General features: G+C 37.0%; 46 protein-coding genes and 1 riboswitch (1 of these 47 running past the window's edge). Of the genes, 7 read left to right on the top strand and 39 right to left on the bottom strand.

The genetic code is table 11. The annotated features are described in order from the left end of the window. Positions 1-121: 121 nt before the first annotated feature. A complete protein-coding gene (locus HCB38_RS03325; RefSeq protein WP_185637552.1) occupies positions 122-1,606 on the bottom strand; it encodes a PH domain-containing protein in 1,485 nt (494 codons plus the stop codon). Next, positions 1,599-2,081, bottom strand: a complete 483-nt coding sequence (locus tag HCB38_RS03320; protein ID WP_185637550.1) for a PH domain-containing protein — start codon at positions 2,079-2,081, stop codon at positions 1,599-1,601. Before HCB38_RS03320 ends, HCB38_RS03325 begins: the two co-directional genes overlap by 8 nt. Positions 2,082-2,213: 132 nt before the next feature. Between HCB38_RS03320 and HCB38_RS03315 the strand changes: the two genes are divergently transcribed. Further along, on the top strand, positions 2,214-2,690 hold the full coding sequence (locus tag HCB38_RS03315) for a hypothetical protein (RefSeq protein WP_185637548.1): 477 nt from the start codon (positions 2,214-2,216) through the stop codon (positions 2,688-2,690). Positions 2,691-2,732: 42 nt separating this feature from the next. Here HCB38_RS03315 and HCB38_RS03310 read toward each other — a convergent pair whose 3' ends face one another. The 9 genes from HCB38_RS03310 to HCB38_RS03270 all read right to left on the bottom strand — a co-directional run bounded on the left by HCB38_RS03310 (position 2,733) and on the right by HCB38_RS03270 (position 12,144). Continuing rightward, positions 2,733-4,121, bottom strand: coding sequence for a collagen binding domain-containing protein (locus HCB38_RS03310; protein WP_185637546.1), 1,389 nt, complete (start codon positions 4,119-4,121; stop codon positions 2,733-2,735). 117 nt (positions 4,122-4,238) lie between these two features. Continuing rightward, complete coding sequence (locus HCB38_RS03305; protein WP_185637544.1) at positions 4,239-5,006, bottom strand: sugar phosphate isomerase/epimerase family protein; 768 nt, start codon at positions 5,004-5,006, stop codon at positions 4,239-4,241. 17 nt (positions 5,007-5,023) lie between these two features. After that, the gene (locus HCB38_RS03300; RefSeq protein ID WP_185637542.1) at positions 5,024-5,977 is read right to left on the bottom strand and encodes an aldo/keto reductase; all 954 of its coding nucleotides are present in this window, start codon (positions 5,975-5,977) and stop codon (positions 5,024-5,026) included. After that, entirely contained in the window at positions 5,977-6,705 is a 729-nt protein-coding gene (locus HCB38_RS03295) for a glucosamine-6-phosphate deaminase (RefSeq protein ID WP_185637540.1), read from the bottom strand. Before HCB38_RS03295 ends, HCB38_RS03300 begins: the two co-directional genes overlap by 1 nt. 21 nt (positions 6,706-6,726) lie before the next feature. Further along, positions 6,727-8,052, bottom strand: a complete 1,326-nt coding sequence (locus HCB38_RS03290; protein ID WP_003766107.1) for a PTS sugar transporter subunit IIC — start codon at positions 8,050-8,052, stop codon at positions 6,727-6,729. 19 nt (positions 8,053-8,071) lie between these two features. Next, positions 8,072-8,407, bottom strand: a complete 336-nt coding sequence (locus HCB38_RS03285) for a PTS sugar transporter subunit IIB (protein WP_185318310.1) — start codon at positions 8,405-8,407, stop codon at positions 8,072-8,074. After that, positions 8,408-8,737 (bottom strand): PTS lactose/cellobiose transporter subunit IIA, encoded by a 330-nt coding sequence (locus HCB38_RS03280; protein WP_185318309.1) that lies wholly within the window; start codon positions 8,735-8,737, stop codon positions 8,408-8,410. Between the two features lie 14 nt (positions 8,738-8,751). Next, positions 8,752-10,770 carry a BglG family transcription antiterminator gene (locus tag HCB38_RS03275; protein WP_185318308.1) on the bottom strand — a complete coding sequence of 673 codons (2,019 nt, stop codon included), beginning with the start codon at positions 10,768-10,770 and terminating at the stop codon, positions 8,752-8,754. Between the two features lie 207 nt (positions 10,771-10,977). Beyond that, entirely contained in the window at positions 10,978-12,144 is a 1,167-nt protein-coding gene (locus HCB38_RS03270) for an MFS transporter (RefSeq protein ID WP_185318307.1), read from the bottom strand. Positions 12,145-12,270: 126 nt separating this feature from the next. Here HCB38_RS03270 and HCB38_RS03265 point away from each other — a divergent pair, with 126 nt between their 5' ends. Then, entirely contained in the window at positions 12,271-12,624 is a 354-nt protein-coding gene (locus HCB38_RS03265; protein WP_185318306.1) for a winged helix-turn-helix transcriptional regulator, read from the top strand. Between the two features lie 33 nt (positions 12,625-12,657). Here the strand turns inward: HCB38_RS03265 and HCB38_RS03260 are convergent, their stop codons facing one another. The 10 genes from HCB38_RS03260 to HCB38_RS03215 all read right to left on the bottom strand — a co-directional run bounded on the left by HCB38_RS03260 (position 12,658) and on the right by HCB38_RS03215 (position 23,834). Beyond that, complete coding sequence (locus HCB38_RS03260) at positions 12,658-13,146, bottom strand: QueT transporter family protein (RefSeq protein ID WP_185318305.1); 489 nt, start codon at positions 13,144-13,146, stop codon at positions 12,658-12,660. 153 nt (positions 13,147-13,299) lie between these two features. Next, positions 13,300-13,470: a hypothetical protein gene (locus tag HCB38_RS03255; protein ID WP_185318304.1), complete on the bottom strand. Its 171-nt coding sequence runs from the start codon at positions 13,468-13,470 to the stop codon at positions 13,300-13,302. A gap of 119 nt (positions 13,471-13,589) precedes the next feature. After that, complete coding sequence (gene cshA, locus HCB38_RS03250) at positions 13,590-15,143, bottom strand: degradosome RNA helicase CshA (protein ID WP_003740508.1); 1,554 nt, start codon at positions 15,141-15,143, stop codon at positions 13,590-13,592. A 450-nt stretch (positions 15,144-15,593) separates the two neighbouring features. Next, positions 15,594-17,267: a phospho-sugar mutase gene (locus tag HCB38_RS03245; protein ID WP_185637538.1), complete on the bottom strand. Its 1,674-nt coding sequence runs from the start codon at positions 17,265-17,267 to the stop codon at positions 15,594-15,596. Further along, the gene (locus tag HCB38_RS03240; RefSeq protein ID WP_185318302.1) at positions 17,264-18,331 is read right to left on the bottom strand and encodes a BtaManbiosPhlase; all 1,068 of its coding nucleotides are present in this window, start codon (positions 18,329-18,331) and stop codon (positions 17,264-17,266) included. The genes HCB38_RS03245 and HCB38_RS03240 overlap by 4 nt, the downstream gene beginning before the upstream one ends. Before the next feature lie 21 nt (positions 18,332-18,352). Then, complete coding sequence (locus tag HCB38_RS03235) at positions 18,353-19,267, bottom strand: MTP-1 family protein (protein ID WP_185637536.1); 915 nt, start codon at positions 19,265-19,267, stop codon at positions 18,353-18,355. A gap of 1 nt (position 19,268) precedes the next feature. Further along, positions 19,269-20,801, bottom strand: a complete 1,533-nt coding sequence (locus HCB38_RS03230; protein WP_185637535.1) for an alpha-glucosidase — start codon at positions 20,799-20,801, stop codon at positions 19,269-19,271. Between the two features lie 15 nt (positions 20,802-20,816). Further along, the gene (locus tag HCB38_RS03225) at positions 20,817-21,650 is read right to left on the bottom strand and encodes a carbohydrate ABC transporter permease (RefSeq protein WP_003721426.1); all 834 of its coding nucleotides are present in this window, start codon (positions 21,648-21,650) and stop codon (positions 20,817-20,819) included. Further along, the gene (locus tag HCB38_RS03220) at positions 21,637-22,515 is read right to left on the bottom strand and encodes a carbohydrate ABC transporter permease (protein ID WP_185318299.1); all 879 of its coding nucleotides are present in this window, start codon (positions 22,513-22,515) and stop codon (positions 21,637-21,639) included. Before HCB38_RS03220 ends, HCB38_RS03225 begins: the two co-directional genes overlap by 14 nt. After that, a complete protein-coding gene (locus HCB38_RS03215; RefSeq protein WP_185318298.1) occupies positions 22,512-23,834 on the bottom strand; it encodes an ABC transporter substrate-binding protein in 1,323 nt (440 codons plus the stop codon). The genes HCB38_RS03220 and HCB38_RS03215 overlap by 4 nt, the downstream gene beginning before the upstream one ends. A 244-nt stretch (positions 23,835-24,078) precedes the next feature. On the opposite strand from HCB38_RS03215, the gene HCB38_RS03210 reads away from it, so the two are divergent. Continuing rightward, entirely contained in the window at positions 24,079-25,104 is a 1,026-nt protein-coding gene (locus HCB38_RS03210) for a LacI family DNA-binding transcriptional regulator (RefSeq protein WP_185318297.1), read from the top strand. Between the two features lie 9 nt (positions 25,105-25,113). Here the strand turns inward: HCB38_RS03210 and HCB38_RS03205 are convergent, their stop codons facing one another. The 8 genes from HCB38_RS03205 to HCB38_RS03170 all read right to left on the bottom strand — a co-directional run bounded on the left by HCB38_RS03205 (position 25,114) and on the right by HCB38_RS03170 (position 31,036). Beyond that, the gene (locus HCB38_RS03205; RefSeq protein ID WP_185318296.1) at positions 25,114-25,827 is read right to left on the bottom strand and encodes an alpha/beta hydrolase; all 714 of its coding nucleotides are present in this window, start codon (positions 25,825-25,827) and stop codon (positions 25,114-25,116) included. A 66-nt stretch (positions 25,828-25,893) separates the two neighbouring features. Then, positions 25,894-27,267, bottom strand: coding sequence for a UDP-N-acetylmuramoyl-tripeptide--D-alanyl-D-alanine ligase (locus HCB38_RS03200; protein WP_185637532.1), 1,374 nt, complete (start codon positions 27,265-27,267; stop codon positions 25,894-25,896). 63 nt (positions 27,268-27,330) lie between these two features. Beyond that, positions 27,331-28,443: a D-alanine--D-alanine ligase gene (locus HCB38_RS03195; protein WP_185318294.1), complete on the bottom strand. Its 1,113-nt coding sequence runs from the start codon at positions 28,441-28,443 to the stop codon at positions 27,331-27,333. A 151-nt stretch (positions 28,444-28,594) separates the two neighbouring features. Further along, positions 28,595-28,915 carry a quaternary ammonium compound efflux SMR transporter SugE2 gene (gene sugE2, locus HCB38_RS03190; protein WP_185318293.1) on the bottom strand — a complete coding sequence of 107 codons (321 nt, stop codon included), beginning with the start codon at positions 28,913-28,915 and terminating at the stop codon, positions 28,595-28,597. A gap of 2 nt (positions 28,916-28,917) precedes the next feature. Next, positions 28,918-29,259 carry a quaternary ammonium compound efflux SMR transporter SugE1 gene (gene sugE1 / locus HCB38_RS03185; protein ID WP_185318292.1) on the bottom strand — a complete coding sequence of 114 codons (342 nt, stop codon included), beginning with the start codon at positions 29,257-29,259 and terminating at the stop codon, positions 28,918-28,920. A gap of 16 nt (positions 29,260-29,275) precedes the next feature. Continuing rightward, complete coding sequence (locus tag HCB38_RS03180) at positions 29,276-29,830, bottom strand: TetR/AcrR family transcriptional regulator (protein ID WP_185607628.1); 555 nt, start codon at positions 29,828-29,830, stop codon at positions 29,276-29,278. Between the two features lie 81 nt (positions 29,831-29,911). Further along, entirely contained in the window at positions 29,912-30,670 is a 759-nt protein-coding gene (locus HCB38_RS03175) for a hypothetical protein (RefSeq protein WP_185318290.1), read from the bottom strand. A 219-nt stretch (positions 30,671-30,889) separates the two neighbouring features. Further along, positions 30,890-31,036, bottom strand: coding sequence for an Lmo0850 family protein (locus HCB38_RS03170; RefSeq protein WP_185319000.1), 147 nt, complete (start codon positions 31,034-31,036; stop codon positions 30,890-30,892). A 480-nt stretch (positions 31,037-31,516) separates the two neighbouring features. Here HCB38_RS03170 and HCB38_RS03165 point away from each other — a divergent pair, with 480 nt between their 5' ends. After that, the gene (locus HCB38_RS03165; protein ID WP_185637530.1) at positions 31,517-33,406 is read left to right on the top strand and encodes an amidase family protein; all 1,890 of its coding nucleotides are present in this window, start codon (positions 31,517-31,519) and stop codon (positions 33,404-33,406) included. Positions 33,407-33,447: 41 nt separating this feature from the next. Here the strand turns inward: HCB38_RS03165 and HCB38_RS03160 are convergent, their stop codons facing one another. The 5 genes from HCB38_RS03160 to HCB38_RS03140 form a co-directional block, all read right to left on the bottom strand. Continuing rightward, positions 33,448-34,176 carry an amino acid ABC transporter ATP-binding protein gene (locus tag HCB38_RS03160; RefSeq protein WP_185318288.1) on the bottom strand — a complete coding sequence of 243 codons (729 nt, stop codon included), beginning with the start codon at positions 34,174-34,176 and terminating at the stop codon, positions 33,448-33,450. Beyond that, a complete protein-coding gene (locus HCB38_RS03155; RefSeq protein ID WP_185637528.1) occupies positions 34,169-35,611 on the bottom strand; it encodes an amino acid ABC transporter substrate-binding protein/permease in 1,443 nt (480 codons plus the stop codon). Before HCB38_RS03155 ends, HCB38_RS03160 begins: the two co-directional genes overlap by 8 nt. 170 nt (positions 35,612-35,781) lie before the next feature. Next, positions 35,782-36,882 (bottom strand): excinuclease ABC subunit UvrC, encoded by a 1,101-nt coding sequence (gene uvrC / locus HCB38_RS03150; protein WP_185637526.1) that lies wholly within the window; start codon positions 36,880-36,882, stop codon positions 35,782-35,784. A gap of 96 nt (positions 36,883-36,978) precedes the next feature. After that, entirely contained in the window at positions 36,979-38,082 is a 1,104-nt protein-coding gene (locus tag HCB38_RS03145; protein WP_185607625.1) for a 5-methyltetrahydropteroyltriglutamate--homocysteine S-methyltransferase, read from the bottom strand. Positions 38,083-38,176: 94 nt separating this feature from the next. Continuing rightward, positions 38,177-38,273, bottom strand: a riboswitch (SAM riboswitch). A 64-nt stretch (positions 38,274-38,337) separates the two neighbouring features. Continuing rightward, positions 38,338-38,715 carry a RidA family protein gene (locus HCB38_RS03140; RefSeq protein ID WP_185318284.1) on the bottom strand — a complete coding sequence of 126 codons (378 nt, stop codon included), beginning with the start codon at positions 38,713-38,715 and terminating at the stop codon, positions 38,338-38,340. Between the two features lie 78 nt (positions 38,716-38,793). On the opposite strand from HCB38_RS03140, the gene HCB38_RS03135 reads away from it, so the two are divergent. Then, on the top strand, positions 38,794-39,051 hold the full coding sequence (locus tag HCB38_RS03135; protein WP_185318283.1) for a DUF1294 domain-containing protein: 258 nt from the start codon (positions 38,794-38,796) through the stop codon (positions 39,049-39,051). Positions 39,052-39,077: 26 nt separating this feature from the next. Here the strand turns inward: HCB38_RS03135 and HCB38_RS03130 are convergent, their stop codons facing one another. The 4 genes from HCB38_RS03130 to HCB38_RS03115 all read right to left on the bottom strand — a co-directional run bounded on the left by HCB38_RS03130 (position 39,078) and on the right by HCB38_RS03115 (position 55,173). Beyond that, positions 39,078-39,455: an Imm8 family immunity protein gene (locus HCB38_RS03130; protein ID WP_185607623.1), complete on the bottom strand. Its 378-nt coding sequence runs from the start codon at positions 39,453-39,455 to the stop codon at positions 39,078-39,080. Between the two features lie 130 nt (positions 39,456-39,585). After that, the gene (gene lcp, locus HCB38_RS03125; RefSeq protein WP_260484195.1) at positions 39,586-45,594 is read right to left on the bottom strand and encodes a putative cellulose-binding protein LCP; all 6,009 of its coding nucleotides are present in this window, start codon (positions 45,592-45,594) and stop codon (positions 39,586-39,588) included. A 390-nt stretch (positions 45,595-45,984) separates the two neighbouring features. After that, positions 45,985-52,080 carry a putative cellulose-binding protein LCP gene (gene lcp / locus HCB38_RS03120; protein ID WP_185637524.1) on the bottom strand — a complete coding sequence of 2,032 codons (6,096 nt, stop codon included), beginning with the start codon at positions 52,078-52,080 and terminating at the stop codon, positions 45,985-45,987. Positions 52,081-52,530: 450 nt separating this feature from the next. Continuing rightward, positions 52,531-55,173 (bottom strand): calcium-transporting ATPase, encoded by a 2,643-nt coding sequence (locus tag HCB38_RS03115; protein ID WP_185318280.1) that lies wholly within the window; start codon positions 55,171-55,173, stop codon positions 52,531-52,533. A gap of 206 nt (positions 55,174-55,379) precedes the next feature. Between HCB38_RS03115 and HCB38_RS03110 the strand changes: the two genes are divergently transcribed. Continuing rightward, positions 55,380-55,850: a MarR family transcriptional regulator gene (locus tag HCB38_RS03110; protein ID WP_185637522.1), complete on the top strand. Its 471-nt coding sequence runs from the start codon at positions 55,380-55,382 to the stop codon at positions 55,848-55,850. A gap of 131 nt (positions 55,851-55,981) precedes the next feature. Then, a complete protein-coding gene (locus HCB38_RS03105; protein ID WP_185637518.1) occupies positions 55,982-57,193 on the top strand; it encodes an MFS transporter in 1,212 nt (403 codons plus the stop codon). 34 nt (positions 57,194-57,227) lie between these two features. On the opposite strand, the gene HCB38_RS03100 is transcribed toward HCB38_RS03105, so the two are convergent. Beyond that, positions 57,228-57,671 carry the end of an ABC transporter ATP-binding protein gene (locus HCB38_RS03100; RefSeq protein WP_185638002.1) on the bottom strand. It continues 1,278 nt past the right edge of the window, so 444 of the gene's 1,722 nt are visible here — the last part of the coding sequence; its start codon lies off the right edge, out of view; its stop codon occupies positions 57,228-57,230.

Here is a 57,671-nt window from a genome sequence, read left to right as displayed (position 1 = left end):
TATTCGTTTATTCTTTCTATTTTACCAGATTTCCGGATAATTGAACAAAAAATAAAAGAACAGCCACTTCCAAAAGTGCAGTTGCTCTGTTCAGCATGCTTTTGGAAATAGCATATTCTTTTTAATTCAATGTTTTTGATGGGCTATACCAGTTATAAACTTTAATAGCCAAATCTTGATTGATATAGCGAACATAAGCCTCGGCACTTGTACTGCCTGATTTCAGCCAGACATTTAAGTGTCTTGACCCACCTTTTTCCATCCAAATGCTTTGTCTCAAGCTTAAACCTTGGATTCGTTCTTTGCGGATAATATGGGTTAACTTGGAAAAAATAGGACGCGATTGAACAATGAGTGTGCGCTTATCAGTGAAAACTCCAGTCGCGCGGTAGCTGGCTATCGCTTTTACCCCAGCTAAAATTGGCAAAATAATACTAATTAAACCGAGCGGAAAAAATAAGATACTTGCTACAGCAGTCGGGATAATTGTCCAGATTAAGTAAATCTGTAAAAATCTACGCAAACTAGCTTTTGGAGGGCGTTCCATTTCTTCTATTTCAAATAAATAATCTGGTAGTATGTCTTTTAACGTTTTTAAGGCCAACTCTTTTTTCATGATTGGCAAAAGCAAAATGTCTCCGGATAGTTTTTCATCGCCTGAGTTACCAGCAGTAGTAACTTTGACCGCAACTAAGCCGAGCATTTGTCGCAGCGGTGATTCGATGATGGTAATTCCCTGAATCCGGGCAAGCGATATAGTTGTATGGTTTCGCTCTAATAAGCCTTTTTCCACGACAAGGGAATTGGGGTATTTCATTAGTTTGAATTGGAAATATTTGAAAAGGGTCGTAACAATCGAGATGCCCCATAATACTAAGAGAATCAAAACGATTAAGATAATCAATACAATTATTCCCATTTTCCATAATTGTTCTGCTTGAGCTTCCATCCAATCTGTCGGAATAACTTCGCGGAATTGTTGCATGAACGCTAGGACGATTAGGAGTGTTCCGAAAACCCCACCTGATGTTACGGCCATTAATATGAGTTGTTTCGTTTGTAACATCACCGTTTTTTCTGGTGCTTCTTCCATCTCAACTACTTCTACCTCAGGCTCTTCCGTTTCTTTCACTTCATCTTGTATGGCTGCTTTTTTCCCGTCGCGTAAATCTTTCAATTCGTCAACTACACCAACAGGAACGGCGACTAAATCGGCTTCTGCTTTTCCATTACCACCAGCTGTTTCGATTAAAATTTGGCAGACATTAAATGGGATAAAGAAAAACCATTGTTTCTTTTGGACGGTTTGAATGCGTTCATATGGTATGTATGTATTCTTTCGGAAAATCAAACCGTATTTAATACGAACCCCTTGGTCTTCAAGAGTGTATTTGTATGTTAAATATTTTAAAACCGCGGGGGTCAAAATGAGCAATATAACGATGACAATGATTAAATATACAGCCCATTCCGGCAAATAACCGTTACTATTAATCGCGCGAAAAACAGAAAACAAACCGACGACGATAGGAACAATATTTCGCCTTATATTTGTGATTATTTCTTTAATTAGGGCGATTGGGTGGAGGCGTCTTTCTTCAAACATCTTCTTTCGCCACCTTCACAAGTTCAAGGATATGATGTCTAAGCTCATCTGACTCGGACTCGTTTACCGCTTCAATCTTATGTGTTTTTGCAGCGGTTGTAATCGATAAGGAAACCAATTTTTGTCTTCTAAGTAATGGACCTTGCTCTGTCTCCACATGTTGAATCCGAATCATCGGAATTAACACACGACTTCTAAAAATAATACCATGCTGAATTTCCATTTCGTCTGGTTTAATTTGATAGCTCCACCGCGCAAAACGAAACGGAATAATGAATAAGTAAATGAAAGCCGCATAAAGAGCGGTCAAACCAAAGCCAATTGCGCTCCACCACACCGAAGCTCCTGTATAATACAAAATAATTGCTGCCGTTACTGAACAAATGAAAAAAGTAAAAATAGCAATTCCTTCTGTTTGCCGCCACACTGTTTTAATTTTCTCTGGCAATTTCTTTTCTAAATTTTCAAGTTCCATTACTCTACTCCTTTTTTCTTTTATCTTACGTTAAAACCATCCAAATTGGTAGCGATTTTTTAAATCTATCATGTTTTATTCATAATTTGTTCATATTTCTTTTTTATAATGAAAAAAGAAGAGGTGAGAATGATGAGGAAAAAAAGTTATATTCTATTAATAATTGCGCTTTTGTCGCTAACTTTAAACTGGCTTCCGGAAATTGCCCATGCGCAAAAAGAAGCAGCAAGCATCACTTATACAACCGCAACCACGAGCGAATTAATGGATATGTTTTTGACTTATTCCATTCAAAATCCTTATATCGAAACAACAAAAAACAGTGCGGAATTAATGTTTGTTACAGAGGAATCTGCAACCATCACTGCTAGAACAAATAATCAAACCCAAAATATTCCTGATAGGACCGAAAACCACCAATTCACATTAGAAAATCTACAACCCGGCAATAATTTAGTTACAATTACAGCAACTATGGCAAATGGAACAATTGAAAGCAAAACAATTACGATTAACCTTCCACAAAAACCAAAGAAAGATTCTAAATCGTTTCATAATCATTCTAAAAACCAACAAGTGACGCATCGAAAAAATGGGCATTTATTATAATAAAAAGGAAGCACTTTAAATAAAATAAGTGCTTCCTTTTCTTTAATTCTTACGCCCAAATGTAAAACCAAGCGCTATTATGCTTAAGCCTGTTACAAATGGGATAAGTGGGCTCGAATCTCCAGTATGAGGTAAAGTCCCTGTTGCGTTTACGACACCGTCGACTCTTGTTGTACTAGTCACTTTTTGCACTGGTGGAACAGTAATTTTTGATAAGAGTGTTTTTTCAATCGTTAATTGTAATTTTTGGCCAGCCTGTAACGTATCAGAAGTAAGGTTGTTCCAGTCTTTAATTTCTGCAACAGTGACATCGAACTTATTAGCTACTCCTGGTAACGTATCGCCATCTTTCACTTTATAAATGACTTTGATTTTGCCATTTTGTTCAGAATCTTTAACAATTTCAAGTGGTCCAAAATCTGTTTGGACTGTTTTTTCAATTGGCTGCTTTTCAGCTGGTATAAATGGTGGTTCTTCTTTGACCGGGGGCGCTGGTGGCGTTCCTGTTCCTTGTCCACCACTTCCGTAATCATTAACAGTTGCGTTTCTTGACACAGCGTCTAGGTTATCACCAAATAGTGTCGCTTTATTCGTATAGCTTTTTTGTTTCGTTGTTATTTTCGTATCATAAGTAATGACGACGGATTGATTATTTAATGTTCCAATAGATAATTCAAAATTGCGGTCAACATCCAGAGCGATTGGTTGGATATTAGTAGTTATGACTTTTTTATTCGCATCACGGTATTTGATTGTCGCGCTTCCAAGCAGATTTTGCCCTGAACCGAGTGTGTCCGTATAGACTGCATTGTCAATAGGTGTCAGCGCATTGTTTAAAGTAACAGTCCAATGTAAGATACTTGTGTCTTTACTATCCATTCTTCCTTGTTTAAAGACGATAGTTGGCGAACCGGTTCCACCGCCAGTATTTACTTTGCTAATAAAAGCATTTATCGTTTGGGTCGTATTTTTCACAGGAAAAGAAATTGGATTTACTTGATCCGTTTGTATATTTTTGCTGTTAAATGTTGCGTTATAATAAAGGCTACCACTTAAATCAGTATGTGTATTTACATAGTCAGTAAAAGTTAATGTAATCGTTCCTGTTGCTGGATCAATTGTTGCATTAGCAATAGTGTTCCCATGCGTATCCATGAGCGGAAAACCACCAAAATTAATTAATTTCAGCTGATTAGGGATAGTGAGTGTCATCGTCTCTCCACTTTTAACCGGTTGTGTAATAACAAAATCATATCCCACTCGTACCCTGCTGTTTTCTTTAAAGTTTGTTGTCTGTTCCCCGTTTTGATTTTGTAAAGATACTTTAGTAAAAAAACTGCTCCCGTAATCTGTTGCAGCTTCAGCTTTTGGACTTAAAAAGCCACTTACAATTAAAAATATGATTGCAAAAATCAGCCATCTTCTTTTCATTTATTTCATTCCCCCTTAAAACATCTATCTTTCTAGTTCCCACAACTTGCTTGTTAAAAACCGTACATAGATTTTTCTCTACAAAAAAACGCCAGAACAGTTCTGACGTTTTTTTGTTTACAACTCTAATAAATACTGATAACTTGCATTTAATGTTTCGAACATGTCTCTTCTGGATTTATCTTGCTCAATGCAATAGTACTCGACTCCGTTTTCTTCGCCCCAATTTATAATAGCACGAAAATCTACTTCACCTTGTCCTATTTCCACTAAATTATTATCCATATCTTTTAAATCAAAACCGCTCACAAAATCTTTCATATGAATAATTGGCGCACGGCCACTATAACGTTTAATAAATTCTGTTTCCTCATGTCCAGCTGCGCGAATCCAATAAGTATCAGGTTCTGCATAGATACAAACACCATTAACTGGATCCGTCATGTAATCCATCACTCTGCGTCCATTGATGCATGCATTAAAATCGTATTCTGGATTATGAAGTCCGATGCGAAAACCAAGTGTGTGTAACTTTTCCGCAGTGGCAATTAGCGTTTCTTTTGTTCGAGTGTAACCTGCAGTTGTTTGGTCTTCTTCTTCGATATATTTATCAAAAATGGTTTTACAACCAAAGTAATAGGCTTCTTCAATAATTCCATCCAAGTCATTCATAAAACGATTGTGCTTAATGTGCATACCAATTACTTTTAGCTCATACTTTTGAAGTAATCGTAAAACCTCTGATGGTTTATTGCCACGCATACCATCAAGTTGTACATATTGAAAACCGATTTCCCGAATTTTCCGGAGCGTTCCTTCTAAGTCCCGCTCCATTTCTTTTCTTACAGAATAAAGTTGGACTGCAATTTTTTCTTTTATATCCATTTTCTCTCCGCCTTTCCTTATGCCTTTAAATCAAGCCAAGCTATCTCTGCTTGTGTTAACTCGATTTTCGCTGCCGAAACAGAAGACTGAAGTTCAGTGGCATTTTCTGGACCGATGACTGCAGCTGTTGGGAATGATTGCGTTAGGACATAAGCGAGCGAAATTTGGATAGGTGTGCAACCTTTTTGTTTAGCTAGTTGTTTGGCGCGGCTGTATCTTTCCCAGTTCGCCTCACTATAATAAACTTCGACCATTTCCGTGTCACTTGTGTCTTCTTTCGTAAATCTTCCTGAGAAAAATCCACCAGCTTGTGATGACCAGGAAAATAGCGGCAATCCAGTTTCCTCATGCCAACGAACCATAGCTTCATTTGCTGAAACGCAATTTTCCCAGCGTGGTCGATTCACTTTTGCCAAGCTGAAATTAGGACTGTTAAAGCTTAGTGGCGTTAAGCCGTGACTGACTATATATTCATTTGCTTCAATAATACGCGGCAACTCCCAGTTAGAAAGTCCAATGGCATAAACCCGGCCTTCTTCCACTTCTTGATGCATCGCTTCCATGATAGGCCCCACTTCGACTTCCGGATTATCACGATGAAGTGCGAATAATTCAACATGATCAGTTTGTAATGTATCTAAACTAACGGAAATGTCTTCATGAATTGCTTCCGCCGTAACGCGAGGTACCTTACTTGCTTCTCGTACTGGATGACCGCCTTTCGTTTGGATAATGATGCTCTCTCGATTTCCTCGCGCTTTCATCCAGGTGCCAATCGCTTTTTCACTATAGCGATAATGACGCGCCGTATCAAAAATATTTCCGCCCAATTCAAAATACTGATCCAGCACCGGACCCGCAAAATCCATATTATCTGCACGTAAAAAGTCTCCAGCCCCCATCACTAAATTAGAGCATGCTATCTCGATTTTTCGTCCATCTTTTCTGCCTTCTACGATAATTTTTTCCATTATGATTTCACCCCACTTGCGGCAATTTTGTCGACTACAAGAGTGGTATTTGCTTCTTTTACTAGAGTTGCTGGAATTGCTACAGTGGGGGCTTTTTCCACTACTTGTTTCACGATGTCTACCTTTTTCTCTCCGGTTGCCACTAAATAAATTTCTTTCGCAGCTAAGATTTGTTGCATACCAAGAGAAATCCCGTGGGTTAATGGCAAAGCTGTATCAAAATATTTGCTCATTACGCGTTTTGTTACATCATCTAGTTTTACCACATGGCAGTTCACATCTACAGGTACAAATGGTTCATTAAAACCGATATGTCCGTTTAGACCGATTCCTAACAAAATAAAATCTATCCCACCACGCGTTTCAATAAATTGGTCCACACGAGCACATTCGGCTGTTAAATCAGTCGCTTTTCCATCAAAAAAGCAAATTTGCTCATTAGAAACATTCTCGAGACGGTCAAAAAATGCATCATATAATGTTTGGATACAACTACCTTTTGTTTCTCGTCCAAGACCAACCCATTCATCCAAGCCAACAAATTGTGTCTCACTAAAATCTACTTCGCCCACTTGATTAGCTTTAATAAGTGCTTCTATGGTTAATAAAGGCGTATCCCCGCCAGCGATACAAATTAAGCTGGCTGGTTTTTCTTTTACCAATTCAATGATTTTTTGGCTCACTGTTTTCGCCACAAGTTGCTCATTTTCGTTAATAAGTAGTTTCATTTTTAAATCAACCTTTCTTTATTAGAAATCCAAGTCTAGCGCATCATGAGCAGCTTGGCGTTCTGATACGACAGTTTCTTCTTTAATCAAACTCTTTTCATACATCTTGAAGAATGGATAGTACATACAAACGGCTGCTGCGAGAACGAAGATGATTAATATAATTGCACGCCAGTCCATTGTCGCTAAATACTGTGCGAGCGGGATTGGTGTACCACCAACATTCGCAATCGGTGGACGAACCCAACCGAAATGGAATACAAACCATTGTCCTACCGCTAAAATTGGCGTTCCAAGTACGAACGGAATAAATAAATAAGGATTAAAACAGATTGGAAGTCCAAATACAACTGGCTCGGAAATAGTGAAAATTGCTGGAACGACAGAAACTTTTCCGACTGCTTTTAGTTCTCTTGATTTACTAAATAGTGCGAGGATTACTAATGCACCAGTAATACCAGAACCAGAGAATCCCATGAAATAATCCCAGAAATTTGGCGCAAATACGTGAGGAATTGGTTCTCCCGCCGCATAAGCAGCAGCGTTCGCTCCTAAATATTGTGTCATAAATGGAAGCACAAAACCAATCAAAATCGCATAACCATTTAGACCAATAAACCAAAATAGCATTTCAAGAAAACAAATTAGGAATACAGCGTAAGGTGTGTCGATACTATTAATCGCAGGAGCTAGCATCGTCGTGAAGGCTTCTGGAATGATTTGTCCACTCGTTACACTTTGCATTAAAATACTAAGCCCAACAGCACTGAACAACAACACTACTAACGGAATAATCGCTTCAAAAGTAGTTGCAATCCCAGCTGGTAAACCTTTAATTCGAATCGTAATATTTTTTCTAATAAATAAACCAATAAGTTCTACAGAAATCAGTGCTGCAAATATCGCAATAAAGAGTCCTCTTGAATCTAGAAATTCTGTATTAAGAACCCCATCAACCATTTTCGTATTAAGGATGAGTGTTACCATCACAGCAGCCATCACACTATGTAACACAGGGACTTTCATTTGTTTCGCGTGGCTGTAGGAAATTGTTATAGCAGCATAGATCGATAATAACCCAAACGTAAATTGAAACGGTAAATTAAGCGCTGCTGCATTTTGAACAAAAAATTCTTTTACAACAGAACCCGCTGGAAACATATTCCCGATTGCTGAGATGATCAGCGAAAATGATCCAATAATTAAAACCGAGATCAATGCAATCATCCCATTTTTTATTGAGGAAATATGACGTTGTTTTTCAATTCTAGCTGCGACTGGTTCAAAATATTTCTCCATAAAAGCAATAAAACGATTCATAAAAGATTGTTTGTTTTTACTCGACATGTTGTTTCCCTCCACTTTTTTATTTGTTCATTTTAAGGATAATCGCGTCTTTTAAAATGTTTGCGCCGTTAACTGTGCCGTAATCTTTCGTATCGATGACTTGGATTGGTTTATTGTATTCTGCAGCAATTTCACTTAAATGTTTTAGCTGGTGTTTAATTTGAGGACCGACTAAAATAACGTCAAAATCTTCAATATGTTCACGTAATTCCCCTGCTGGATGTGCCTCGATTTTCACATCTGTGTTCTTTAGTTTTTCACTATTTTGCGCAATTTCTTTCATTTTTGTGACCATTACTCCGGTAGATGCACCTAGATTACATACTAAAAGTACATGTAGTTGATTCATTTCCATTTATTTTTCCTCCTCTTTTCTTAATGATTTCATTTCTTGATGCATTTCGATCATTTCACGAATTAAAGTGGAAGCTAAGATAGTGTTCATCAAAGTATCTTGCGCATGTACGAGTAAAACGGAAAAACTAGCTTGTTCTCCTCTTGTTTCTTGAATAAGCATTTCTGTTTGTACTTTATGCGCTTCAATCATTAGGTCATCTGCTTCTTTTAAAAGTTGTTCTACTAGTTCTGCATCTGATGCTTTTGCAGCCTGCAAAGCTTCAATTAATTTAGAAAACGAATCCCCCGCTAGTGATATTAATGAAAACGATATTTTTTCTATGTCCATTATGAAACCCTCTCTCATTCAAAGATAGCTGACTTAACGTAATGATAAATATCACGTTTTGAGCTAGCCATTTTAATTTTTTGCATTTTTTCTTCATTCAGCGCTAACTTCATTAATTGTTCCACGATTAAGTGCGCTTCTTTTGTTTTTAAAGCTAGTGTAAATATGACGTGAACAGGCTTTTCGTATCTATCAAAAAACATAATCCCGTCCTCAATTATCGTCACCCCTATACCGTCCATCAAAACGCCATCACTTGCCCCTGCGTGCGCAATCGCCACACCCGGCGCAACTACCATATATGGCCCATAAACTTTTAAATTATGAATGATTTTTTCATGATAACTAGGCTCAATTACCCCGAGTTGCTCCATACATTTCGTTCCGAGTTTAATTGCTTTTCGCCAAGTCGGACAATTTTCTTCCATAATGATAGCCTCTTCTGTAAATTGAAATGGTGGGATAATTTTCCTTGGCGCCTCTCTCTCGTCTGATATAAGCGCTTCCAATAAATCGAATTCTAATTTACTTAAATTATTAATTTGTGTATTTTCAGCAATAATCGCTAAAATTTTACTAAATTTGTTAATAATTTGCTTATCACTTTTGACTAGTTTCATACGCAAATGTTTTTGCAGTAATTCCATATCTTCTTTTTGCAAGTAACTATTAATTCTGAGTATTTTAGCATCTTGCATATCTGGTAAATCCACCGTACTAATCACAAAGTCAAAATCCTTCATCATATCACGCTTAAATTTTCTAAGACCGATTGTCTGAACCGATTCAAATTCAAACATTCGTTTTAACTGAATCGCAATCATATTTGACACCGCGACACCTTCTGGACAAATAATCAATAAGTTTGGCTTCATTTCAATGGTTTGTCTATTTCGCTGTACCTCAGATGCAAAGTAAATCGCTAAAAATGATATTTCTTGTGAACTGACAGAAATTGGCAATACCGACTTCAATGCTTCCAAACTCTCCTTCACCCGCATAAAAATTTCACGATTATCACGCATAAATTCATTAAAAATCGGATTCTCGATAATGACACCAGCTCGAACACGCCGAATCATTAACTTGATATGCGCCTTCATTTGCGTAAAAAAATCCGTATCACCATGCACAAAATCTACTTGATAGATTTCACCCATTTTTTCGCAAATGCCTCTTACAAAAGCTTCAATAATAGCTTCATCTTCACTCCCATATTGGTACTGCTTGAGCGAGCCAATAATCGTTTCTAGCGCTTTATCTAGCTCATCTGTCACCGCAAAATCCGCTGTAAACTTGAAATCAGGTTTCGTTTCATGTTGTTTTAGTAAAATAGCAAGTAATGTAAGATAAAGTTGCTCATCCATCGCACGAGTCATATTCTCCTCAACCGAATGCGCCTCGCGATTTACTTCCTGCAAAATTTCCAATTCGAAAAGGTTATAAAAAAATAACTCTCCTTTTTTAGATAAGCTATTTTCCGAATCTAAAAACTGATAAAATTCGCGGATGTTAATAAAACGCAAGAAGCTCCGAGCAAAAAGGGACGTTTTCGTAATTAAATTTCCAGTCACTAGAAAGCCATGGCGCGGTTGGTGGGACAAATCCAAATTATTTAAAAAAAGTTCCCCTTCAATTGCGCGTAGATGATTTAACACAGAAGATCTTGAAATAAAAAGAACTTCTTCAAAATATGTAACCGGAAGCACTTCTTCACTCAATAGCAGCTTTAAAAGTAAAAATTGCTGTACTTCTTCTTGGCTGTAACGATAATTTTTCGGCGTGATTTGTTGTTTGAACTTACTCACCACTGGATTTATAATGTTCTTTTCTGGAAGTAGCACCCCTTTCCTCGTATGTCTGATAAGAGCTGGTAACGTTTGCTCATGGAGGAAAACATCGATTTTTTCCAAACTATAACGAACACTACGCTCCGAACAACCAAGCGCGTTAGAAATATAACCAATATTTTTAAAATCTTCCTGCTCCATAAGAAAATCTAAAATTTGAATACACTGCTGATTTAGTTTCATCAGGTATCACTCCTCTTTCTAAATTCAATTTATCATTTTCATGATAGGGCTTACAATAAGCTATATAGCTATTTTTGTCAGACCTGTCAGGACAAAAAAACTATCCATTTTACTATAACTGTAAAAAAACCTCGCTGGAATAGGTCAGATCTACCGAAAGCACCAAAAAAGCCTTCTACATTCCCTGTAAAAGGCCTATTATTTGAATTATTTATCTTTTTTCATATAAAAAGTTAAAATAATTGCGATGAAAACCATTAAAAATCCGACAATTGGCGTATAACTTAAACCAATATACTCAGTAACTAAACCACCGATAAATGCTCCTAGTGCAATTCCGATATTAAATGCAGAAATATTAAGCGCAGAAGCCATGCTCACCGTTTCTGGCAAATACCGTTCTGCTAATTGCACCACATAAAGTTGCAAACCAGATACATTCATAAACGCGAAAAATCCCATTAGCATAATAGTAATTAAACCTAAAATAGCATTTCCTGAAGTGAATTGAAGTAATAACAACGTCACACCTTGTAAGCTAAACATAATGAAAAGTGCTTTGGCAGGACGCTCATTCGCAAAATGCCCACCAATCGTATTCCCAATCGCAACCATCACACCATAAACAATCAGTAAAATAACTATCATACTTGTCGAATATCCCATATTGCTAAACATTGGGGATAAATACGTATAAACAACAAAAGTACCACCATACCCAAACGCCGTCATGAGTAACACCATCACGATTTTTTTATTAACTAATAATTGCCCAATCGATTTAAATGAAATATTACTCGCATTAGATAAATTTTTTGGAACTAAAAAGAAGTTAGCAATAATCGCAATCACGCCTATCGCAACAATAAACAGAAACGACATCCGCCAGCCAAATAGTTGTCCGATAAACGTCCCAAGTGGCACCCCAGTAACTGTCGCCACGGTCAGCCCCGTAAACATTACCGCAATCGCGCTCGCACGTTTACTCGGATGAACTACATCTGCCGCGATAACCGAAGCAATCGACATAAATACCCCATGTGCAAATGCCGCCACTACGCGACCAGTAAGGAGCATTCCAAAACTTACAGCAAAAGCCGAGACAAGATTCCCAATCAGAAATACTAACATTACTATTAATAGTAGGTTTTTTCGGTTCATCTTTGCCGTCATTGTGGTTAAAACTGGCGCCCCAACCATTACACCAAGGGCATAAATCGATACTGTCAAACCAGCTGTACTAATTGATACACCCATACTAGAAGAAATCAGTGGAAGAAGCCCTACACTAATAAATTCCGTTGAACCAATCCCAAACGCACTAATTGCTAGCGCCAAAAGCGTCAAATTAGGATTTACTTTTTTCATATCCACGTTATTTCCCCCTAAAAATTGCAAATTGTTTCGTTCTGTTATACAGTATCTTATATGCTGTATAAAATAACAAGAAGGTACTTAAAAGTCATATAGATACTAAAAAGTGCCTATAGGAGGATAATTATGCCCAAAGTATATAATATTGGTGTCGAAGCTACACTTGAAGTTATAGGCGGTAAGTGGAAGCCAGTCATCCTTTGCCATTTACGCGAAGGCAAAAAACGAACTGGCGAATTAAAACGACTCATCCCCAACATCACACAAAAAATGCTCACACAACAATTGCGCGAGCTGGAAAAATCTGGAGTTATTATTCGTAAAGTCTACGAGCAAATCCCACCAAAAGTGGAGTATTCATTAAGCGAGTATGGTGAGTCTTTATCGGAAATCTTGAATAAACTTTGCTTATGGGGCGAAAACCATGTCGATCTTTTGCTTACTAAGAATGAAGATATTGTTCTTCTTAACCGCGATTAAGGAAAAACAGCCATCTTTTTAGATGGCTGTTTTTTAATCGATCATTTTTCGAAAATTTAACCGTTTATTTAATAGATACATTAATGGAATCCCAACACCCATTACGATGAATTCACTTGCAGCCGTTGTTGCCCAAGTAATTAGGAACGGTAAGTCAAAAACGATTACTAGCTCCCAAGCGATAATTGCCATCGTTAGCGAGAAAAGAATCGTATTAATAATCATCCGCGGAATAATTCCTTTAACGTATTTAGAAATGCCAATCATTAGTAAAAGGGAAATAGCTGATTGTGCGACGCCAAAAACTAAATCAATCCAACCTAATCCGGAAAAGAACAAATTCGTAATAAAAACCCCTACGATAACGCCCCAGAAGTATTTTTTATTAAAGACGATTAGGTGGTTAAAGATTTCTGGTATTCTAAATTGTAATGCCATAAATCCAATTGGTGCGACAATCATCCCGAGCACTACATACAGTGCGGCGATAATTGCATTCACCGTCAAAATTTTCATTTTCATTATTTTTCCTCCTAGTTTTTTTACGTGGGATGGTATGAATGAACCACGTGTGGCAATTTTGCCAACATGCTATTTTCTCATATTTGGAAGTTAATGTAAATGAATTATTGCACATAAAAAACGGCTACTTAGAGTATAGCCGTTTTTTATCTGCTATGTGTCACCATTCAACCTTTTACCTACAAAATAAAGAACTACCGATAAAATTACTAATGAAATAAATCCTATATTTTTAGGGAGAATTTCTTTAATGACAATGAAGTAAGTCCACCCTAAAACGATGATTGCTACTACAATATATTCGGTAATTTTGTTTATCTTCATGACGAGCGCCACACTCCCGTATCCCTAACATTAGTATTTATAAAAAAATAGACTGTAGATAAAGTTAAAAACTTCTTTATCTACAGTCTATCTATATGGTAACTATTTGTCTAATAATCTTATTTAGATTTTTGTGAGTAGTTGCCTTTGTTGCCGCCGCTGCGTTGTTCTCCGCCACCACTACGACGATCACGATTGCCGCCACCGCCAGAACCGCTTCCGCCGCCGCTACGACGACCTTTGCCGCTGTTGTTACGATCGCGGTAGCTTCCGCCTTTGCCGCTTCCGCCGCGATAGCCGCCACCTTTGCCGCCTTTACCATTTTTACCTTTGTAGCCACCGCCACCACGGGATGGTAATGGACGTTCTTCAGTAATATGGACAGGAGTTTTATCTGGTTCTTTCGCTAACATTTTAAGCATTGCTGCTGCGATGTCAGTTGCATCGTATTTTTCAAGAAGTTCGTTAGCAAACGTTTTGTAGTCAGCTAAGTTTTCTTCTGTGATTGCTTCTTGAATTTTTTCAGTTGCTACGCGTAATTGGCCTGCAAATGCTTCGTCCCATGTAGGAGCTTGAAGGGGTTGCATACGTTTTTTCGTAGTTTCTTCCACAATACGTAGATAACCCATTTCACGAGGTTGTACGAATGTAATCGCCATACCTTCTTTACCAGCACGACCAGTACGACCGATACGGTGAACATAGCTTTCTGGGTCTTGTGGAATGTCATAGTTATATACATGTGTTACGCCGGAAATATCAAGTCCACGTGCTGCTACATCTGTTGCAACTAGAACATCAATTTTTCCTTCTTTAAATTTGCGTAGTACGCTCATACGTTTTGCTTGCGTTAAGTCACCGTGGATACCTTCAGCCACGTAACCACGCATATCAAGCGCGCGAGATAGTTCGTCTACACGACGTTTCGTACGACCGAAAACAATTGCTAGTTCTGGTGCTTGAACATCTAATAAACGAGATAATACGTCAAATTTTTCTTTTTCATGCACTTTTACGAAGAATTGTTCGATTAATAGTGCAGTCATTTCTTTCGCTTTAATGCGAATAAGTTCTGGACTGTGCATGAAACGTTCACCAATACGGCGAATCGGGTCAGGCATTGTTGCAGAAAATAGTAAAGTTTGACGTTCTGCTGGTACTTCTTTTAGAATAGTTTCGATATCATCAATGAAGCCCATGTTTAGCATTTCGTCTGCTTCATCTAGTACAAGTGTTTCCACGTGATCTAGTTTCAGTGTGCGACGGTTAATATGATCCAAAATACGTCCTGGCGTACCAACTACGATTTGTGGGTTTTTCTTAAGTGAACGGATTTGACGGCTGATATCACTACCACCGTAAACCGCTAGCACACGTACATGTTTGTCATAGCTAAGTTTATAAAGCTCTTCTGAAACTTGGATTGCAAGTTCACGTGTTGGAGCAATAATTAAAGCTTGTACGTTGTTACTCTTTTGGTCAATTTTGTGAATCATTGGAAGACCAAAAGCGGCTGTTTTACCAGTACCTGTTTGTGCTTGCCCGATTAAGTCTTTACCTGCTAGTCCTAGTGGAATTGTCTTTTCTTGGATTGGTGTTGCTTCTTCAAACCCCATCCGATTTACTGATTTTACAATTTTTTCGTCCAGTCCGAACTCCGAAAATTTTGTCAATGTCATTTCTCCTTTACCTGTTTAAAGTTTGGTAGGAGAGCTACTTTTATAATTCATCACAATACGCTTATTACGATTGTTTGTCTGTTCATTTGCAGTTGTTTTATGAAAACTGCTATCTTTCATTTTCATTTTTCTGCAATAGAAAAGCCTGGGCGCACCAAGCAAAATGATTCACGGCATCAGAAAATTTCTCTGCCATTATAGCAGTTCTAACGCATCAAATAAAAAAGCCCTCATTAATCACTAGGCTAAATATAAACCTAATAAACTTCCATCTAACATCATAACACACTAACTATTTCTTTTCAATGTCAAAACCTTATCTTTCCACGCTATTATCGAATAAAAAAAGTTATTTCTTTTTAAATGTACGCTTATCAGCTGTTTTTAGTTATTTATAATTTTAAAATAGCTGGAAATCATCCGAAAACGATTTCCAGCTATTTATTAATTCCATAAGGCTAATACACGTTCTTTTAAGTTATTCATTGCTTTTTCTGCGCTTTCTTCTGTTTCAGCAAGTGTTTGGAAATAGATTTTACATTTCGGTTCTGTTCCAGAAGGTCGGACAGCGAACCACGATTTGTCTTTTAAATAAAATTTTAATACATTTTCTTGGGGTAACTTGATATTTGTTATTTCTTTTGTGAGAAGATTTGTTCGCTTGCTAGTCAGAAAATCTTCTACAGCCACTATTTCTGGTAAAAAATGGGGGTCTTTTCGTAAAGTGTTTATCATTTGGTTCATTTTTGCTCTACCATTACTATCTTCAAGTATGATAGTGTGCAAATATTCTTTGTAATAGCCATATTTTTCATATAAAGAATTTAGTTTTTCAAGAAGCGTCGTTCCTTCTTTTTTACAGAAAAGGGCCATTTCTGCAGTAAGTAATGCTGCTTGTACTGCATCTTTATCACGGACAAAAGGAGCAATTAAATAACCATAACTCTCCTCATAGCCAAAAATAAAATTAGCTTGTGTCTCTTCCATTTCGGCTATTTTTTCACCAATAAATTTGAAACCGGTCAGTGTTTGGACGTGACGAATGCCAAATTGACTTGCTATTTTGCCACCTAAATCTCCAGTGACAATCGTATTAATCATCGTATCCTCTTTCGTTACACGCTCTTTCGCAGACAAAATATAATCTAATAGCAAAGCACCAAGCTGGTTTCCAGTTAAAATTTGATACTCATTTTGATTGGTTAAAACTGCTACCCCGAGTCTGTCAGCATCCGGATCAGTTGCTAAAATTATATCCGCTTGCATTTTTTTTGCTTGCAGTTTGGCTAATTCAAAACTATTTTCTTCTTCTGGATTAGGCGAAACAACCGTTGGAAAATTTCCGTCTGGCTCACTTTGTTCTTGAACAAGTAAAGTATTTGAAAAGCCATTTTCTACTAAACCTCTCATCACAAGTTCTTTTCCAGCCCCGTGAAGTGGTGTATAGCAAATCTCTAGTTCATTTCCATAATCAGCAAGCAATTCTGGACGAGAAATCACTTTAGTTAAAGCTTGTAAATAAGCATCATCCATTTCTTTTCCAATGGTAGTCACGAGTAAATTCGGTAATTCTCGTACTGGTATACGAAAAATATCCGTTATTTTATTTAAATAGCTGGTAATTTCCTGTGCCGCACCTAGTGTGATTTGACATCCATTCTTATCATAAACTTTAAATCCATTATAAATAGAAGGATTATGGCTTGCAGTAATCACTACTCCGGCAAAGGATTTTGTTTCTCGAACGCAAAAAGAAAGTGCTGGCGTTGGACGAATTGTATCTGATAAATAAACTCGAATACCCAGCGCTGACAATACTTTCGCCGTTTCAGCCGCAAAAACATCTGAATTATTTCTAGAGTCGTAAAAGATTGCGACGCCCTTCTCTTTACCTCCATTTGCTGCTACATACTCGCCTAATCCACTTGCCATTCGCCTGATTGTAAAAAGATTGATGCGATTCGAGCCCAGGCCCATTTTACCACGCATTCCGCCTGTTCCAAATGTTAAGTACCCTTCAAAGCGCTCCTGTTCATGTTCCACTCGTTTCAATTCATTTCGCCATTCATCAGATAAATCGGCATTTTTCCACGCATTCAAATAGTTTTGCCAAGTCATTTAGCTTCCACTTCTAACTGATGTAAAATTTCACTGATTTTCATATCGCAACCTGCCATAGAAGTATCAGCTACTCCGTAATACATGTGTAACGTGTCGCCTTCTTGAACGGCTCCACAAGCAAAAACAACATCGCCAAAGAAACCATTTTTTTCATAATCAGCCACTGGTTCTAAAATCGGAGTTTTCGTTCTTTTCAGCACAATGGTTGGGTCATTTAAGTCAAGCAATGCCGCGCCCATTACGTAACGATTCTCTTCAGTTGCACCATGATATAAAATCAACCAACCCTCTTCTGTTTTGATTGGGACACAACCACCACCAACGCGACCACTATCATATTCACCAGGACGAATACCAAGTAAATGACGATGATCACCAAAACTACGTAAATCTGGTGAAGAAGCAATCCAAATATCTAAGTTACCGATACTTTTCAAACTTGGACGATGTAGTGCATAATATTTCCCATTAATTTTTTCTGGGAAAATAAGTACATCTTTATTTTCAGGAGCAAAAATATTGCCTTGATACTCCAAATTTTCAAAGTCTTTTGTTGTAACTAATGCATCTGCTACACCAAACTCAGATACAGCACTAAAATTCACATGATAAGTATCCCCGATTTGTGTCACACGAGCATCTTCAATCCCAAATGTCTGATATTCATTAAAAGGGTATAAAAAAGGTTTTTCATCTAAAGTAAAATGATGACCATCTTTACTACGAGCGATTCGAATATAAGAAAGCGAAGTTAAATAAGAAAATCCTTCTAGTTTTGCTTTATTTCGAATCATTCGCGGATCTTCAAAATCATAATTTTCATCATCTAAACGGAAAGAGTGTAATTCTAATTCTTTGTTATTCGCATTATAAACTGGAGCTAGAACTACTTCTGGGTCTTCACTAACTGGTTTTTCCGCTACACGAAGAAGCAAAAGTACTTCGCCATTATACTCGGCAACACCTCCGTTAAACGCGCCAATTACTTCAAAACCTTCATGAATTGGTTTTACGTCTAATGGGGTAATTAATGGGTTTTCTTTATAACGATAAATGTTCATTTTTATACAAAACTCCTACTATTAGTTATTTTTAAATGGATCAGGGATTGTTAATTTTTGTGCATCAGAGTCACCAATCCCAGCATAAAGTTCAGCAATACCATCTGCTTTTCTGATTAAACCTCCGCTAAATACAACGTCTGCTAAATCCGGTCTTTTGGGCTCACTGGGAGCAAAATCAGCACGTTCCGCAATAATTTTTTCCTGCTCGATTTGTGTAAAATCTTCATTCAGGCAAAAAGAACATGCATAATAATGACGATCACCTGCTTCGTCAAAACAAGCGATATGACCAAGAATCCCAATGCGACCACCTTCTAGCAAATGAATTTCATTACCACCACCCCATTCATCACCTGAAAAATTTCGTTTTAACAGGGGTGCTTTTTCAATTTTCTCTATTGTTAAATCCACTAGTGAATTAATGACAGTTGCGCCAATTTTCCCGCGACCGCCTTTTTCGCCTTGTGGTCTAGTTAACACTAAAATTCGACCGTCCGTTAGCTCTTTCACTCGTAAATCTTTCATTCCAATTGGACCTGTAAAAATTTGCTCAAAATTGGTAAGGGAAGTTGCACGATATAAATTAGTGCGCCAATCTAGCATAGTCGGGTCCGTTTCTTTCGCAAAAACTTCCACACCGCCAATAATAAGTTCACCTTGTACAAAGGTTACAAATGGATCTTGAAGAGTTAGGACAGTCGTATTTTCAACTAATTGATACACATCTTTTGCCGTATTCTCAAAAAAACGTATTTCCGCAAATTCACTATCCCGCGATTCCACACGTCCTGCAATATATTCTTTCCCGAGCCAAGTAAAAGGCGCAGTAATGTTATATACATCCTTGTCAAAAGCACCAGTTAACTCAAGACGAGTGTGAGAAGCAGTCTTCGTTTCACGATAAACTCGCAATAATGTTTCTATAGATTTCATGTTAATCCTCCACTCTGAGCGCAATTCCAGCGTACGCTCCCATCTTAATGCCAGCTTCTAACATCTCCGCTTCTCCAAAAATAAGCTCTGACTTCCCTTGAAGCGGATATGTCACCTCTGTCTCACCAAAGTGTAGTAAAAATAAGAATTCCCCACGCTGATAGCTAAGTATTTCATCCTTTAAAGTTAATGAGGCGTATTCCTTTTCTTTAAAATTTTGATTTTTTCGAAAGGCAAGTAAAGTCTGGTAATAATGCCACATCGATAATGCTTCTTTTTCTTTTAAACTAGCCATTTTAATCCATGGCTGACCGCTAGTAAACGGTTTGCCATCTGGAAACACCATCGGACTGCGCGCCTTGTCACGTGTTTTATTTATAGCGACTTCAAGTGCATTTTTTTCATCTAAACCTGCTTGTAAGGCTTGATAATAAGCAGCAGTCCCTTGAATATCACGCATTTCTTCTACAGAGGAAAAGGCTAAGTCTGGCATTCCCACTTCCTCTCCGTAGTAAATAAATGGGACACCTTTAGCAGTTAACATTAAAAAAGCTAATAATTTCGTTTTGGATAAATTCCCGTTTGAAAGTCGTGTTGTAAACCTACTCATATCATGGCTACCAAAGAAAAGTGTTGGCCATTGCCCATCTTTTAATTCTGTTTCCATCTCATTTAAAGTAGTAAATACCGATTTCGCGTCAAGTTTATCGACACTTCCAAAATTAAAATTGAAAGTAACGTCCAGCATCGTTTTCGAACTATATCTCGCAATTTCCGGCAATTTGTCTGAGCTAATTTCACCTACTAAAAATACCTCGCGCTCTTTACGGCAAAATGCGGCTATATCTTCTAAAGCTTCTTCCAACCCTTGTTGATTTCGATCATAAACATGCTCCATTTCCTTATCAATATCTGGATTATCAGGAAATTCAAGTACGAGCGTTAAATTATTAATGACATCTAATCTAAATCCTGCCACTCCTTCATTTAACCAAAATGCTAAAACTCGCTTGATTTCAGCACGAACAGCTGGATTTGCCCAGTTAAGATCAGCTTGTTCTTTTGCAAAGCTATGATAATAATATTCTTCCGTAAGTTTATCGAACTCCCATGCTGAGCCACCAAAAAACGACTCCCAATTATTTGGTTTTTCACGCCAAATATAATAATCTCGTTTAGGATTTTTTTTGCTACTCCGCGACTCTTTAAACCAAGCATGTTCTGTCGAAGAATGATTTAATACTAAGTCAATAATCACTTTTATGCCTCGCGCATCTGCTGCTTTCATAAATTCTCGAAAATCAGCCATATTGCCATAATCTGGATTTATATCACAGTAATCCGAAACATCATAGCCATTATCCACTTGTGGTGAGGGGTAAAATGGAGTGAGCCAAATGCCATCAATCCCTAAATCCGTCAAATAGTCTAACCTACTAGTCAGCCCTTTAAAATCCCCTAAACCATCATTATTGCTATCTTGAAATGATTTCATATAAATTTCATAAAAAACACTACCTCGCCAAAACTCCAAGTTCAGTCGCTCCTTTTATTTCAAAGTAAATTGCATTCCTTCTTGGAATTTCTTCGAGAAGAATAAGAACAGAATAATAAGTGGTAACGTTAATAGTACAGAAGCTGCATACATGGGACCTGGATAAGTTGCATACGGGCCAAACATTTGTGAAATCAGTACATTCAGTGTTACCGTTCCATCACTCTTTGTTACAAGCATATCCCAAAGTAAATTCGTCCATCTGTCTGTGAATAAGAACAAGAAGATAACTGTTGTGATTGATTTAGACATTGGAAGTACAACTCGAAAGAGAATTTTCAAATCGCTCGCGCCATCTAATTTTGCTGCTTCAATTAAAGTATCTGGAATCGCTTTAAAAAAGTTGGTATACATAAATACCGCCCATAAACTAAGCATTGTTGGAATAATCATTCCGGCATACGTATCTAGTAATCCAAAGTCTGTAATCATTAAAAACTGTGGAATTAGCAAAATAATCGCCGGGAAAAACATTTGAAATAAAATCGCATTATTAACTATTTTTTTACCTTTAAAATCAACTTTTGCTAGCGCATAGCCAACCATTAGGCCAAAAAGTAGCATCAAACCTGTCGCAATAGTGGATACAATGATGGTATTAATAAACGCATGAATCCAAGGTGCGGGCGCCGCAACAACAGAATTTCCAAACAACCAATCCCACGAACGAGTAGTGAATTCAGTCGGAATGAGTTTTTTATCCACTTGATCCCAAGCTGCAAACGAATTTAATACCAAATAAATAAACGGATAAATCATAATTAACATGAGTAATGTTGTCAGGATATAGCGAACAATTTTTCCCGCTTTACTATTATGTCCAACCATTTCTTTGACCCCATTTCTCAAGCATTTTCTTAATAACACCAATCGATGCAAATGTGACAGTAGCAGCCATTAGAGAAATCGCTGAAGCATAACCAGAATTCAGGTTAACAAATGCTTGGTTGAAAATTTCCATTTGCCACGTATTTGTTGCAAAATTCGGTCCACCACCAGTTAGTTGGTAAACTTCGGTAAAAATCCCAAAACTCACACCCACTGCTAAAACAATTACTGTAAATAGTGCTGGATATAACATCGGAACAGTAACTTTCCAAAAGGTTCTAAAACGACCAGAGCCGTCCATCGCTGCTGCTTCATAAATTTCATGGTTAATACTAGCAAGTCCAGAAATTAAAATAAGCGCATAATAACCAGACATTTTCCAAGCAATCATTAGCGAAATAATAACGAGCGCGGACATTGGTGTTCCGAGCCAATCAATATCCCAACCAAAATGCTCGCGTAAAAACACATTCAGTGCACTATTGTATGAAAGTAACCCTTGCACAATTAGCGAAGTTACAACACCTGAAGACAAATATGGTAGAAAAAACGCAACCAAATAAAGTCCTTTAAACTTTGGTAACCCGTTCACTAAAACGGCAACAATCATCGAAATAATTAGTGCCATCGGAACAAACACAATTAAAAACTTATACGTAACAAAAAAGGCCGCCTGAACTGCTGGACTAGTAAAAGCTTTGATAAAATTATCAAATCCAACAAAATTGATTTCCGGACTCATCATATTCCAATCAGTTACAGATAACCAAATTGACCAAACGAGCGGGACTAAGAAAAATACCGCTGTGAATATGAGATACGGGCTGGTAAACGACCAGCCCAATTTATTATTTCGCCGCTTCATTTTTGAAGCACCCCGTCCTCAGCTTTCTTCATGTCAGACCAAGCTTTAGCAGGTTTTTTCTCCCCGCGTACAATCGGATTCCATGCTTCTTCTCCAAGAACTTGTTGAATATCATTGTATTTCGCATCATCCATCGCCGGAATACTATAAGGTACATTAGCTGCATAAACTTCTAATTCTGGATTTTCTTTGAAGAATGCGGTGAAAGCTTCATTTTCAGTTGCATCATCACGCGCCGGAATTAAATTAGTAGTTTCAAGGAATTTCAAATCATTTTTATCGTCGCTATAAACAAATTTCAAGAAATCCATTGCTGCTTCTTTTTCTTTGTCTGTTGCTTGAGCATACATTACAACACCTTTTGAATCAGCATACGTAGCAATATTTTTTTCGCTCGCCATGTTATCTGGTACAAGTGGTGCAGTTATTGCATAATTTTCATTATATTTAAGTTCTGGAAATTTTTCGTCCCAGTTAGGGAAAGTCCATGGGCCATTGTCTGCCATGATACTTGTTCCTGTTTCAAACGGATCTGTTGCTTTACTTGCAAGAAGTAATTTATTTTTTTGCAATTCGGACATAAAGGTTAATAGTTCAGTTCCAGCTTTATCATCTGCTACTAATTTGCCATCTTCTACAAATGCATTTCCTTTTGAAGCTGCATCATACAGTGGGAAGAAATCAAACCAGCGCATCCAAGCTGTTGGATCAGATAAATCACCTTTAGCCCAAAGTACTTTATCTGGATATTTTGCTTTTAATTTTTTACCAACTTCAAGGGCTTCACTGTAAGTTTTTGGCGGAGCATCGTAGCCAAGTTCTTTTAAGGTATCTAAACGCCAAGCAAAAAGAATTGGATTGGAGTAGACAGGTAGCACATATTGATTGCCATCAGAGAATTTCCAAGAATCCATTGTTTCACTCATTTTTCTTTCTTTTACAACATCATCAAGACCTTTTACATCGTTCAAAGGTACAATAGCTTTACTATCTGCTAATTGTGCAGCGAAACTACGATTGATATTTTCAGACATAGTTGGTGCCGTTTTAGAGGCGATAGCTGATTGAATTGTCGCTTCTGATGATGGACTTTCTTTCATTTGGGAAACTTCAACTGTTACATCTGGATTTTCTTTTTCGTATGCTTTTGCCATTTCATCCCAATATTTTACTTGAGTTGGATTTGGAGCTGCCCAAAACGTTACTTTTGTTTTACCGTTATCGTCTCCACTTTTGTTTCCTCCACCGCCACAAGCAGTTAGTAATGAGCCAGCAACCGCAACACTAAGAGCCGCAATAGCAATTTTTCTAATCTTCATATCAATAATCCTCCTAATTCCACTTTTTGTAATTGTAAGCGCTTGATTACAATTACATTATCACATTACATTTTTGTAATGTCAATAATTACTTTTATAAATTCTTTTAATATAAGTGTTTTAAGGATTTAATGTTAAAAATCTTAAAAATTACTTTTAACATTACTTTTTAATTATAAAATTTTTGCTATTTTGTGAATTAACTTCTATAATAGAATAAACAGAGGAAAACGGAGGGGGAAATATGAAGAAAGTTACGATGCAAGATATTGCTGACAGGCTAAATATAACGAAAAATTCAGTTTCACAAGCTTTAGGTAATAAAAACGGGGTTAGTGAACAAACAAAACTAGCTGTTTTTAAAATGGCTGATGAATTAGGCTATAAATATAAAAGAGAAATTGCGCGAGAAGTCGTAAAAGAAAAATTTGCACTTTTGGCAACTTCATTCGCTTTATCACAGCGTAGTTTTTTTGGCGAAATTATTGATAATATAAAACAAAGCGTCATTGCGCACCAAGCAGAATTAATTATTTTTCCAGTGACCGATGACGAGGCTCGAATGAATCAACTTCCCGAGCAATTGAAAAAAGAAAACTGGACAGGAATATTCTTACTTTCGCATATAAATACAGCATATAGTAAGAAAGTGATTGAACTTGGTATGCCAGTGGTACTCATTGATCACCACGATCCGCATTTAAAAGCTGATGCAGTTATTAGCCAAAATAAAGATGGTGCGTTTATGGCAGTTGAATTTTTAATTGAAAACAAGCATCAAAAAATCGGTTTTCTTGGTGATATAACTTTTTCGCCGAGTTACGAAGAACGTTTTGAAGGCTATAAAAAAGCATTGCAGTATTATCACATTCCTTTTAATGAAAAATATGCCATTACACGAATTAAAGAAGAACAAACGACACTGTACCGGACGTTAGACGAGTTAGATGAACTTCCAACTGCTTGGTTTTGCGTCAATTCAGGTCTTGGCTTTATTTTGAATACTTATTTGCAATCAAAAGGATATAACATCCCAAAAGACTTATCGATTATTTGTTTCGATAATACCGAATTTACTGTACTTAGTAATCCTCAGCTTACAACTATGTGTACAAATCTCTCCTTTATGGGAGAAAAAGCAGTAGAACTTATGTATAACCGCGTAAGAAAACCAGATGAGGGCTTTGTTCATCTGGCGCTTGCTACTAATTTAATAGCCCGAGATTCTGTTGGCGAAAACAAAAAAAACGATTCAGCAACTGAGAGCTGAATCGATTTTTTAATTTGCATTTAGAACAACCACTTCTTTTTGTAAAAACGTCAAAACAGCTGCAAATAATTTATCTGCTTGTTCATCCTGACAAATTACATGTTTTGACCCCTCTAAAATAAATAATTCTTTTGGACCAGGTATACTTTCCATTAAAAAATTAACGCTTTTTTCAGCAGGAACTATTTGGTCGGCGCTGCCTTGTGCAATAAAAGTTGGAATTTCAATATGTTCAAAAACTGGTTTTGCTAGAGCTACCATTTTTTTGAATTGTAGTGTCGAAGTCCAAGGGGTTTCGGTTACTTTCTTTTGATAACGTTTAAACATCGGGCTATTTTTAAGCGTTACTTCTTTTGCTTCCGTTAATACTTGCTTGGAATTTCCGATAATTTGTGGCCATTCCATCGCATTTACGGCTGTGCTTAGAAGTACTAACTTTTTCACTTCTGGATAATGCCTCGCGAGCCATCCCGCGAGCAAACCACCCATAGAAAAACCAATAATATATACTTCATCGTCTTCTTTTAGCATTTGACTTAAAATACTGTCTACAAAAACAATCCAATCTTTATACGTCACATTTTTTAAGTGGCTCAGGTGATCATGGCCAGGTAATGTGGGTGCTAAAACATCCCAATCTGTATGCTCTCGCAAATAATCAGCGAGCGGCTTCACCTCGGACGGCGAACCAGTAAAACCATGAATACACAAACAAGCAACCATTATGCCTTTCCTCCTGTCCAAATAATTACCCATTAAGCGGTAATATCATATGTCCAATTTTATTCGTTACTTAATAATAAGATTTTCTACTACATCTTTCAAGCCCATTCCGTAAGAACCTTTGACCAGTATCCATTCATTTCCATTTATTTCTGAAAGAAGCGCCGTCTCAAGCGATTCCTTTGTGTCAAAGTGTTGAACTTTTCCCTGACCAATTTTTGTCTCAGCGACTGATTTGAAAGCTTTCATCGCTTCACCGTATAAGAAAATCTTCTCAATCGTGTCATTTTCTAGTACTTCTGCAGATTCTTGGTGTAGTTTTGTCGACAAATCGCCTAATTCAAGCATATCTGCAAGCACTAAATATTTTGGTTTACCTTTTGAGTCCATATGCATAAAAGTTTTTAAAACTGTTTTTAACGCAGTCGGACTGGAATTATAGGCATCATTTAAAATACGTGCGCCACTTTTTGTCGTTATCCATTCTAAACGACTTTTAGAACGTTCCATGTTTTTAAGTGCTGATTGTATTTTTTCTCCTTCAATACCAATTTCTCTTGCCGCAAGCATTGCCGCCATCGTGTTGAAAACGTTATGCTCCCCAATAATTGGAACAAAGATTTCAAGGTCTGGCTCCCAGTTTGTTATAAAAGAGGTTCCTTCTGCTTCAGCGCGAATTTCTAATGGGTAAATTTCCGCTGCATCTGATTTACCAAAAGTTAGTTGTCTAAAGTCACCATCTATATTTCCTAGAAGAAGATTTTCTTCATGCGGATAAATTAAAATCCCACTTGGGTTTAGACCAGCTGTAATTTCAAGTTTCGCTTTAGCAATTTCTTCGCGTGAACCAAGATATTCAATATGTGCCTCCCCAATGTTAGTAATAATCGCAATATCAGGTTTGGCAATTTTCGAAAGCACTTCGATTTCATGACGATGATTCATCCCCATCTCAAGTACTGCCACTTCGGTATCTTCCGGCATCGTTAAAATAGTATAAGGTAAGCCGATATGGTTATTAAAATTCCCGCCAGTATAGTGCACTTTATAAGTCGTTTCAACAATTGCTGCCATAATATCTTTTGTAGTCGTTTTTCCATTGCTTCCAGTGATTGCAATTACTTTTGGTTTTACTTGCTGAATATATTTCGCTGCCAGTTCTTGAAGTGCTAGCAAAGTATTTCCCACTAAAATAACCGGGAAATCAGTTGGTGGATTTGGTACATCTTTTTGCCAAAAAGTCGCCACTGCTCCCATTTCTCGTGCCTGACTTACGAATTCATGTCCATCACGCAAATTCCCTACAAATGGAACAAATAAATCTCCTGACTTTATTTGCCTTGTGTCAAAACAAACGCCAGTAATGACGACATCGCGAAATGTATCTACATGGATGGAACTATCTAACATTGCTACTACTTCGCCTACTGTTTTTTTCAAATTAAATCGCTCTCTTCCATAAAAAAGCAGCTTCCGCATCTGAAAACTGCTTTCTTGTTTATTTTAGTCTTCTAATCTATATTTAAGTGCATTTTTAGCGGCGTGGCGTTCTTTTGCCAAATCAACTAATCGTTCAATTAACGCTCCGTATGGTAAGCCAGTTTCCTGCCAAAGTAGTGGATACATGCTATATGGTGTGAAACCAGGCATTGTATTTACTTCATTTAAGAACAACTGATTATCTTCCGTTAAGAAAAAGTCAGCACGCACTAGCCCGCTTGCATCAAGACCTAAGAATGCTTGAACTGCATATTCTTTCATTTGTTCCAAAATTTCCGGTTCTACTTCAGTCGGAATAATTAACGCAGTATTATTATCTTGATATTTAGCTTTGTAATCGTAGAAAGTGGCAACTGCACCTTCTGGCAAAATTTCACCAGGAACAGAGCAAACTGGCGTATCGTTTCCAAGTACACCCATTTCGATTTCGCGAGCGACTACTCCTTGTTCGACAACAACACGGCGGTCATATAAAAATGCTTCTGCCATTGCTTCTGCTAATTCTTTTTTGTTTGTTGCTTTACTAATACCAACACTTGAACCAAGATTTGCTGGTTTTACGAAGACTGGATATGTAAGTACTTCTTCCATCTCAGCAATCATTTCCGCTTGATAGTTTTTCCAATCAATTAAACGAACAGCAACTGCTGGAACTTGTGGAATACCAGCGTCTGCAAAAATTTTCTTCATCACAATTTTATCCATTGCTGCCGATGAAGCTAGGACGCCATTGCCAACGTAAGGAATATTTAAAACTTCGAACAAGCCTTGGACAGTTCCATCTTCCCCGTTTGGACCATGTAAAAGTGGGAATACGACTGTTTCTTGTCCGTCAGCTTCTAAAACAGCTGGGCTAATTGCTTCCCCTTCAGATTTCTCTGATTCAGTCGTAGCAAGTCTTACTGTATCTGTAGCCGAAAAACGTAATTGTTCGACAAAATCTAATTTTCCAGAAAGAAGTGGCCCTTGAATCCACTCCCCGTCATTGGTAATATATATTGGCTTAGCTTCAAATTTTTCTAAATCTAAAGCATTGATTACTGAAAATGCTGTTTGTAAGGAAACCTCGTGCTCAGCAGATTTTCCACCGTATAATAAAATTAACTTGGTTTTCATAATACCCCTCCGTCATTATTCGCTTTATCTATTTTACCATGTTTTAGCAAGATGAAAAGACATAACTAAAAAATAGGTTGAAAAAATCTTCATTTTTGGATTAAGAAAGGTGTGCGCTTATTCCAAAAAGATCTTTTCCAACCTATTTTATTTAAACGCCAGATGTTAATTTTAGACCGACAACGCCAGCAATAATCATCGTAATAAAGAGCAGTTTCCCGACACTCTTACGCTCTTTGAAGACCACCATTCCGAGTGTGACACTGCCAACAGCCCCAATTCCGGTCCAAATCGCATAACCTGTACCAATCGGAATTGTTTTAAGTGCGAGAGATAATAAGAAGAAGCTCGCTGACATAAAGATAATGGTGAGTACCGCAAATCCAAGACGTTTAAACCCATCTGATAACTTCAGCATCACAACAAAAACCATTTCGCACAAACCTGCTACGAGTAAAAATATCCAATCCATCGTTATTTAGCCTCCTTCTCAGACTCATTACCATCCACTAACTTAAGACCAATAATTCCTGTTAGTAAGACAATTAACGAAACAATTTTCCAAAAAGAAACACCTTCTGAAAGAAAAATCATTCCAATAATCGCCGTACCAGCTGCCCCGATTCCGGTGAATACCGCATAGGCCGTACCAATTGGAATCGACTTCATGGAAAGCGAAAACAAACCGAAACTAACAATTAGAAAGGCTATTGTTAAAAGGCTCCACCCTACCATTGTAAAGCCGTGAGATTCTTTCAGTCCAAAAGCCCAAACAATTTCCGATAATCCTGCCATAATCAAATAAAACCAAGCCATTTTCCTTACCTCCAATTTATTCGAGTAAACTTGCGAGAACTTCCCATGCGGATTTCCTACGCAATTCAAATTCTGTTTCATCATAAATTCCGTGCTCTACGCTAAGCCCATCAAGTAACGCATAAAATACATGCATCCATCTTATTAACACAACTTCAGACACAGCAGGTTCAAGTGTTTTTCGTAAAATATCATTCGTTAATTGCTCATAAGTCCTTGTTTCTTCTTTTAATTCATTAAAAAGGGACTTTGGTGGATAAAATACCGCTCGCTGGAAAAATTTCTTTGTATCAGGACTACTTGAAAAATCAGTTGCAACAAAAAAAATTGTTCGAAGTTTTTCTGCTCCTATCAACTCTTCTTGCTCAGCCACTTTACTTAATTCGCTTAATTCTGTGTGGATTGAATCTTGGTACACTTCCATAAAAAGCGCTTCTTTAGAGGGAAAGTGTGCATATAGCGAAGGCGTTTTAATCCCTACAGCTTTCGCAATTTCAGAAAGAGCGGTCCCGTCGTATCCTTTTTCCGCAAAAAGGGTTAGCGCTATTTCTTTAATAAGTTTTTTTGTCATTAGAAACTCCCTCCTAACTAACGTTCATTAGTTAAATTCTATCAAATAAAAAACCAAACGTAAAGGAAAAGGTTTGATTTTTTATTTTTCGATATATTTCCATTCATTTTGTTTTAAATCATAGACTAATTTTGCAACTTCTTCTTCATAGTAAATTTTTGAAGTTATTTCTAGTTCAGTCATTTCTTCCGTAAGTCCAAGGCCAATTGGTACTTCAATTTGGGTCCTAGTTCTAACGACATCATCCATTGCGATACAAGCACCGTCTTTAAAATAATCGGCCATTTTTTTGAGTAGCTCAACTGGTGGTTCGGAAACATATTTTTTCTTTCCAAACGAAAAAATGCCTTTTTCATTAACAAGTTCCGATGTTTTCCGGGCAATGACATAACTTAACAACATATAAAAATGATTTAAATTCCGGTAATATACTTTATTGTAGCGGCCGTCTTCCCTAGTTAAATAAACAAAATTATTTTGTAATTTATAATAAAAAGGTGAACGAAGGTGGCGACCTGTATGCGCAAGATAAAGCATCTCAGCTACTTCTTGTGGTGTAAGTTGGTTCAAAAGTTCCACATCTTCAAAATCAATCCAACAAAGTGGACTAAAATTTTCTTTAGCTATATTTGCTAAATCTCCTGGCTCTAAGTAATGAAAAGCGGTGTGTGCATTATAAGACGCATCTTCCATATTATGTTTAATTAACAATATATTTTCAGGTGGTTGGCCTACACCATTTAGAAAATCACAAAAAGAGATGCCGCTAGTCGCTACATTGTTAATAACATGATCAATATGAACATAAATAGATTGTTGGTTAACTACTTCTTTTTTCATGTATTTGCCTCACTCTATTTCTATTTTCTTCATTCACAAAAGTCTTCCATACCATCATACAACATTTTCGCTTAAAAAGGATAACAGAAACATCAAAACTTAATGACTAATTTATGACAAAGAAAAAAGCGGAGTAAGTTTACATGTATATTTTGTTGTTTTTCGTTCACTTACAAAAACAACCGCAAATAACATATAAAAATTCTCCACTCATCCATTTTATTGCAATCGAAGTGTCATATTTGGTATTGCTTTACCGCTTACCGCTTTCCATATATCTTTTCGGGATTTGGTTTTTTCAACCACGATACCTTTTTCTTTGAGCTGACGGATTACTTGATTCAAATCTTTTTGATTATTATCCAAACTCATCACTCCATCTTCCAAATTTGTTTTCATTCTTTTCATTATCTCTCTTCCCTTACTTTACCATATTCTCTTTAGTAAAAATACCCTATTAAGTAAAAAACTAACCTATAATCTCGATTTTTTTCAAGAAAGCGTTTGAAAACCGAATTTTATTGGATAATACCATATTAATATAAAGAATAATCATCTTTTTCATATAATGTTTCCCAATGAATTTATAGTAGCTTTTTATATAATTATAAAATATAAGAAGCAATAATTGTTGACTAAAAGTTAAAAAATTACTGTTTTGTGACGAAAATGTGAAAAAACATCTCCACAAAATCTTGATTATAAATAAAATAACTAACAAACATCCCTTCTTCATTGATTCAGCGCTTAAAAACAAAAACTTTTTATCTTTCACACTTTTGTCACAGTTTTCATCATGTATTTCCTATATAATAAAATAAAGGCATCAAACATCGGAGGAATGACATGAAAAGACGGATTATTATTAGCTGTACCGCAATTTTTTCAACTTTTATCGTAACCGGAACCTATCTCTTCTTAACAAATCAACAAACTTCAACCCCTGAAAAAAACACTTCTATTTCGAAAAAAGATCGTCCGCCTTCCAAACCAAAAGATTCAAGTCAACCTGATAAAGATAAAAAAAGCAGTTCAAATAATAAAAGTATCGAACTAGAAACAAAATTTGGCAATAACACATTAGAAGTGGATGAATTATCTGGAAAAACCCCACAAAAGCCTATTTATCAAAATAAAAATACTGAAATCAAATTAGCAGATGACAAAAAAGCACAAGTGAAAAAAAAGAAAAGTTCCAACCCAAATAACAATACGCCAAAGAAAACAACTCCAAATCAACAAGAACCGGTGGAGGAGGCGCCAACCAAAGATATGTATTTTTATGATAAAAATCGAGTAATGGAACCAATCAATGCCCAGCTAGAAACATTGGATCTAGCAACGCTTGAAGCGAAAGAGCATCTAGTAGTTGGAGCTGACATAGCCAAACTTCAACATTTGATTTCAACTAACCAATTAAGTTATAAAGAATTAGCTGGAATTTACCTCAACCGAATTAAAAAGTACGATCAAAACGGACTTATGTTAAATTCAGTAACGGAGATTAGCTCTACTATTATTTCAGAAGCAGAACAACTTGATAATCAAAATACAACAAACAAACCCGCTCTCTACGGTATGCCTATCCTTTTAAAAGATAATATAGGCACTATCACTCTTCCAACAAGTGCCGGTACTGTAGCTCTTAAAGACTGGGTTATAGAAAAAGATGCAGCTATCGTGGATAAATTGAAAGCAAATGGTGCCTTAATTCTTGGCAAAACCAATATGTCCGAATGGGCAGCTGGAATGGATGATGAATTACCGAATGGCTACTCAGGAAAAAAAGGATTGAGTAAAAACCCTTATTCTTCAGATTTAGATCCTTCTGGTTCAAGCTCTGGATCTGCAACTGCCGCTACGTGTGATTTTGCTGCCATTGCCATCGGAACAGAAACAAATGGTTCTATCATTTCGCCAGCCTCAGCCCAATCAGCAGTTGGCTTTAAACCTAGCCAAGGTCTTGTAAATAACGCGGGAATTATCCCGCTCTCAAGTAGATTTGATACACCTGGTCCTCTTACAAAGACAGTCACAGATGCTTATGTAACAGCAAATATCTTAATGGACGAAACAAAACAAACAAACCTTTCCAAAGATGCACTTAAAAATAAAAAAATTGGACTACTGGCTGACGGCGAAAGTAATGAAGAAACGGCTATCCTCAAGAAAATCAAAAAAGATTTAACAAACGCGGGTGCCACCATTATAGAAGGCATCGCAATACAAGAATTAGAGCAAGTAGATGTTGATTTTTCCACTTTATTAAACGCAGATTTCAAACGAGATCTTAATCAATTTTTACAAATTAATCATTCTCCTATGTCGACATTAGAATCAATTATCGCTTTTAATAACACTAATCCTAGTAGAAATATGCAATATGGTCAAAGTGAACTTATAAAGGCGCAGAAAAGCACGATGACGAAAAAGCAAGCGGATGATTTAGCCAATCAACTTATTCGTACTGCCCGAAGCGAACTGGATTCTGCATTACAAAATGACAAGTTAGATGCAGTTGTAACAGTTGGTATGGGCGGATCTGTGATGTTTTTAGCGCCCATCGCTGGAAACCCAGAGCTCACTATCCCAGCTGGCTATGATGAGGAATCAAATCAACCCGTAAGCTTAACATTTATTTCTCGGCGAAATACGGACATAGCTTTACTGAATATGGGATATGCTTACGAACAATACTCAAAAAACCGAAAAAACCCTATTTTAACAAAACAATAAAAAAAGCAATATACCTGTATTTTTCAGGTATATTGCTTTTTTTATAAAACTTTATCTAAGAAACTGATTGTTCTTTCGTTTGTAGGATGGTCAAAAATATCTGCTGGTTTTCCTTCTTCCACAATATAACCACCATCCATAAAGATAACACGATCACCAACTTCGCGAGCAAAGCCCATTTCGTGGGTAACAATCATCATTGTCATTCCACCTTTAGCTAACTCTTTCATTACACCAAGAACTTCTCCGACCATTTCAGGGTCAAGCGCAGATGTTGGCTCGTCAAACAACATAATATCAGGATCCATTGCAAGAGCTCTCGCAATAGCAACCCGTTGTTTTTGTCCACCAGACAGTTGATTAGGAAACTCATCTGCTTTTTCTCTTAAACCAACTTGTTCGAGCAAACGAAGCGCGTTACTTTTCGCTGCTTCTTTATCCATTTTTTTCAATTCCACCGGAGCTAAAGTAATATTTTCTAAAACAGAAAGATGTGGAAATAAATTAAAATGTTGGAAAACCATACCAATGTTTTCCCGAACTTTATTAATATCTACTTTTTTATCGGTGATATTATAATCGTCGACAATTACTTCACCCGCAGTGATTTCCTCCAAGTTATTCATACAACGAAGAAAGGTACTTTTACCAGAACCAGATGGCCCGATGACACACACTACTTCGCCTTCTTTTACTTCTATATCAATGCCTTTTAGCACTTCATTCGCGCCAAAGCTTTTTTTAAGACCTGTTACTTTAAGTTTAGTCATTTCGTAATCTCCTTTCCAAACGATCGGACACTTTCGTTAAGATGGTAATGACGATCAAGTACATAATTCCGATGATAAGCCAAGTCCATGTACTTTCAAACGTACGCGCCATAATAATTTTACCAGATTGTGTTAATTCGACGAGCCCAATTGCCGACATAATCGACGTATCTTTCAAAGTGATAACGAACTGGTTGATAAAGGATGGAATCATCATCCGAATTGCTTGCGGTAGAACAACTTTCATCATTGCTTTTTTATGTGGTAAGCCAAGACTTCTCGCTGCTTCCATTTGTCCTTTGTCAACAGATTGAATCCCGCCGCGGACAATTTCTACCATATAAGCACCGGCATTTAAGCTTAGAGCTATGACCCCTGCCAAAAATACTGGCATCCTAAAGTCGAGCGCTGCTGGAATACCAAAGTAGAAGAAGAATGCTTGAACAATTAACGGTGTTCCACGGAAAATATCCACATAAACCGTTGCAATTCCACGTAGAATTTTACTGTTGCTTACTTTCATAAAGCCAAATGTAATCCCGATTATAAAGGCAATAATTAATGAAACAACGGCTAGACGAATCGTCAACCACATTCCAGCTAAAAGTGCTGGCCAGGAAGATTTAATAATACCCATGAAGCCTTTTTCAGTAGTATTTTCTTTAACAGCGTCTTTCCCTAAATAAGTTTTAAGGATTTCCTTATATTCTCCGCTAGCTTTAATATTAACAAGACCAGCATTGAATTTCTTTAAAAGTTCTTGATTTTGGCCTTTATTAACGGCAAAACCATATGAATTTCCTTTTTCTTTTTCAGTAACGATTTTTAAGCCGTTTCCAGTTTGCACACCATAAGCGAGTACTGGATAATCATCAAAACATGCAACTGAATTTCTTGTTTTAACATCATCATACATTTGTGCGGAATCATCAAAAACAACAATATCAAAACCATAGTTAGCTTTGATTTTTTCAGCAAAAGCATAACCTTCTGTACCTGTTTTAACAGCTACTTTTTTTCCTTTTAAATCTTCATAATTCTTGATTTCATCGTTATCTTTCAGGATTCCCATAACCACACCAGAATCATAATACGGGTCAGAGAAATCAAATTTTTGTTTCCGTTCGTCTGTAATACTCATTCCAGCAATAACACCATCTACTTGGTTAGCTTCAAGCGCTTGAACTGCTGCATTGAACCCCATTGCTTTAATTTCATAGTTGAAATTTTGATCTTTAGCGATGGCCTTAAGAATATCCATATCGATACCGACATGTTTCCCATCTTTTTCAAATTCAAAAGGTGCAAATGTAGTATCAGTACCAATTAAGTATGTTTCTTCTGCGGCTTTTGCATTTAACCCGTTTCCTGTGAAAATGAACATGGCAACACATGCAATTGCCATTGTTAGTATGAAGCGTGAAAATTTCTTCATATTGTGTCCTCCCTCTATATGTGTTTAGCTATAATTAATTATTTTTATGTAGCATTAATTTTTTCCGTACTCGTAAGATTTTACCATAAGGCTAGATTATTGACCATAGTTATTTATGATAAGATTTTCAACACAGCAAAACAAAGAAGCTAATCAGCGAAAGCTAGCTTCTAACTGTTTTTGAATTGGGTTTCAAAATCGTATTCTTTCATCTTAGCATAAGCGGTATACGTACTCTTAGCATTTTCAATAGCTAAATTAAGTTGTTTCTTTTTCCCACCTTTTTGTGGGAATATAGAAGCCTTGCGGAGTGGCTCTCTCAAGATAATTTTATCGAGTTTTTCAGCTATTAGCAACTCTTTTGGTTGGATGTTATTTGGATCATCGTAAAATTGATTGATAAAGTGAGCTAAATCTTCTTGAAGTGAATTTTCGATTGGAAAAACATGCCACTTACTTCCATTGATTGCGCCATTTCGAACAAAAAAAACGAAGATACTTAAATAATTATCTTGTTCATAGCAGCCGATAATATCACGATTTTTTAGTCCAGGGAAAATAATATGTTGTTTTTCGATCGTTTCATTAATTGCATGAATTTTATCTCGTAATTCGGCAGCTCTTTCGAATTCTAATTTTTCGGTGGCTGCTTCCATGTCTTTAGTGAGTTTCCCCTTCACGCCCTTAACATCGCCTTCAAGAAAACGACTGATTTTTTGAATTTGTTTTTTATATACAGCAGGGTCAATTTCCGCTTGGCAAGGCCCTAAGCAAAGTCCTAAATGATAGTACAAACAGGGACGCCCTGGTCTCCCATCACACCTACAAAGTGGGAATAATTTTTCAATAAGCTCTACTGTTTGCCTTGCTGAAAAACGGCCTGGATATGGACCGAAGTAGTGTGCGCCATCTTGTTTCACTTCAAAAACAACTTCGATATGCGGGTTTTTCTCATTCGTGATTTTAATATAGGGATAACTCGTTCCTTCTTTTAACTGGATATTGAAAGGCGGTTGATATTTTTGAATTAAAATCATTTCGAGAAGTAGCGCCTCTTTTTCGGAAGTAGTGATAATAAGTTCTAAGTCACGAATTTGCCTTACAAGCCTTGCCGTTTTACCGATTTGTTTACTATGAAAATAAGACTTTACACGGTTTTTTAAACATTTAGATTTGCCGATATAAAGTATTTCGTTATTTTCGTCTCTATAAATATAGCAACCTGGTGATTCAGGTAATAAGGTTAATTTGGTTTTTAATTTGTCATCCAAAGGGCTTCCCCTCCTTCTAGAACATCTATTCTATTCCTACTTGCTGTTTTTGTAAAGACGAAAAAAGAACTAGCTTAGGCCAGTTCTTCTTATTCGTTATTTTCCCCAAACGTCTTCTGCGATTTTGACGACGTAACGTAATTTGTTCCATTGTGCTTCTTCGCTTAAAATATTACCTTCTTCTGTAGAGGCGAATCCGCACTGTGGGCTGAGGCGTAATTGGTTTAGCGGCACAACCTCACTCGCCTCTCTAATTCGTTCTTTGATTGCCGTTTCGTCTTCTAAATCCCCCGTTTTAGAGGTGATTAAGCCAAGAACAATTTTCAAATCCGGGCGCGCTACATATTTTAGTGGTGAAAAATCTCCAGAACGTTCATTATCATATTCTAAAAAGAAACCATCGATATTTAGTTTACCAAATAACGTTTCTGCCACTGGCCCATAACCGCCTTCTGCTATCCATGTAGAGCGAAAATTCCCGCGACAAATGTGCATCGTAATAACCATATCTGCTGGTTTATATTTAATAGATTCATTGATGAGCGTTTTATACGTTTCTTGCAGCGTATCGGGGTCGAAACCTCGCTCACGTACGACTTCGCGCTGTTCATCAGAGCATAAATAGCTCCACGACGTATCATCTAATTGTAAATAACGACAACCGGCATCATAAAAGGCTTGAATCGCTTTTTGATAAGCCACCGCTAAGTCAGCTACAAATTTATCAGCATCGTCTATATATGGCTGATACTCCATGTCCCCACGATAATGAAGCATCGCCGGACTTGGAATCGTTTGTTTTGCTACATGATTTTCACCAACTACCTCTTTTAGGAAAATAAAATCTTCTATAAATGGATGTGTCGTGAAATCAATTGGACCAGTGATTTTCACCGAATGCGATTTTGTTTGGACTTTGCTAAATTGAATACCTCCCGCTGCATTGTACCCTTCTACTCCATCCAAATTCTCTAAGAAATCAAAATGCCACCAAGCGCGGCGGAATTCGCCATCAGTAATTGCTTTTAAACCCACTTCTTTTTGTTTTTCAACAATATACTTAATTTCTGCGTTTTCAATATCACGTAATTCTTGAGTTGTAATTTCGCCGCTTTGGAATTTCTCGCGTGCCTCTTTAATTGCCTTTGTCCGTAAAATACTTCCAACATGATCTGCGTAAAATGGTGCCACTTGATTCATTTTCTTCGCCTCAATTCTAGTTATTTTTATGTACAAAAAAACTTTCCCCAAAAAGACAGCTTTTAAGGGAAAGAGTGATTTACCTGTTTCGCGTGCCTTATCTGTCAGTGATACTGCTGGATTTGGCACCGTGAAAAGTCCGGTTGCCAAGGCTTCACTGGGCCAGAACCCTCCACCTTTCTTGATAAGTTACTATGTAATTGGTTCTTATTATATCGTTTACTTCTCGTAATTGTCAAATTTATTTCTGAATATTTATGCTTCTGCGATAACTTCGATTTCAATGTCAGCATCAAGCGGTAATTTCGCTACTTGGAAAGCACTTCTAGCTGGGAAATCGCTGGAAAAGAAAGTAGCGTATACTTCATTCACAGCTGTAAAATTATTTAGGTCTTTGAAAAAAACAGTTGCTTTAATGATTTTATCTAGTCCAGAACCAGCTTCTTTTAGTACAGCTGCTAAATTTTTAAAAGCTTGCTCGGCTTGTTTTGTTGCGCCTTCTGCTAATTCTCCGGTTGTTGGGTTAATACCAAGTTGACCTGATGTGAAAATAAGTCCATTCACTTTTACAGCTTGTGAATATGGTCCAAGTGCTTTTGGGGCTGATGAAGTTTGAATAATTTCTTTTACCATTTTATCCCTGCTTTCTTTTGTGGTATGCTTTTATTCTAATAAATAAAGTTAGATTTAGCAATAAAGGGGGATTTCTGGATGATTTTAACGATATATTTAATCGCGATAACGCTTATTTCTTTTCTATTATTCGCTGTTGATAAAAGGAAGGCAATTAAACACGCTTACCGGATACCTGAATCTGTACTGCTTTTCACCGCTTTTCTTGGTGGGGCATTCGGTAGTTGGATGTCAATGCAGTTGTTTCACCATAAAACGCAAAAGCCGAAATTCCGAATTTTAGTGCCACTTGCGATGGTTTGGACTATTGGCATAGTGGTTTGGTGGTTATACTAAATTAACAAGCTAAGTTTGTCCATTTTTTAGCTTTTATAATTTTCAAATTCCCAGTAGAAATAGTTTTGCAGTGCTTGACATGAATCATCCCAATTCTCTTTTGAACACTTTTCTAAAATGATTTCTATCTTTTTTAAAAGTAAATCATAGCTATAATGTTCCATTACTATTAATTTTCGTTTTTCTTTTGGAACATGCTGCAATTTATTTATTGCTCCGGGAGTTACAACTAAAACATAAAAATAATTTCCGCCTTTTTTAACATCATTTGTTCCAATAAACATATCAACAACTAAATAAATTTCTTCTTGGGGACTAGGCTGCCATTCTTTAAGAGGTAAATCAAGTTCTGTAGAATGGATTTCTTGTAATAGAACGAGTTCTAATCTATTTTGTTTTTTCATTTGCTCCACCTTTCTTAAACAATGTCTGAAATTAAATGTATCTAATAACAAAAATACCGACCAGTTTTCTCTGGTCGGTATTGGTTTACCTTTTATTTTTACTATCTTGTATTAATTGTTTCTTCATAAATTAATACTTTTTCTTTCTCCCTCTCATCACCAACAAGAGCATGCTTAGAACAAGTAAGCTCAAGCCTGTCCAGATTACCCAAGTGTTTGTTTGGTCACCTGTTTTTGGTAATGGTTTTGCTTCTTCATATGTTGCTGTATGCTGTGTTCCATTTATAATTTTTATCCTAGTCTTTCCTTCTTTTACGCTAGGTTTGGTAGGTTCTTCTTGATTTACACTTAATGGTTTTACTTCTATCGTTGCAATTGCAGCAAGTTGTTTTTTGCCAGCATCTTTTGTCCCTTCATTTGGATCATAGGAATAAACCACTTGATAAGTGCCTGCTTTTGTTACATCTACCTTACCTTTTACTTGCACTTTAGAGAAAGGAATTTCTACGCCATCACGATTTGTTGCACTTACAAAATTTGCTTTGGCTTCCCATTTTTCACCTTGTGGAAGAACGCTATCTTTTACAGTGATTTGTGCTTGATTTTTTAACACTTTGATATGTGCTATTTTTTCCACTCCATCGTAACTATATCTTACCTCATAAGTGCCAGCTTCTCTACTGTCTACGTTTCCGGTTACAGTCAAATCTTTAAAGGAAATTCTGTCGCCTTTTTTATCTGTAGCACTATCGAAATTATCCGCTGCTTTCCATGTATCTCCTGCATAAATTGTACTATCATGCACTTCAATACTCGTTTTTCTTGGTTCTACTGTAACATGAATGGTTGTCGAAACTCCAGCATAACTGTAGGTAACTTGATAAACACCTGGTGTTTTTAAGTCCACAGTTGGCATTTCTGTGACAGTGATTTCATTCCAAGCTACCATATTTCCATCTTTATCTAAAGCTTTGTCAAAGTTGTCTTTAGGATTCCAACTATCCCCTACATAAATTACTGAATCATGTGCATGGACATTAGTTAGAATGTCTTTCACTTGGATATTGATTGTTGTCTTAACCCCATCATACACGTATGTTACAGGATATGTTCCTGCTTTAGTTGTATCAACGGTTCCTTCTACTACGATATCGGCGAATGTAACTGAATTGCCGTCTTTATCAAGCGCACTATCAAAGTTATCTTCAGCCTTCCACGTATCTCCGACATAAAGCTTTGAATTATGCGCGTTCACTGCGGTTAATTTAGCTTTTACAGTTAAAGTAATTTTTTTCGATACTTTGCCATACTTGTAAGTGACTTCATAAGCACCTGCTTTTGTCGTATCTACAGTTGGTTTTTCTGTGACTGTAACGTCTTTTAGGTCAACCGCATTGCCTTCTTTATCAAAAGCACTATCGAAGTTATCTTTGGCACTCCACACATCTCCTACATAAATAGTAGAGTCATGAGCACTGATACCTGATTTATTTTCTTTTACTGTGACTGTAACAGTTTTCGCGAAGCCGTCATAGCTATAAGTGATTGGATAGCTACCTGCTTCATTTGTGTTCACATTTCCTGCCACCGTTACCTCAGTAAAAGCAACGGGATTGCCATCTTTATCTAGCGCACTATCGAAATTGTCTCCCGCATTCCATGTGTCACCTGTATAAATTGTGGAATCATGCGCGTTCACAGCTGTTTGTTTAGCTTTGACAGTAACTTGAATAGTCGAGGAAACTCCATTATAGGTGTATGTCACCGGATAGACTCCAGCTACTTCGGTATTCACGCTTCCTGTAATTGTTACATCGCTAAACGCTACATTAGTGTCACCTTCTTTATTTGACGCACTATCAAAGTTGTCTTCCGCTTCCCATGTGTCTCCTACATAAATAGTAGAATCATGTGCGTTCACTGCGGTTAAATCTTTTGCTACAGTTACTTGAATAGTGACTGAAACCGTTTTGCTATCTTTTGTTATCGTGTAAGTTAATGGATACACGCCACCTTGATTAGAACCATTTTTTATGGCATCTAATTGTGTTTGGTTTACTTGAACTTGGTCTAAACGATTTTCTGCGCTTGAGTTAACGCCGTCTTTTACTTCTTCAAAAGCGGCTGTTTTCGCAAGAGTTAGGGCCTGTGCTTCCGTTAAACTAGTAGCTTCCTTGTACTCCACCGAAAAATCAGTTGCTCCCATGGTATAACCATCCTGTTGAACAGTCGTTCCGGCTTTTGAAGTAACATATACTGGGGCTGTAGAGCTTTGTTCTGTACCAAAAATATCTTGGATGGTAATCGTTAAATCTGTTACATCAATCGTTTTGTCTTTTGTGGAAATACCTACTACAGCCGCTGAACCATCCGCTAATGTTTGTACTGTTGCCACATTGGTATCTGCAACAGTCCATTTATACCCATCTGTTGCTGCTTTAATATTTTTAAAGAAGCTTGGTTCGATAGTATCTTCGGCAGCTTGTCCTGTAGTAGCGGGGACTTTCGGTAAAGTAATTTCTAAACTATTTCCCACCTGTACTTGTTTTTCATTTAAATTAACTTTTAAATCTTGCGTAGGGTCATAAGCGTAATAACCTGCATTAATGTGCTGAGATTTTGGTTGTGTTGGATCGATTTGCTTCACCCAGCCTCTATCTGCTCCGCTATAAGGTGCATCACTATCCAGTGAGATGTCTTTACCAATATTTTTTAGTGTATATTGGTAGCCAGCTTTGTCTGGGAATTTCACTGCATAATTACCATAACCAACACCATCATTGTAATCAAATGTATAATTTCCTGCACTGTCTGTTGTAGCAGTCACATTTTCACCGTTTACTTTGGCCGGTTCGTATATGGATGTGGTTTCATTCCATTTGTAAAGTTCTATAGTTTCATTCGCTAAAGGTTCATCACCTTTGTCTTTTTCATACAAACCATTAACATCTTTATCTTGAAATAACCTTCCGGAAACTTCGCCGATAACTAACTCAGCACCTACTTTTGTTCCAGATAGCGAACCAGAGAATGTATTAGTTGTTACACGATAGTAAGGATTATAAACATCTCTTTCACTAATCTTATTGCCTTCTGTTGCTGAATTGAATGTTTCATCTACTTTAAGTGGTACTTTGAAGGTTTGTGTTTCGCCTGCATTAATTTGTGTTTTCACTTTGATTCGAACCATATTTACTTTTTCATAGTCAGCAACAGTATCTGAATAAATACTTTCCGCATCATAATTATTTTCAGTAGCTTCTGTTGTGTAGCTCACTTCAAACTGATTTTGTTGTTCTGCTGTAATGGCTAAGGCGCTATTCAGTTTCATATCCCACTTAAAGGCTTCACTTTGGAATTTATCTCCAAAGTCTTGACCAGTTTTTGGAATGGGAATGAACAGCTCAAAAGTGCTTGCTTCCGCATTCGAAGCATTAGTGATTTGTACTGTATAATCGGCATCTGTTCCTGGTGTAAAGTAGGAAACCGTGTTATCATCGCCTTCCACATAAGCTGCTTTAGCGCCTTCTCCAGCCACGCTTAAGAAAGTTTCTACAGTGACTGTATCTTGTTTTGGAATACTTAAAGTACTACTGTTGACAGAAAGTAATTTTTCATTGTCCCTGCCATTTTGGTTCACATCTAGGCCCGTATCTAAAAAAGTATTATTCGCAATTGCCGAAGTAACATCCGATCCTCCCCATGCGATAACCTGTTGCGCATCCATATTAATGCTTTTATCTAAAGTAACATCAAATGTAGTGTTATAACTGAGATGTAAATATTTTTGCTTATATGGATAATTAAGGAAATTTCCAACAGAAACATCTTTTGTTTTTAACACATATACTTTTTCACCATTTTTAGCTGTTTTTTCTTCTATAGAAAAATCAACATCTTTTCCATCTTGATCGGTTAATTTAATGCTGGATGGTTGAACTTTTGTACCTGTTAGCTCACGTAAATATACTTCTGGATTATTCAGCGCTGTTCTTGTTCCATAAGGATAATCATGTAACAATAATGTCGCTTTTGTATTGATAGTTTCTCCTGCGCTTGCTACTTTAGTTAATTTCCCTGTTTTATCAAAGAAAGCTGCGGTGCCATTTGCTGCAGTAGTAATAGAGTTACTCACTTTATATGTGGAAGTGCTAGAAACTTTCGTATTAGCTTCACCCTCTGCGTTCCAAATAGAACCTTTAAATTGTACAGAGGTGATGCCTGGTTTAACCATTCCATATGAAGTGGTGGAATTCCAGCGATAGGTTGCAAGCGATTCTGTGCTGACATAGCCTGGTGAGAAGTCTCCCACATTTGCTTTCACTTCTGTAAAGTATTCTCCTTCTTCAAGTCCCACCACTTTAGCATCCAAACGATAGGTTTGATTGTTGTTTTTAGTAAGTGCTCCAGTATAGGTGCGGTAAGAGGGATTTAAATTAGTTTTATACTGCACATCTTTTATTTTATTTCCAACAACTCTACTATCAAAAGGAATATTGACCATATAGGCTTTCCAATTAGGGTCAAATTCAATCTGATAAACTTGATTGGTTTTAACACCTGCTGTTTGCTTATTTTGAATTTGAATACTTCCAGCCCATGTTTCATTATCTGGATTGATAGTGCCATTCGCTGAGAATAGCGTTAACTTATTTGCAGAAGCGCCTACTACTTTACAAACATCAATCGGAGTCACTGTAGTAGTATCTGCGCTATTCGTTGTTAATGCATCTGTTTCAAAAACTTGATTATCATATGTTGTAATAACTGTATGTGGTGCTTTAGGTGCACTATATGTCCCTGCCGGTGTATCTTTTGGTACTTTATATTTGACTGCAAATACAGAACCGCTAACAGAATTATAGTTTAAGAGCTTACTATCAATCACTACTTTATTTTCTTCTGGGTAATTAGTGAATGTCATATTTGTAGAGTCTTTCATTAAGTTTCCAAATCTATCCACTACACCAACATATTCCATTCCTTCAGGGTAATAAAGTGTTGTCTTCATATGTTTTGCCACAAAAAATGGTGCTCCCCGACCATCCAATTGATTTAATCCGTTTACAAGTGCATAGGTTTTGGTGTAGTTATAGGAAGCTGTTTCGTCCGTACTCGCTAGTACTTCTGGTAGCGTGAAATTTTCATACCAATCTCGAAACATTGTTTTCACATGATTTTGTTCAGCATAACCTATGACCTTATTTCCTTCTGCATGAATAGCTTGTTCTGTAGAAGCAATAGGATTACTTGCGCCTTCCATAAATACTTCTGCTTTAATAGGCGACTCTATATCTTTTGGACCGTAGTATTTAGCAGCATCCACTCGCACAGAAAAAGTAAAACTTGCTTTTTCTGTTCCAGAAGATAAGTCATAACTAACTGTACCAAATGTTGCGTTATTGTAGGCTTTTTCTATTTGCGGCACTGTAACTGAAGTAATTGCTACTCCTAGTGGATCACTTGCACCTAGACGACTTAGAATAGCGGGATCTACATTTGTACCACTTTGATAGTTACTTGGTACGGGCAAAGATACAAAGCGCATGCCATCTGGCAACGCGAAGCTTACTTTCTTTCCAGTAGAAGTATTATCACCAAAATCAACAGTTACATTAACTTCTTTAATATCTCCATTAGACCAAGCTGTTTGATTATAATCTGGAATATTTAAATCCACGGTTGCTTGATTAGCTTTAAGTAACTGTTTGCTTGTTGTTTTTGTATTGTCTGAATCAGAAGGCTCTTTTGTAGTAGCTTCTTGATTGCTCTCTTCCACTTCTTTACTTGTTTCCTCTTCAGAAACAATGCCACTTACTTTATAAGTAGCTGTATAAGATTTTGTTTCTGACTTTTCTGTATTAGTATCTTGATAGGTAATTAAGAAAGATATTTCACCATTTTTAATGGCTTTATAACTTGCTTCGTGACTTTCTTTTTCCACCCCATCAGGAGTTTTAATAGTTACGATTTCTACCTCTTCCTTAGCTGGTGTTACTTTAATGGTTAAATCAGCAGACTTTTTATCTGTTGCTATGTCCGACTGAACTTCATAAGTAAGATCATCATTCCCGTTTTCCTTGGCAAACACGTGAAGTGCAGTTAAATTTAATTGTCCTAACACTAGGAAAAATGCCATTAACAATACTAACCATTGCTTCAGTTTGTTTGGTTTAATTATCAAAAAATCCTCTCCTTCAAGTAATTTTTTTGGGCTGTTTAAGGACATATAATCACATCGCATTTTTATAATACTTGCAAAGAAGCACTAGTGTATAGAAGCTTTAGTTGTTTTTTTTAATAATTCGTTTCAAACATTAAATTTATTCAAAAATCCGCCATAAAAGAAAACGCTTCCAGACACATTTTAGACATTTTTTCGTCACATTCATCTAATGAAAAAAGTTGTTTTTACTAAAATAGACCAATTTTATTTAAACCTAGTTTGTCTTAATACCAGTTTTCGCTAGTTAATTAGATAAAAAAATAGGGCATGTCGAATGCATGCCCTACTTCTTATTGCTTTACTTTATTGATATTTTTTCTTTCTACCTCTCATTGCCAACAAGAGCATGCTTAGAACAAGTAAGCTCAAGCCTGTCCAGATTACCCAAGTGTTTGTTTGGTCACCTGTTTTTGGTAATGGTTTTGCTTCTTCATATGTTGCTGTATGTTGCTTGTTATCAACTACTTTTAATGGTGTTTTTTCTGTTGATGGTTTTGTTGGAGTTGATGGTTTTACTGGATTTGTAGGTTCTGTTGGATCTGATGGATCAACAGGTTTTACTGGATTTACAATTTCTGCTTCTACTTGAATGTTAGCTGTGACAGAAAGTTGCTTTTTGCCTGCATCTGCTGTTCCTTCATTTGGATCATACGTGTAAATCACTTTGTATGTTCCAGCTTTATTTACATCTACTGTACCATCTACTTGAATTTTGGAGAAAGGAATTGCTACACCATCTCGGTTTGTCGCACCTATAAAGTTAGCTTCTGCTTCCCATTTTTCTCCATATGGGATAACGCTATCTTTTACAGTAATTTGTGCTTGATTTTGGATTACAGTGATATGTGCTACTTTTTCCACTCCATCATAGCTATAGCTTACTTCATATGCGCCTGCTGTTTCAGGATCAACTTGTCCAGTTACAGTTACATCTTCGAAAGAAATTTGGTCACCTTTTTTATCTGTAGCATTATCGAAGTTGTCTTCTGCTTTCCATGTATCTCCTGTATAAATTGTGGAGTCATGCACTTCTACACTTGTTTTTCTTGGATTTACAGTCAGATTAATTGTTTTCGAAACACCGTCATAACTATAAGTCACTTGGTATACTCCAGCTGTTTCTAAATCAACAGTCGGATTTTCTGAAACGTTGATATCTTGCCAATCTACTGTATTTCCATCTTTATCTTGTGCACTATCAAAATTATCTTTGGCATCCCAGCTGTCTCCTACATAGATTTCAGAATCATGTGCGTTCACTGCTGTTAAGATGTCTTTTACTTGGATGTTAATTGTTTTTGAGACACCGTCATATGTGTACGTTACTGGATATGTTCCAGCTTTGTCTGTATCAACAGTTCCTTTTACTTCGATATCAGCAAAAGCGACGGAATTGCCATCTTTGTCAAGCGCACTATCAAAGTTATCTTCTGCACTCCACGCATCTCCAACATAAATCGTGGAATCATGTGCGTTCACTGCGGTTAATTTAGCTTTCACAGTTAAAGTAATTTTTTTCGATACTTTGCCATACTTGTAAGTGACTTCGTAAGCACCTGCTTTTGTCGTATCTACAGTTGGTTTTTCTGTGACTGTTACGTCTTCTAGGTCAACGGCGTTACCATCTTTATCAAAAGCACTATCGAAGTTATCTTTGGCATTCCATGCATCTCCTACATAAATAGTAGAGTCATGAGCACTGATACCTTCCTTATTTTCTAAGACGGTAACTGTAATAGTTTTCGAAACTCCATCGTAGCTATAAGTGATGGTATTAGTACCAGCTTGATTTGTATTAACAGTTCCTGTCACTGTAATATCAGCAAAAGCGACGGAATTGCCATCTTTATCAAGTGCACTATCAAAGTTGTCTCCCGCATTCCATGTGTCACCTGTATAGATTGTGGAATCATGTGCGTTTACTGCGGTTAATTTAGCTTTGACAGTAACATTAATTTTTTTAGAGACACCATTATATGTGTAGGTTACTGGATACGAACCAGCTACTGCGGTGTTTACAGTTCCTGTAACTGTTACATCGCTAAATGCTACATTAGTGTCGCCTTCTTTATTTGTTGCACTATCAAAGTTGTCTTCCGCATCCCATGTGTCTCCTACATAAATAGTAGAATCATGTGCGTTCACTGCGGTTAAATCTTTTGCTACAGTTACTTGAATAGTAACTGAAACCGTTTTGCTATCTTTTGTTATCGTGTAAGTTAATGGATACACGCCACCTTGATTAGAGCCATTTTTTATGGCATCTAATTGTGCTTGGTTTACTTGAACTTGGTCTAAACGATCTTCTGCGCTTGAGTTAACGCCGTCTTTTACTTCTTCAAAAGCGGCTGTTTTCGCAAGAGTTAGGGCCTGTGCTTTCGTTAATGCAGTAGCTTCTTTATACTCTATTGAAAAATCAGTAGCTCCCATGGTATAACCATCTTGTTGCGCAACAGTTCCCTCTGTTCCAGTAACATATACTGGTGCTTTGGAACTTTTTTCTGTTCCAAAAATATCTTGGATGGTAATCGTTAAATCTGTTACATCAATCGTTTTATTGTTTGTAGAAACGCCAACTACAGCTGCTGAACCATCTGCTAATGTTTGTACTGTTGCCACATTGGTATCTGCAACAGTCCATTTATACCCATCTGTTGCTGCTTTAATATTTTTAAAGATGCTTGGTTCGATAGTATCTTCGGCAGCTTGTCCTGTTGTTGAAGCTACTTTTGGTAAAGTGATTTCTAAGCTGCGACCCATTTGAACTTGTTTTTTATCTAGGTTAACTTTTAAATCTTGCGTAGGGTCATAAGCATAATAACCTGCATTTGTATATTGTGAGCTTGGTTGTGTTGGATCGATTTGTTTCACCCAACCTCTATCTGTTCCGCTATAAGGTGCATCACTATCTAGAGAAATATCTTTACCAATATTTTTTAGTGTATATTGATAGCCCGCTTTGTCTGGGAATTTCACTGCATAATTACCATAACCAACACCATCATTGTAATCAAAACTGTATTTACCGTTACTGTCCGTTGTGGCAGTTACATTTTTGTCACCTACTTTGGCCGGCTCGTATGCAGAAGTGGCTTCATTCCATTTGTATAATTCAACTGTTTCACTCGCTAAAGGTTCATCGCCTTTGTCTTTTTCATACAAACCATTAGCATCTTTATCATTAAATAAAGTACCTGCTACTTCACCAATTACTAGTTCAGCACCTACTTTTGTTCCAGATAATGAACCAGAGAACGTATTAGTAATTACACGGTAATACGGGTTGTAGATATCACGTTCACCAATTTTGTTACCTTCAGTTGCTGAATCGAATGTTTCATCTACTTTAAGTGGTACTTTGAAGGTTTGTGTTTCACCTGCATTAATTTGTGTCTTCACTTTGATTCGAACCATGTTAACTTTTTCGTAATCAGCAACAGTATCTGAGTATATGTCGTTGGAATCATAATTATCTCCTGTTGCGGTTGTTGCATAACTTACATCGAATTGGTCTTGTTGTTCTGCACTAACAGGTAGCGCTCCATTTAGTTTCATATCCCACTTGAATGGTTCGCTTTGGAATTTAGATCCGAAGTCTTGACCAGTTTTTGGAATTGGGATATAAAGCTCGAATGTACTTGCGTTCCCACTAGAAGTATTCGTAATCTTGACTGTATAATCAGCATCTGTTCCTGGTGTGAAGTAAGAAACTGTACTGTCTTCTCCTTCTACATAAGCTGCTTTAGCGCCTTCTCCAGCCACGCTTAAGAAAGTTTCTACAGTGACTGTATCTTGTTTTGGAATACTTAAAGTACTACTATTGACAGAAAGTAATCTATCATTGTCCCTGCCATTTTTATTTACATCTAGCCCTAAATCTGAAAAAGTATTATTTGCCGTTGCCGGAGTAACATTCGCTCCCCATGCAATGACCTGTTGCGCATCCATGTTAATACTTTTATCTAAAGTTACATCAAACGTTGTATTGTAACTGATATTTAGATATTTAGTTTTAGTTGGATAGCCTACAAATGCACCTACTGTTACATCCGTTGTTTTTAAAACGAATACTTTGTCTCCATTATTGGCCGTTTCTTGTTCAACTGTGAAATTAACATCTTTCCCATCCTGATCCGTTAGTTTAATGGACGAAGGTTGAATTGTTGTACCTTCTAGAGCATGTAAATAAACTTCTGGATCATTGAGAACTGTTCTTGTTCCATAAGGGTAATCATGTAACAATAATGTCGCTTTTGTGTTGATAGTTTCTCCTGCACTAGCTGTTTTCACCATTGTACCAGCTTTATTATAGAAAGCTGCTGTACCATTTGCTGCTGTACTTTCTGCAGTTGAAACTTTATAGGTTGATGTGCCAGATACTTTCGTATTGGCCTCATCATCCGCGTCCCAAATTGCACCTTCATATTGGACAGATGTAACGCCGGGCTTGATTTTACCGTATGAAGCAGTGGAGTTCCAACGGTAAGTAGCCGAAGATTCTGTGTTAAGGTATCCAGGCGCAAAATCTCCCACATTTGCTTTTACTTCTGTGAAATATTCCCCATCTTCAAGCCCAACTGCTTTTGCATCTAGTCGATACATTTGATTATTATTTTTAATAAGCGCTCCATCAAATGTTCGAAAAGCGTCGTTTAAATTTGTTTTATACTGTACTTCACTGATTTTATTTCCTGAAATGGTGCTATCAAAGGGAATATTAACCATATAAGCTTCCCAGTTAGGATCAAATTTAATTTGATACATTTGATTTTTTTTCACACCAGCACTATTTTTATTATTAATTTGGATGCTACCAGCCCAAGTTTCGTTATTTGGATTCAGTTGACCATTGGCTGCAGTCAAAGTCATTTTATTTTCGGTAGTATCAACAACTTTACAAATGTCTAAAGGCGCTAAAGTAGTTAAGTCGCTAGAATTAGATGTTAGTGCATCCGATTCAAATACTTCACCATCATATGTTGTGATAACCGCATGCGGCACTTTATCTGTGCTATATGTTCCTGCTGGAGTTCCTTTAGGCACTTTATATTTGACGCCATAAACAGCATTACTAGCGGCACTGGAGTTTAAGCGCTTATTATTAATCACAACTTTATTTTCACTTGGATAATTAGTAATAGTTAAGTTAGAATCACCCTTTATTACTCCTCCATTATTATTTATAACGTCTACAAACTCCATACCTTCTGGGTAATAAAGCGTTATTTCGATGTTTTTAGCAATATAAGTCATTGATCCTCGACTGTCCAAACTATTCAATCCGTTCACGACAGAGTAAGATTTTGTATAGTTATAAGAGTCTGCAGCATCTGTACTTGCAAGGACTTCTGATAGTCTTTGATCATTATACCAATGGCGGAACATTGTTTTTACATGATCTTGATTGGCATAGCCTACTACTTTATTTCCTTCCGCATGAATTGCTTGTTCTGCAGAAGCAACAGGTGTACTTGCCTCTCCTTTAAATACTTCGGTTTTAATTGGATCTACTAAATCAGTCGGTCCGTAATATTTTGCTGCATCTACCCGTACAGAAAAAGTAAAACTCGCTTTTTCAGTTCCAGGACTTAGCTCATAACTAACTGTTCCGAAAGTTGCTTGATTGTATGTTGTTTCTTTGTCAGGTACTTTCGCTGACGTAATCGCTACTCCTAGTGGATCACTTGCCCCTAAATAACTTAAAAGTCCTTTATCCACATTCGTCCCAGCCTGATAATTATTTGGTACTGGCAAAGATACAAAACGCATTCCATCTGGTAAAGTGAAATTCACTTTTTTGCCAGTAGAAGTACTGTCACCAAAGTTCACGGTCGCAGTTACTTCTTTAATATCACCGTTTGCCCATGCTGTTTGGTTATAATCTGGTATTTTTAGTTCAACTGTTGTTTGTCCAGATTTAAGTGATTTAGTATTGTTAGTAGTAGAAGGAGGCTGAATATTAGCATCTTCTTTTTCAGGTGCCTTCTCTGTTTCCGTATCCTTATTTACTTCATCTTCAGAAACTATGTCAGATACTTCATAAGAAGCAGTATATGTTTTAGTTTCTGCTTTTTCTTCGCCTGTATTTTGATAATTAATTAAGAAGTTAGTTGTACCATTTTTTTCAGCTTTATAGCTTACTTCTTGGCCTTCTTTCTTCTCTCCATCAGGTGTTTCAATAGTCAAGATTTTCACCTGATCATTTGTTGGTGTTACTTTAATGGTTAAATCAGCTGTTTTTTTATCTTCTGCCAATTTAGACTGAACTTCATAAGTTAGCTCGTCATTCCCATTTTCTTTTGCAAACACATTAAGGGCTGTTAAATTCAATTGTCCTAATACTAGGAAAAATGCCATTAGCAACACTAAGTAATGCCTCGCTTTAGATAATTTCATCATAAAAGAGTTCTCTCCTTAAAGTATATTTTATAGTTGTGAAGTAGTTTGTACTCACATCGCAACTTTTATAATACGTGTAGAGAACGTCTATGTACACATGATTAAAATGAGTTTTTTAAATAAATGATAAATAAAACTATTTCATACAAAATTTCGTCATATAAAAAAACGGTTACAGACACATTTTAGACACAATTTACAAATGAAACATCTTAAAGAAACAAAAATAACAATTAAAAATCCCATAATATAGCCGTTTTCAATATTTTTTCAAACAATCCCAAAACAAGTATATTGTATTATATCGGACTTTTAGTACTTTTATTAGATGAGTTGCCAGTAGTTATTTTATCTGTTTCATATTATTTGTTATTCAACAATTTCTTTCTAATATGAAGCAAAAACACAGAAATCCTTAGTTAATCAAGGGATTTCTGTGTTTATATGATTTTATTTAAAAAACTTATTCTGAACTACTTTAATAATCTCCATCATCACAACTGCTGCAAGTGCTAACCCTGCTGCAATCGACCATTCATGTAAGCCAAATGTCACTGGGATGGAGAAGATTTCGCGAGCTCCTGGTAATACTGTAATTCCATATAAGACGAAACAAAGTAATACTGCGCCGATTACGTATTTGTTGCTAAAAAATCCTGCGCCAAATGCTGTTTGGACGTTTGAGCGAGCTGCAAATGTTTGGAGTGTACGCGCTAAGATAAGGGTAGTAAATGCCATCGCCACACTCATTTCAGGTGAAATCTGCATACCGATGTATTGTGAAATAATAACGGCGATACCAATTAATACACCACGACTGATAACCGCGCGCATCGTTCCACCTGCAAAAATACCTTCATTGATATCTCTTGGTTTGCGTTTCATCACGTCAGGTTCTGCTTTTTCCATACCTAGAGCGATTGCTGGTAAAGAGTCATTGACTAAGTTGATAAATAGTAATTGTAACGCTGTGAACGGATTAATCCAGTCAAGCACTAGCGCGAATAAAATCGCAATAATCGCGCCTAAATTTCCTGCAAATAAGTAAGCGATAGATTTCTTAATATTATCAAAAACCGTTCTACCAACGCCAACTGCATCCACAATCGAAACGAAATTATCATCGGTCAAAATCATCGCGGCAGAGTCTTTTGCAACATCTGTTCCGCTACCCATTGCGACACCAATATCGGCTTGTTTTAGAGCAGGTGCATCATTCACACCGTCACCAGTCATTGCGGTAATTTTTCCTTTTTTCTGCCAAGCTTTGACGATACGGATTTTATTTTCCGGGGAAACTCGGGCATAAACAGCGATATGTTCTAGTTTTTTATCAAGTTCTTCTTCTGGCATAGCATCTAGTTCTTGACCAGTTAAGGCGATGTCATCTGCATCCATTAAACCAATATCACGACCGATTGCTTGTGCTGTTGTTTTGTGATCGCCAGTAATCATGACAGTGCGAATACCTGCTTTTTTAGATTCTTCAATGGAAGCATAAACAGCTTCACGAGGCGGATCAATCATTGCGGTTAAGCCAACGAGTACGATGTCTTGCTCGTCTTCTAATTTTAATTCAGTTGTGTCTGCCGGCATCCGTTTGTAGCCGTAAGCTAGGACACGAAGCGCTTGATTCGAGAATTCTTCGTTTGTTTCTTTTAGTTTCGTTAAAATTTCTTCTGTTAGCGGCTTTTCTTCCCCATCAAGGAAAACATAACTACAACGCGCGAACATTACATCTGGTCCGCCTTTTGTGAGCATTGCTTTGTTTTCATTGAAAGTATGAAGTGTAGACATTAGTTTACGGTCAGAATCAAACGGAATTTCGCCTTCACGAATAAATTTTTCGCGTATTTCATTGTAATCTTGGTTATTTTTATTACTAAAGGCAATTAGCGCCACTTCAGTTGGATCGCCTAACTCTTTACCTTCGCTATTAATATTCGAGTCATTACAAAGTACCGCTATATGAATTAAACGGCGCTCTCCTTCTGACCAATTTTCTGGACTATCTGGGAAGTTTTCCTTTGTTCCATCAGGTAAAAAGTAATCAACAACAGTCATTTTATTTTGAGTTAGTGTGCCGGTTTTATCGGTACAAATAACACTTGTGGAGCCGAGTGTCTCCACTGCTGGAAGTTTTCTAATAATCGCATGCTGTTTCGCCATTTTGTTTGTTCCAACCGCGAGTACAATCGTTACGATAGAAGAAAGTGCTTCTGGAATTGCTGCTACAGCTACGGCCACAGCAAACATAAAGGCATTTAGAATCGCTGTTGCCATATCCGCTGAATTGTCGCCAAGTAACACACGCCCTGCCTCTACTGCAAAAATAAGTACACAGAGTGCTAAAATACCAATTCCTAACTTCTTACTAAATGATTCTAGTTTTCTTTGTAGTGGTGTTTGTTTCGCTTCTGCTGTTTCAAGAAGTCCAGCGATTTTGCCGATTTCCGTTTCGCTGGCTGTACCTGTTACGACAAACATCCCGCGACCATAAACAACGAGCGAGCCACTAAACACCATATTCACTCGGTCGCCAAGCCCTACTTCATCCGGAATGGTATCGATATATTTCTCAACTGCTTCCGATTCTCCTGTTAGCATACCTTCGTCAATTTTTAATGAGCCACTTTCGAATAAACGGCCATCTGCTGGGACAAAATCACCTGCATCTAAAATAACGATGTCACCTGGGACAAGTTCGCGCGCATGAATGCTTTGTTTAGAGCCATCGCGAATAACCTTGGCGACTGGTGCAGACATTTCTCGTAACGCATCGAGTGAACTTTCTGCTTTTCTCGTCTGAACTACACTAATTATCGAGTTCACGATAAGTACTAAAAAGATAATAAGCGATTCCACTACTTCGCCTAGAACTAACTGCACTATGGCAGCAATGACTAAAACAATAACCATTGGATCTTTAAATGTTTCGAGAAAAAGCTTCCAAAGCGGGTCTTTCTTTTTATTCTTCAATTCGTTAAAGCCATATTTTTCTTGTCGTTTTGTTACCTCACTAGTTGTTAAGCCTTGTTCTGTTGCTTCTAGTTGTTTAAATGTATCTGCCGCGCTTTTGCGGTAAATCTCCAATCATGTCAGCCCCTTCCAAACAGTTTATGTGTTAAGTATAACAAATCTTAACAGTGAAATAATATTGATAACATGGATAATTTACACACTCTTAACAAACAGCGCTTACAAGCCTTCTTTTTAGCTACTAAGGGACGAAAAATAGTTGAAAAGGACACAAAAAACAACTATACTACAATCAGAAAGATAACTTAGGAGGGCATGGCATGGATAAAAATGAACAAGTCATGGCGAACGTCAGAGAGTTGTTTAATAAGCTTGCATGGATTAACAAAGTAAAGATGGAAAAAGCGCTTGAGGGATATAAACCTTCCGAAGTTCACTGCATTGAATTTATTGCTAAAAACGAGGACCCAAACGTAACTAAACTCGCGGAAGCTTTCTATATGACTAAAAGCGCGATTAGTAAAATTACTAAAAAATTAATGGATAAAGGATATATTGAAAGCTATCAAAAACCAGAGAATAAGAAAGAGATCTATTTCCGTTTAACGTCTAAAGGAGCTGAAATAAACCAAGTACATGATAATTTACATCAAGAATTTTTGGATCGTGATAAAGTCGTTTTTGAAGACGTATCGGATGAGCAATATGCCGAAGTATTAAAATTTGTGGATAAGTATAGTCGTCATCTAGATACAGAAATGAAGAAATTTTTAGCATCAAAATCTGAATAGACCCGCCAACAGCCTAGCTATTTCATGTTAGGCTGTTTTTTATTATTTATTTTTGTTGACAAGGAAACAAAAAGAAGGTAAGCTATTTATGTTTCCTAGGACACTAATTAAATAATTGATAGGAGAATTATATGTCTTCCACTAAATCTTTCTTTAACAAGAAAACTTTACTTTTTGGTCTTATATCCGTATTTTTATGTGGAATGGGTTTTAGCATTATTATGCCCGTCGTTCCTTTTCTCGTTGCACCTTATGTAACAAATTCCAGTGATCAAGCACTTTTGGTGACACTGCTCACATCGGTTTATGCTCTATGTGTATTTTTTGCTGCTCCTGGACTTGGTGCTTTAAGTGACCGATTTGGCAGACGACCAGTATTACTTATTTGTTTTGTGGGTTCAGCAATTGGTTACTTTATTTTCGGGCTTGGAGGGGCACTATGGGTGCTCTTTCTTGGTCGGATTATCGAAGGGATTACTGGCGGGAGTGTTAGTACGCTGTTTGCTTTTTTCGCTGATATTACGCCGCAAGAACAGCGGACGAAATATTTTGGTTGGGTTAGTGCCACGGCTGGTGCGGGTGCTGCACTTGGCCCGGCTTTCGGCGGTTTCATTGCTCACTTTGGCTATGCTATACCATTTTTCCTTGGTGCGGCGATTACTTTAATCAATTTTATATTTGGCTATTTTTATATGCCTGAGAGTTTAGAAGAAGCCAATCGCTTAAAACGAATTCCGCTTGTGCGACTCAATCCGTTTTCCCAACTGTGTAATATCCTAACAATCAAGCATCTGGGTCGTTTACTAATAGCCGCATTTTTCATTTGGGTTCCAAATGGTTCCTTGCAAGCTGTCATGTCACAATTTGCCATTGATAGTTTCAGTTGGAAGCCAGCTTTAATTGGGATGATGTTTTCAATTATGGGAATTCAAGATATCTTGTCACAAGCTTTCGTAATGCCCAAACTGCTTATTAAGTTAACGGATAAACAAATTGCTATTCTTGGAATGATTGCTGAAATTATCGGTTACTCGCTTATTGCAGCTTCCTCGATTTTCACACTTGCCTCCCTACTCGTTATTGGAATGTTCGTTTTTGGGTTTGGTGACTCGATTTTTGGTCCTTCTTTTAACGGAATGGTTTCAAAATCTGCTAGCGCTAGCGAACAAGGTCGGATTCAAGGTGGTAGTCAAGCCATTCAGTCATTGGCGCGTATTATCGGTCCAATTATTGGTGGGCAACTTTATATTACACTTGGTCATGCTGCTCCGGCTGTTATGGGCATCGTTTTAATCATAGCAGCGATTTTTATCCTCTATCAAAGAACGCAAAAGACAATATAAAAAAAGGGATTCCAAAATTGGAACCCCTTTTTCATTAAATCGTATTAAATTGCGCATCATATAATCGTTTATATGCACCATTTTCTTTCGCTAAAAGTTCTTTATGAGTCCCTGTTTCTGCTATGCCTGCTTCATTTACAACGATAATTCGGTCAGCATGCTTAATGGTAGCGAGTCTATGTGCGATTATTAAAGTAGTTCGACCTTCCGCTAGTTCTTCTAATGAAGCTTGAATGACTTGTTCTGTTTCTGTATCCAGTGCCGAAGTTGCCTCATCTAAAATTAAAATTGGTGGATTTTTTAGAAACATTCGTGCGATTGCTAACCGTTGTTTTTGTCCGCCAGAAAGTTTTACTCCGCGCTCACCAATAATTGTATCTAGCCCATCTGGCATCTCTTCTACTACTTTTGAAAGATGCGCGAGTTTTACGACATGCTCAATTTCTTCATCACTTGCGTCTAATTTTCCGTAAGCAAT

It is taken from the genome of Listeria farberi, from assembly GCF_014229295.1.
GTDB classification, from domain to species: domain Bacteria; phylum Bacillota; class Bacilli; order Lactobacillales; family Listeriaceae; genus Listeria; species Listeria farberi.
The sequence above is the reverse complement of the archived record's forward strand: the minus strand, read 5'-3'. Positions and strand labels throughout refer to the sequence as shown.

Excerpts from the sequence above, each read along its gene's own strand:
- HCB38_RS03285 (WP_185318310.1), bottom strand. The coding sequence starts at position 8,407 with ATGGAAATGAATCAACTACATGTACTTTTAGTATGTAATCTAGGTGCA.
- HCB38_RS03315 (WP_185637548.1), top strand. The coding sequence starts at position 2,214 with ATGAGGAAAAAAAGTTATATTCTATTAATAATTGCGCTTTTGTCGCTA.
- HCB38_RS03215 (WP_185318298.1), bottom strand. The coding sequence starts at position 23,834 with ATGAAGATTAGAAAAATTGCTATTGCGGCTCTTAGTGTTGCGGTTGCT.
- HCB38_RS03160 (WP_185318288.1), bottom strand. The coding sequence starts at position 34,176 with ATGACTAAACTTAAAGTAACAGGTCTTAAAAAAAGCTTTGGCGCGAAT.
- HCB38_RS03155 (WP_185637528.1), bottom strand. The coding sequence starts at position 35,611 with ATGAAGAAATTTTCACGCTTCATACTAACAATGGCAATTGCATGTGTT.
- HCB38_RS03220 (WP_185318299.1), bottom strand. The coding sequence starts at position 22,515 with ATGAAGCGGCGAAATAATAAATTGGGCTGGTCGTTTACCAGCCCGTAT.
- sugE1 (WP_185318292.1), bottom strand. The coding sequence starts at position 29,259 with ATGGCTTGGTTTTATTTGATTATGGCAGGATTATCGGAAATTGTTTGG.
- lcp (WP_260484195.1), bottom strand. The coding sequence starts at position 45,594 with ATGGCATTTTTCCTAGTGTTAGGACAATTAAATTTAACTGCACTTCAC.
- HCB38_RS03305 (WP_185637544.1), bottom strand. The coding sequence starts at position 5,006 with ATGGATATAAAAGAAAAAATTGCAGTCCAACTTTATTCTGTAAGAAAA.
- HCB38_RS03105 (WP_185637518.1), top strand. The coding sequence starts at position 55,982 with ATGTCTTCCACTAAATCTTTCTTTAACAAGAAAACTTTACTTTTTGGT.
- HCB38_RS03210 (WP_185318297.1), top strand. The coding sequence starts at position 24,079 with ATGAAGAAAGTTACGATGCAAGATATTGCTGACAGGCTAAATATAACG.
- HCB38_RS03320 (WP_185637550.1), bottom strand. The coding sequence starts at position 2,081 with ATGGAACTTGAAAATTTAGAAAAGAAATTGCCAGAGAAAATTAAAACA.
- HCB38_RS03265 (WP_185318306.1), top strand. The coding sequence starts at position 12,271 with ATGCCCAAAGTATATAATATTGGTGTCGAAGCTACACTTGAAGTTATA.
- HCB38_RS03245 (WP_185637538.1), bottom strand. The coding sequence starts at position 17,267 with ATGACTTGGCAAAACTATTTGAATGCGTGGAAAAATGCCGATTTATCT.
- lcp (WP_185637524.1), bottom strand. The coding sequence starts at position 52,080 with ATGATGAAATTATCTAAAGCGAGGCATTACTTAGTGTTGCTAATGGCA.
- HCB38_RS03235 (WP_185637536.1), bottom strand. The coding sequence starts at position 19,267 with ATGAAATCTATAGAAACATTATTGCGAGTTTATCGTGAAACGAAGACT.
- HCB38_RS03145 (WP_185607625.1), bottom strand. The coding sequence starts at position 38,082 with ATGAATCAAGTGGCACCATTTTACGCAGATCATGTTGGAAGTATTTTA.
- HCB38_RS03110 (WP_185637522.1), top strand. The coding sequence starts at position 55,380 with ATGGATAAAAATGAACAAGTCATGGCGAACGTCAGAGAGTTGTTTAAT.
- sugE2 (WP_185318293.1), bottom strand. The coding sequence starts at position 28,915 with ATGGATTGGATATTTTTACTCGTAGCAGGTTTGTGCGAAATGGTTTTT.
- HCB38_RS03180 (WP_185607628.1), bottom strand. The coding sequence starts at position 29,830 with ATGACAAAAAAACTTATTAAAGAAATAGCGCTAACCCTTTTTGCGGAA.
- HCB38_RS03260 (WP_185318305.1), bottom strand. The coding sequence starts at position 13,146 with ATGAAAATGAAAATTTTGACGGTGAATGCAATTATCGCCGCACTGTAT.
- HCB38_RS03310 (WP_185637546.1), bottom strand. The coding sequence starts at position 4,121 with ATGAAAAGAAGATGGCTGATTTTTGCAATCATATTTTTAATTGTAAGT.
- HCB38_RS03140 (WP_185318284.1), bottom strand. The coding sequence starts at position 38,715 with ATGGTAAAAGAAATTATTCAAACTTCATCAGCCCCAAAAGCACTTGGA.
- HCB38_RS03225 (WP_003721426.1), bottom strand. The coding sequence starts at position 21,650 with ATGGTTGGACATAATAGTAAAGCGGGAAAAATTGTTCGCTATATCCTG.
- HCB38_RS03325 (WP_185637552.1), bottom strand. The coding sequence starts at position 1,606 with ATGTTTGAAGAAAGACGCCTCCACCCAATCGCCCTAATTAAAGAAATA.
- HCB38_RS03300 (WP_185637542.1), bottom strand. The coding sequence starts at position 5,977 with ATGGAAAAAATTATCGTAGAAGGCAGAAAAGATGGACGAAAAATCGAG.
- HCB38_RS03295 (WP_185637540.1), bottom strand. The coding sequence starts at position 6,705 with ATGAAACTACTTATTAACGAAAATGAGCAACTTGTGGCGAAAACAGTG.
- HCB38_RS03205 (WP_185318296.1), bottom strand. The coding sequence starts at position 25,827 with ATGGTTGCTTGTTTGTGTATTCATGGTTTTACTGGTTCGCCGTCCGAG.
- HCB38_RS03165 (WP_185637530.1), top strand. The coding sequence starts at position 31,517 with ATGAAAAGACGGATTATTATTAGCTGTACCGCAATTTTTTCAACTTTT.
- HCB38_RS03280 (WP_185318309.1), bottom strand. The coding sequence starts at position 8,737 with ATGGACATAGAAAAAATATCGTTTTCATTAATATCACTAGCGGGGGAT.
- HCB38_RS03130 (WP_185607623.1), bottom strand. The coding sequence starts at position 39,455 with ATGAAAAAACAAAATAGATTAGAACTCGTTCTATTACAAGAAATCCAT.
- HCB38_RS03255 (WP_185318304.1), bottom strand. The coding sequence starts at position 13,470 with ATGAAGATAAACAAAATTACCGAATATATTGTAGTAGCAATCATCGTT.
- HCB38_RS03175 (WP_185318290.1), bottom strand. The coding sequence starts at position 30,670 with ATGAAAAAAGAAGTAGTTAACCAACAATCTATTTATGTTCATATTGAT.
- HCB38_RS03290 (WP_003766107.1), bottom strand. The coding sequence starts at position 8,052 with ATGTCGAGTAAAAACAAACAATCTTTTATGAATCGTTTTATTGCTTTT.
- HCB38_RS03275 (WP_185318308.1), bottom strand. The coding sequence starts at position 10,770 with ATGAAACTAAATCAGCAGTGTATTCAAATTTTAGATTTTCTTATGGAG.
- HCB38_RS03195 (WP_185318294.1), bottom strand. The coding sequence starts at position 28,443 with ATGAAAACCAAGTTAATTTTATTATACGGTGGAAAATCTGCTGAGCAC.
- HCB38_RS03240 (WP_185318302.1), bottom strand. The coding sequence starts at position 18,331 with ATGAACATTTATCGTTATAAAGAAAACCCATTAATTACCCCATTAGAC.
- HCB38_RS03135 (WP_185318283.1), top strand. The coding sequence starts at position 38,794 with ATGATTTTAACGATATATTTAATCGCGATAACGCTTATTTCTTTTCTA.